59 protein-coding genes and 1 tRNA gene (1 of these 60 running past the window's edge) are annotated in these 53,948 nt (G+C 63.5%); 24 read left to right on the top strand and 36 right to left on the bottom strand.

Going from position 1 to position 53,948, the window contains the following annotated elements; translation table 11 throughout:
• Positions 1-3: 3 nt before the first annotated feature.
• Positions 4-327 carry an iron-sulfur cluster assembly accessory protein gene (locus ACGYLQ_RS11070; RefSeq protein WP_209217699.1) on the bottom strand — a complete coding sequence of 108 codons (324 nt, stop codon included), beginning with the start codon at positions 325-327 and terminating at the stop codon, positions 4-6.
• Between the two features lie 96 nt (positions 328-423).
• Here ACGYLQ_RS11070 and ACGYLQ_RS11075 point away from each other — a divergent pair, with 96 nt between their 5' ends.
• From ACGYLQ_RS11075 to scpB, 7 genes are all read left to right on the top strand, one after another.
• Complete coding sequence (locus ACGYLQ_RS11075; protein ID WP_394442967.1) at positions 424-1,581, top strand: deoxyguanosinetriphosphate triphosphohydrolase; 1,158 nt, start codon at positions 424-426, stop codon at positions 1,579-1,581.
• Positions 1,582-1,629: 48 nt separating this feature from the next.
• Positions 1,630-2,250, top strand: a complete 621-nt coding sequence (locus tag ACGYLQ_RS11080) for a hypothetical protein (protein ID WP_394442969.1) — start codon at positions 1,630-1,632, stop codon at positions 2,248-2,250.
• 106 nt (positions 2,251-2,356) lie between these two features.
• Positions 2,357-4,102, top strand: coding sequence for an arginine--tRNA ligase (argS, locus tag ACGYLQ_RS11085; protein WP_067265857.1), 1,746 nt, complete (start codon positions 2,357-2,359; stop codon positions 4,100-4,102).
• A 79-nt stretch (positions 4,103-4,181) separates the two neighbouring features.
• Positions 4,182-5,192 (top strand): SPOR domain-containing protein, encoded by a 1,011-nt coding sequence (locus tag ACGYLQ_RS11090; RefSeq protein ID WP_394442970.1) that lies wholly within the window; start codon positions 4,182-4,184, stop codon positions 5,190-5,192.
• The gene (gene nagZ / locus ACGYLQ_RS11095; RefSeq protein WP_394442972.1) at positions 5,192-6,199 is read left to right on the top strand and encodes a beta-N-acetylhexosaminidase; all 1,008 of its coding nucleotides are present in this window, start codon (positions 5,192-5,194) and stop codon (positions 6,197-6,199) included. Before ACGYLQ_RS11090 ends, nagZ begins: the two co-directional genes overlap by 1 nt.
• Positions 6,192-6,986, top strand: coding sequence for a ScpA family protein (locus tag ACGYLQ_RS11100; protein WP_209217704.1), 795 nt, complete (start codon positions 6,192-6,194; stop codon positions 6,984-6,986). Before nagZ ends, ACGYLQ_RS11100 begins: the two co-directional genes overlap by 8 nt.
• A 3-nt stretch (positions 6,987-6,989) precedes the next feature.
• Positions 6,990-7,646 carry an SMC-Scp complex subunit ScpB gene (gene scpB, locus ACGYLQ_RS11105; protein ID WP_394442974.1) on the top strand — a complete coding sequence of 219 codons (657 nt, stop codon included), beginning with the start codon at positions 6,990-6,992 and terminating at the stop codon, positions 7,644-7,646.
• A gap of 14 nt (positions 7,647-7,660) precedes the next feature.
• On the opposite strand, the gene ACGYLQ_RS11110 is transcribed toward scpB, so the two are convergent.
• From ACGYLQ_RS11110 to ACGYLQ_RS11145, 8 genes are all read right to left on the bottom strand, one after another.
• Positions 7,661-8,737, bottom strand: coding sequence for a 2'-deoxycytidine 5'-triphosphate deaminase (locus ACGYLQ_RS11110; protein WP_394443136.1), 1,077 nt, complete (start codon positions 8,735-8,737; stop codon positions 7,661-7,663).
• A gap of 79 nt (positions 8,738-8,816) precedes the next feature.
• Positions 8,817-8,893: transfer RNA gene (locus ACGYLQ_RS11115), tRNA-Pro, on the bottom strand.
• Positions 8,894-8,960: 67 nt separating this feature from the next.
• Positions 8,961-9,866 (bottom strand): MerR family transcriptional regulator, encoded by a 906-nt coding sequence (locus ACGYLQ_RS11120; RefSeq protein ID WP_394442976.1) that lies wholly within the window; start codon positions 9,864-9,866, stop codon positions 8,961-8,963.
• 3 nt (positions 9,867-9,869) lie between these two features.
• The gene (gene ihfA / locus ACGYLQ_RS11125) at positions 9,870-10,172 is read right to left on the bottom strand and encodes an integration host factor subunit alpha (RefSeq protein ID WP_067265868.1); all 303 of its coding nucleotides are present in this window, start codon (positions 10,170-10,172) and stop codon (positions 9,870-9,872) included.
• Positions 10,173-10,281: 109 nt separating this feature from the next.
• Positions 10,282-11,253 carry a beta-ketoacyl-ACP synthase III gene (locus ACGYLQ_RS11130; protein WP_394442978.1) on the bottom strand — a complete coding sequence of 324 codons (972 nt, stop codon included), beginning with the start codon at positions 11,251-11,253 and terminating at the stop codon, positions 10,282-10,284.
• On the bottom strand, positions 11,250-12,326 hold the full coding sequence (gene plsX / locus ACGYLQ_RS11135; RefSeq protein WP_209217708.1) for a phosphate acyltransferase PlsX: 1,077 nt from the start codon (positions 12,324-12,326) through the stop codon (positions 11,250-11,252). The genes ACGYLQ_RS11130 and plsX overlap by 4 nt, the downstream gene beginning before the upstream one ends.
• Before the next feature lie 50 nt (positions 12,327-12,376).
• A complete protein-coding gene (rpmF, locus tag ACGYLQ_RS11140) occupies positions 12,377-12,583 on the bottom strand; it encodes a 50S ribosomal protein L32 (protein ID WP_067265873.1) in 207 nt (68 codons plus the stop codon).
• A gap of 200 nt (positions 12,584-12,783) precedes the next feature.
• Positions 12,784-13,335 carry a YceD family protein gene (locus tag ACGYLQ_RS11145; protein ID WP_394442980.1) on the bottom strand — a complete coding sequence of 184 codons (552 nt, stop codon included), beginning with the start codon at positions 13,333-13,335 and terminating at the stop codon, positions 12,784-12,786.
• Between the two features lie 90 nt (positions 13,336-13,425).
• Here ACGYLQ_RS11145 and ACGYLQ_RS11150 point away from each other — a divergent pair, with 90 nt between their 5' ends.
• The 3 genes from ACGYLQ_RS11150 (at position 13,426) to ACGYLQ_RS11160 (ending at position 16,539) form a co-directional block, all read left to right on the top strand.
• A complete protein-coding gene (locus ACGYLQ_RS11150) occupies positions 13,426-13,890 on the top strand; it encodes an outer membrane protein assembly factor BamE (protein WP_067265877.1) in 465 nt (154 codons plus the stop codon).
• 62 nt (positions 13,891-13,952) lie between these two features.
• Positions 13,953-14,672 carry a GNAT family N-acetyltransferase gene (locus tag ACGYLQ_RS11155; protein ID WP_394442982.1) on the top strand — a complete coding sequence of 240 codons (720 nt, stop codon included), beginning with the start codon at positions 13,953-13,955 and terminating at the stop codon, positions 14,670-14,672.
• 55 nt (positions 14,673-14,727) lie between these two features.
• Complete coding sequence (locus ACGYLQ_RS11160) at positions 14,728-16,539, top strand: ABC-F family ATP-binding cassette domain-containing protein (protein WP_394442984.1); 1,812 nt, start codon at positions 14,728-14,730, stop codon at positions 16,537-16,539.
• Here ACGYLQ_RS11160 and ACGYLQ_RS11165 read toward each other — a convergent pair.
• From ACGYLQ_RS11165 to tyrS, 3 genes are all read right to left on the bottom strand, one after another.
• Complete coding sequence (locus ACGYLQ_RS11165) at positions 16,536-17,147, bottom strand: hypothetical protein (protein ID WP_394442986.1); 612 nt, start codon at positions 17,145-17,147, stop codon at positions 16,536-16,538. The two genes, ACGYLQ_RS11160 and ACGYLQ_RS11165, sit on opposite strands and share 4 nt — an antisense overlap.
• On the bottom strand, positions 17,147-17,902 hold the full coding sequence (locus ACGYLQ_RS11170) for an SDR family NAD(P)-dependent oxidoreductase (RefSeq protein ID WP_394442987.1): 756 nt from the start codon (positions 17,900-17,902) through the stop codon (positions 17,147-17,149). The genes ACGYLQ_RS11165 and ACGYLQ_RS11170 overlap by 1 nt, the downstream gene beginning before the upstream one ends.
• Positions 17,903-18,036: 134 nt before the next feature.
• Positions 18,037-19,287 (bottom strand): tyrosine--tRNA ligase, encoded by a 1,251-nt coding sequence (gene tyrS, locus ACGYLQ_RS11175; RefSeq protein ID WP_394442989.1) that lies wholly within the window; start codon positions 19,285-19,287, stop codon positions 18,037-18,039.
• 66 nt (positions 19,288-19,353) lie between these two features.
• On the opposite strand from tyrS, the gene ACGYLQ_RS11180 reads away from it, so the two are divergent.
• Together ACGYLQ_RS11180 and ACGYLQ_RS11185 are read left to right on the top strand one after the other, a co-directional pair.
• Positions 19,354-20,481 carry an anhydro-N-acetylmuramic acid kinase gene (locus ACGYLQ_RS11180; protein WP_394442991.1) on the top strand — a complete coding sequence of 376 codons (1,128 nt, stop codon included), beginning with the start codon at positions 19,354-19,356 and terminating at the stop codon, positions 20,479-20,481.
• Positions 20,482-20,714: 233 nt separating this feature from the next.
• A complete protein-coding gene (locus tag ACGYLQ_RS11185) occupies positions 20,715-21,353 on the top strand; it encodes a hypothetical protein (RefSeq protein WP_394442993.1) in 639 nt (212 codons plus the stop codon).
• 49 nt (positions 21,354-21,402) lie between these two features.
• Here ACGYLQ_RS11185 and ACGYLQ_RS11190 read toward each other — a convergent pair whose 3' ends face one another.
• The 3 genes from ACGYLQ_RS11190 to ACGYLQ_RS11200 are packed head-to-tail and all read right to left on the bottom strand — an operon-like array spanning position 21,403 to position 24,152.
• Positions 21,403-21,939 carry a GNAT family N-acetyltransferase gene (locus ACGYLQ_RS11190; RefSeq protein WP_209217716.1) on the bottom strand — a complete coding sequence of 179 codons (537 nt, stop codon included), beginning with the start codon at positions 21,937-21,939 and terminating at the stop codon, positions 21,403-21,405.
• Positions 21,939-23,216: a phosphopyruvate hydratase gene (gene eno, locus ACGYLQ_RS11195; protein ID WP_209217717.1), complete on the bottom strand. Its 1,278-nt coding sequence runs from the start codon at positions 23,214-23,216 to the stop codon at positions 21,939-21,941. Before eno ends, ACGYLQ_RS11190 begins: the two co-directional genes overlap by 1 nt.
• A gap of 33 nt (positions 23,217-23,249) precedes the next feature.
• Positions 23,250-24,152, bottom strand: a complete 903-nt coding sequence (locus ACGYLQ_RS11200) for a DMT family transporter (RefSeq protein ID WP_394442996.1) — start codon at positions 24,150-24,152, stop codon at positions 23,250-23,252.
• Positions 24,153-24,282: 130 nt separating this feature from the next.
• On the opposite strand from ACGYLQ_RS11200, the gene ACGYLQ_RS11205 reads away from it, so the two are divergent.
• On the top strand, positions 24,283-25,344 hold the full coding sequence (locus ACGYLQ_RS11205) for an AbrB family transcriptional regulator (protein ID WP_394442997.1): 1,062 nt from the start codon (positions 24,283-24,285) through the stop codon (positions 25,342-25,344).
• Positions 25,345-25,351: 7 nt separating this feature from the next.
• On the opposite strand, the gene ACGYLQ_RS11210 is transcribed toward ACGYLQ_RS11205, so the two are convergent.
• Both ACGYLQ_RS11210 and ACGYLQ_RS11215 read right to left on the bottom strand, forming a co-directional pair.
• Complete coding sequence (locus ACGYLQ_RS11210) at positions 25,352-26,050, bottom strand: NYN domain-containing protein (protein ID WP_209217720.1); 699 nt, start codon at positions 26,048-26,050, stop codon at positions 25,352-25,354.
• The gene (locus ACGYLQ_RS11215; protein WP_067265902.1) at positions 26,047-26,466 is read right to left on the bottom strand and encodes a Fur family transcriptional regulator; all 420 of its coding nucleotides are present in this window, start codon (positions 26,464-26,466) and stop codon (positions 26,047-26,049) included. Before ACGYLQ_RS11215 ends, ACGYLQ_RS11210 begins: the two co-directional genes overlap by 4 nt.
• 348 nt (positions 26,467-26,814) lie before the next feature.
• On the opposite strand from ACGYLQ_RS11215, the gene ACGYLQ_RS11220 reads away from it, so the two are divergent.
• Positions 26,815-28,125, top strand: coding sequence for a DEAD/DEAH box helicase (locus tag ACGYLQ_RS11220; RefSeq protein WP_394442999.1), 1,311 nt, complete (start codon positions 26,815-26,817; stop codon positions 28,123-28,125).
• 92 nt (positions 28,126-28,217) lie between these two features.
• Positions 28,218-29,105, top strand: a complete 888-nt coding sequence (locus ACGYLQ_RS11225; RefSeq protein ID WP_394443001.1) for a DMT family transporter — start codon at positions 28,218-28,220, stop codon at positions 29,103-29,105.
• A gap of 2 nt (positions 29,106-29,107) precedes the next feature.
• Here the strand turns inward: ACGYLQ_RS11225 and ACGYLQ_RS11230 are convergent, their stop codons facing one another.
• The 4 genes from ACGYLQ_RS11230 to mazG all read right to left on the bottom strand — a co-directional run bounded on the left by ACGYLQ_RS11230 (position 29,108) and on the right by mazG (position 32,806).
• A complete protein-coding gene (locus ACGYLQ_RS11230) occupies positions 29,108-30,517 on the bottom strand; it encodes a YdiU family protein (RefSeq protein WP_394443003.1) in 1,410 nt (469 codons plus the stop codon).
• Complete coding sequence (locus ACGYLQ_RS11235; RefSeq protein ID WP_067265911.1) at positions 30,517-30,966, bottom strand: N-acetyltransferase; 450 nt, start codon at positions 30,964-30,966, stop codon at positions 30,517-30,519. Before ACGYLQ_RS11235 ends, ACGYLQ_RS11230 begins: the two co-directional genes overlap by 1 nt.
• Positions 30,963-31,904 carry a nucleoside hydrolase gene (locus tag ACGYLQ_RS11240; RefSeq protein ID WP_394443005.1) on the bottom strand — a complete coding sequence of 314 codons (942 nt, stop codon included), beginning with the start codon at positions 31,902-31,904 and terminating at the stop codon, positions 30,963-30,965. The genes ACGYLQ_RS11235 and ACGYLQ_RS11240 overlap by 4 nt, the downstream gene beginning before the upstream one ends.
• A gap of 77 nt (positions 31,905-31,981) precedes the next feature.
• Positions 31,982-32,806, bottom strand: a complete 825-nt coding sequence (gene mazG / locus ACGYLQ_RS11245; protein ID WP_394443007.1) for a nucleoside triphosphate pyrophosphohydrolase — start codon at positions 32,804-32,806, stop codon at positions 31,982-31,984.
• A gap of 64 nt (positions 32,807-32,870) precedes the next feature.
• Here mazG and ACGYLQ_RS11250 point away from each other — a divergent pair, with 64 nt between their 5' ends.
• The 3 genes from ACGYLQ_RS11250 (at position 32,871) to ACGYLQ_RS11260 (ending at position 35,533) form a co-directional block, all read left to right on the top strand.
• Positions 32,871-34,040, top strand: coding sequence for a M20 aminoacylase family protein (locus ACGYLQ_RS11250; protein WP_394443009.1), 1,170 nt, complete (start codon positions 32,871-32,873; stop codon positions 34,038-34,040).
• Positions 34,040-35,005, top strand: a complete 966-nt coding sequence (speB, locus tag ACGYLQ_RS11255; RefSeq protein WP_394443011.1) for an agmatinase — start codon at positions 34,040-34,042, stop codon at positions 35,003-35,005. Before ACGYLQ_RS11250 ends, speB begins: the two co-directional genes overlap by 1 nt.
• A 102-nt stretch (positions 35,006-35,107) precedes the next feature.
• A complete protein-coding gene (locus ACGYLQ_RS11260) occupies positions 35,108-35,533 on the top strand; it encodes a DUF1499 domain-containing protein (protein ID WP_394443013.1) in 426 nt (141 codons plus the stop codon).
• Here the strand turns inward: ACGYLQ_RS11260 and ACGYLQ_RS11265 are convergent.
• Entirely contained in the window at positions 35,471-35,770 is a 300-nt protein-coding gene (locus tag ACGYLQ_RS11265) for a hypothetical protein (protein ID WP_394443015.1), read from the bottom strand. The two genes, ACGYLQ_RS11260 and ACGYLQ_RS11265, sit on opposite strands and share 63 nt — an antisense overlap.
• A 60-nt stretch (positions 35,771-35,830) precedes the next feature.
• Between ACGYLQ_RS11265 and prfA the strand changes: the two genes are divergently transcribed.
• The 3 genes from prfA to ACGYLQ_RS11280 all read left to right on the top strand — a co-directional run bounded on the left by prfA (position 35,831) and on the right by ACGYLQ_RS11280 (position 38,527).
• Positions 35,831-36,886: a peptide chain release factor 1 gene (prfA, locus tag ACGYLQ_RS11270; RefSeq protein WP_394443016.1), complete on the top strand. Its 1,056-nt coding sequence runs from the start codon at positions 35,831-35,833 to the stop codon at positions 36,884-36,886.
• The gene (prmC, locus tag ACGYLQ_RS11275) at positions 36,883-37,725 is read left to right on the top strand and encodes a peptide chain release factor N(5)-glutamine methyltransferase (protein ID WP_394443018.1); all 843 of its coding nucleotides are present in this window, start codon (positions 36,883-36,885) and stop codon (positions 37,723-37,725) included. The genes prfA and prmC overlap by 4 nt, the downstream gene beginning before the upstream one ends.
• Positions 37,726-37,933: 208 nt before the next feature.
• A complete protein-coding gene (locus ACGYLQ_RS11280) occupies positions 37,934-38,527 on the top strand; it encodes a DUF4167 domain-containing protein (protein WP_394443020.1) in 594 nt (197 codons plus the stop codon).
• 63 nt (positions 38,528-38,590) lie between these two features.
• Here the strand turns inward: ACGYLQ_RS11280 and ACGYLQ_RS11285 are convergent, their stop codons facing one another.
• From ACGYLQ_RS11285 to lptF, 7 genes are read right to left on the bottom strand one after another with little or no spacing between them, the layout of a single operon-like run.
• Entirely contained in the window at positions 38,591-39,169 is a 579-nt protein-coding gene (locus ACGYLQ_RS11285) for a hypothetical protein (RefSeq protein WP_394443022.1), read from the bottom strand.
• Between the two features lie 2 nt (positions 39,170-39,171).
• Positions 39,172-40,014 (bottom strand): 16S rRNA (adenine(1518)-N(6)/adenine(1519)-N(6))-dimethyltransferase RsmA, encoded by an 843-nt coding sequence (rsmA, locus tag ACGYLQ_RS11290; RefSeq protein ID WP_394443024.1) that lies wholly within the window; start codon positions 40,012-40,014, stop codon positions 39,172-39,174.
• Positions 40,011-40,985, bottom strand: coding sequence for a 4-hydroxythreonine-4-phosphate dehydrogenase PdxA (gene pdxA / locus ACGYLQ_RS11295; protein ID WP_394443026.1), 975 nt, complete (start codon positions 40,983-40,985; stop codon positions 40,011-40,013). The genes rsmA and pdxA overlap by 4 nt, the downstream gene beginning before the upstream one ends.
• Positions 40,982-42,220, bottom strand: a complete 1,239-nt coding sequence (locus ACGYLQ_RS11300; RefSeq protein ID WP_394443028.1) for a peptidylprolyl isomerase — start codon at positions 42,218-42,220, stop codon at positions 40,982-40,984. Before ACGYLQ_RS11300 ends, pdxA begins: the two co-directional genes overlap by 4 nt.
• Entirely contained in the window at positions 42,208-44,358 is a 2,151-nt protein-coding gene (locus tag ACGYLQ_RS11305; RefSeq protein WP_394443030.1) for an LPS-assembly protein LptD, read from the bottom strand. The genes ACGYLQ_RS11300 and ACGYLQ_RS11305 overlap by 13 nt, the downstream gene beginning before the upstream one ends.
• Before the next feature lies 1 nt (position 44,359).
• Positions 44,360-45,457 (bottom strand): LPS export ABC transporter permease LptG, encoded by a 1,098-nt coding sequence (gene lptG, locus ACGYLQ_RS11310; RefSeq protein ID WP_394443032.1) that lies wholly within the window; start codon positions 45,455-45,457, stop codon positions 44,360-44,362.
• Positions 45,454-46,587, bottom strand: a complete 1,134-nt coding sequence (gene lptF, locus ACGYLQ_RS11315; protein WP_394443034.1) for an LPS export ABC transporter permease LptF — start codon at positions 46,585-46,587, stop codon at positions 45,454-45,456. Before lptF ends, lptG begins: the two co-directional genes overlap by 4 nt.
• A gap of 131 nt (positions 46,588-46,718) precedes the next feature.
• On the opposite strand from lptF, the gene ACGYLQ_RS11320 reads away from it, so the two are divergent.
• Together ACGYLQ_RS11320 and ACGYLQ_RS11325 are read left to right on the top strand one after the other, a co-directional pair.
• Positions 46,719-48,191 (top strand): leucyl aminopeptidase, encoded by a 1,473-nt coding sequence (locus tag ACGYLQ_RS11320; RefSeq protein WP_394443036.1) that lies wholly within the window; start codon positions 46,719-46,721, stop codon positions 48,189-48,191.
• 7 nt (positions 48,192-48,198) lie between these two features.
• The gene (locus ACGYLQ_RS11325) at positions 48,199-48,657 is read left to right on the top strand and encodes a DNA polymerase III subunit chi (RefSeq protein ID WP_271691363.1); all 459 of its coding nucleotides are present in this window, start codon (positions 48,199-48,201) and stop codon (positions 48,655-48,657) included.
• 52 nt (positions 48,658-48,709) lie between these two features.
• On the opposite strand, the gene ACGYLQ_RS11330 is transcribed toward ACGYLQ_RS11325, so the two are convergent.
• The 4 genes from ACGYLQ_RS11330 to ACGYLQ_RS11345 form a co-directional block, all read right to left on the bottom strand.
• The gene (locus ACGYLQ_RS11330; RefSeq protein ID WP_394443038.1) at positions 48,710-49,195 is read right to left on the bottom strand and encodes a hypothetical protein; all 486 of its coding nucleotides are present in this window, start codon (positions 49,193-49,195) and stop codon (positions 48,710-48,712) included.
• 153 nt (positions 49,196-49,348) lie between these two features.
• On the bottom strand, positions 49,349-49,930 hold the full coding sequence (locus tag ACGYLQ_RS11335; protein ID WP_394443040.1) for a TIGR02281 family clan AA aspartic protease: 582 nt from the start codon (positions 49,928-49,930) through the stop codon (positions 49,349-49,351).
• Positions 49,931-49,975: 45 nt separating this feature from the next.
• Positions 49,976-50,614, bottom strand: coding sequence for a MarC family protein (locus ACGYLQ_RS11340; RefSeq protein ID WP_322327687.1), 639 nt, complete (start codon positions 50,612-50,614; stop codon positions 49,976-49,978).
• Between the two features lie 91 nt (positions 50,615-50,705).
• Positions 50,706-52,568 carry an ABC-F family ATP-binding cassette domain-containing protein gene (locus ACGYLQ_RS11345; protein ID WP_209217743.1) on the bottom strand — a complete coding sequence of 621 codons (1,863 nt, stop codon included), beginning with the start codon at positions 52,566-52,568 and terminating at the stop codon, positions 50,706-50,708.
• Positions 52,569-52,674: 106 nt separating this feature from the next.
• Here ACGYLQ_RS11345 and ndk point away from each other — a divergent pair, with 106 nt between their 5' ends.
• Positions 52,675-53,097: a nucleoside-diphosphate kinase gene (gene ndk / locus ACGYLQ_RS11350; protein ID WP_067266630.1), complete on the top strand. Its 423-nt coding sequence runs from the start codon at positions 52,675-52,677 to the stop codon at positions 53,095-53,097.
• Positions 53,098-53,157: 60 nt separating this feature from the next.
• Here ndk and ACGYLQ_RS11355 read toward each other — a convergent pair whose 3' ends face one another.
• The 3 genes from ACGYLQ_RS11355 to ACGYLQ_RS11365 all read right to left on the bottom strand — a co-directional run.
• Positions 53,158-53,580 carry a DUF4112 domain-containing protein gene (locus ACGYLQ_RS11355; protein ID WP_394443042.1) on the bottom strand — a complete coding sequence of 141 codons (423 nt, stop codon included), beginning with the start codon at positions 53,578-53,580 and terminating at the stop codon, positions 53,158-53,160.
• Between the two features lie 96 nt (positions 53,581-53,676).
• Positions 53,677-53,799: a hypothetical protein gene (locus tag ACGYLQ_RS11360; RefSeq protein ID WP_269451603.1), complete on the bottom strand. Its 123-nt coding sequence runs from the start codon at positions 53,797-53,799 to the stop codon at positions 53,677-53,679.
• Between the two features lie 145 nt (positions 53,800-53,944).
• On the bottom strand, positions 53,945-53,948 hold the final stretch of the coding sequence (locus ACGYLQ_RS11365; protein ID WP_394443044.1) for an MBL fold metallo-hydrolase. Its footprint extends 911 nt past the window's final position; 4 of the gene's 915 nt are visible here — the last part of the coding sequence; the start codon falls outside the window, past its right edge; its stop codon occupies positions 53,945-53,947.

Here is a 53,948-nt window from a genome sequence, read left to right on the forward strand (position 1 = left end):
GACCTACATCGAAAAGGACGTGCCGCAGCCGCAGGCCGCCGTCGCATTGGGGTTCTCGATGGTGAAACGCGCGCCGATCAACTCTTCGGTGAAATCGATCACGGCGTCGGCCAGAAACGGCAGGGAGACGCTATCGACCACTACCTTCTGACCGCTGCCTTCGAGAATGAGATCATCTTCGGCGGGCTCGTCCAGCGCGATGTCGTATTGAAAGCCCGAGCAGCCGCCGCCTTCGACAGCGATGCGCAGGGCCTTGCCTTCGTCTGCGGCCCCGATCTCGGCGAGGCGTTCAAAGGCGCGGGGGGTGACTTTGGGGGGCAGGTTCATCTGCGGGCTCCGATGCATCGGTTTTCTTTCGCGTTCCTCTAACATATAGAAAGCACAAGGACAGGTCACAAGGACCGCGAGAGAGGACCAGCCGCGATGCGCGCAGAATTCGCCTCTGATCCGGACACCGCCAAGGGACGGTTGGTGCCGGAAGAGGAAAGCACTTTTCGCTCCTGTTATCAGCGGGATCGGGACCGGATCATTCATGCTTCCGCCTTTCGGCGGCTCAAACATAAGACGCAGGTCTTTGTGGAGCATGAGGGCGACTATTTCCGCACCCGTCTGACCCATTCCATTGAAGTGGCGCAGGTGGCGCGGACCATCGCAGGCGCGCTGCGTCTGAATGGCGAGCTGACCGAGGCGGTGGCGCTGGCCCATGATCTGGGCCACACGCCCTTTGGCCACACTGGCGAAGATGCGCTGCACAAGCTGATGGAGCCCTACGGCGGCTTCGATCACAACGCGCAGGCGATCAAGATCGTCACCACGCTGGAGCGGCACTATGCCGAATTCGACGGGCTAAACCTGACGTGGGACACGCTGGAAGGCATCGCGAAACACAACGGGCCGGTGACGGGTGAGGTGCCCCATGCGCTGGCCGATTACAACGCGCGGCACGATCTGGAACTGGACACCCATGCCAGCGCCGAGGCGCAGGTCGCCGCGCTCTCCGATGACATCGCCTATAACAACCACGACCTGCACGACGGTCTGCGCGCGGGGCTGTTCACCGAAAGTGAGATTGCCGAACTGCCCATGGTCGGCCCCGCCTACGCCGAGGTTGACCGGCTCTACCCCGAGACCGACAGCTACCGCCGCCGTCACGAGGCGCTGCGGCGGGTTTTCGGGGTTATGGTCGGCGATGTGATTGAAACCTCGGCCAAACTGCTGAAAGACCCAGGGGCGAAATCCCCTGACGACATCCGAAATCTGGGGCGTCCGGTGATCCGTTTCTCAGACCCCGTCTGGCAAGACCTGCGCGAGATCCGCAAGTTTCTCTTCACCCGCATGTATCGCGCCCCCTCGGTGATGGAGAATCGCGAGAAAGTGACCAAGGTGGTCGAAGACCTGTTCCCGCTGTTCCTGTCGCAGCCCAACCTCTTGCCGCGCCATTGGGCGGCGGCGATTGAGGCGGCAGAGGATGAAACCACGCTGGCGCGGATGGTGTCTGATTACATTGCGGGCATGACCGACCGTTTCGCCCTGCAAGAACACGCCCGTCTCTTCGGCAGCGACCTGCGCAGCTTCCGCTAGTCTTCGCGGCATGGTAGTCTTCTTTTGATGATCCATAGGTGAGATGACATGATACAAACCCCCGTTCTGCCGGAAAGTCTGGCCGGTGACGCGACCTTCGCGATCCTCTCGGCGGGGCAAGCGCCGGGGCCTGCGGTGGCCAAACGCGCGGCGGATCTGGGGGCGGAAGTCGTGGCGATGGACCGCGACCCCACGGTGCTGGCGCGGTTGATGAGCCAATCGGCAGAACGTGTCGAAGCGCTGGCGCTGGCCGGCGATCTTGTCGCGCGGTTTGAGCCGTTGCACCGCAATTGGGGCGGCACGCCGCTGCATATGGTGCTGAACCTGATGCCGCTCGACCCAGAGGATTGCTGCAAAGGCACGGATGCGCAGATCCGCGGGCTTTCGGCCATGATGCGTGCCTTGGGCCGGGGTCTGGTGGCCGGGCAGGGGGCGGTGGTGACCGTCCTGCCGCGGCCAAGCCAACCATTGGCGCTGGCCGGGCATGCCATGATCGGCGCGTTTGAAGCGGCCAATGCCGCGCTCGACAAGGTGTTCGGGCCGCGGGGACTGCATTTCCATCTCATCACCGTGCCCGAGGGGCAGGCAGAGCTTGCAGCGGAAAGCGCGCTGTTCCTCGGCTCCGAGGCGGGTCGACGGCTCCGAAGCGGGCGTTTTGACCTCGGCTGACCAAACCGGCTCAAACGCCACTCCTGATCTTGGGCCGCGACGGCCCGACGCTTGATTGACTGCACCCCCGCACATGATAAACGGGCGGGGAACAAGGATACCCGACATGAACCTATTTGCCGAAATTCGCCATCTCATCATTGCGACGCTGGAACAGATGGTCGCGCAGGAAGCCCTGCCTGCGACCCTGAACTTTGACCCGATCACCGCTGAGCCGCCGCGTGACGCGGCCCATGGCGACATGGCCACCAATGCCGCGATGGTGCTGGCCAAACCTGCGGGAATGAAGCCGCGCGACATCGCCGAGGCACTGGCCGCGCAATTGCAAAACGATCCGCGCATCACCTCTGCCGAAGTGGCGGGACCGGGGTTCATCAACCTGCGTCTTGCGCCTTCGGTCTGGCAGAACGTGGCCCGTCAGGTGCTGAGCCAAGGCACCGACTTCGGCCGCGCGATCCTTGGCGCCGGGCAGCGGGTGAACGTTGAATATGTCTCGGCCAACCCGACGGGGCCGCTGCATGTGGGCCACACCCGGGGCGCGGTCTTTGGCGATGCGCTGGCGAGCCTGCTGGACTTCGCGGGCTATGACGTGACGCGGGAATACTACATCAACGATGGCGGTGCGCAGGTCGATGTGCTCGCCCGTTCGGTCTATCTGCGCTACCTCGAAGCCAATGGCAAAGAGGTGGCCTTTCCCGATGGCACCTATCCCGGCGATTACCTGATCCCGCTGGGCGAAGCGCTGGCCAAGATGTACGGCGACAAACTGGTCGACCAGCCGGAAAGCGAATGGCTGGACGATATCCGCGAATTCGCAACCGACGCGATGATGAACCTCATTCGCGACGATCTGGCGGCACTGGGTGTCGAGATGGACGTCTTCTATAGCGAAAAATCGCTCTATGGCACGGGTCAGATCGAAGCGGCCATCGCCTCGCTCGAAGCCAAAGGGTTGATCTACGAAGGCGTGTTGGAGCCGCCGAAGGGTAAGAAGCCTGACGATTGGGAACCGCGCGAACAGACCCTGTTCAAATCCACCGAACATGGCGACGATGTGGACCGCCCGGTCAAGAAGTCCGACGGGTCTTGGACCTATTTCGCCCCCGATATCGCCTATCACTATGACAAGGTCAGCCGTGATTTCGACATGCTGATCGATGTCTTTGGCGCGGATCATGGCGGCTACGTCAAACGGATGAAAGCGGCGGTTTCGGCGCTGAGCGACGGGCATGTGCCGCTCGATATCAAGCTGACGCAGCTGGTGAAGCTTTTCAAAAACGGCGAGCCGTTCAAGATGTCCAAACGGGCAGGGACTTTCGTGACCCTGCGCGATGTGGTGGATCAGGTCGGCCCTGATGTGACGCGCTTTGTCATGCTGACGCGCAAGAACGACGCGATGCTCGACTTCGATTTCGACAAGGTGTTGGAGCAAAGCCGCGAGAACCCGGTCTTTTACGTGCAATACGCCCATGCGCGGGTCGCGTCGATCCTGCGCAAAGCCGAAGAGGCGGGGATCGAGGTGGCGGATGCCACGCTGCTGGACGCGGACCTGTCCAAGCTCGACCACGAGGCCGAGATCGGCCTGCTGCGCAAGCTTGCCGAATGGCCCCGTTTGGTCGAGACCGCCGCGCGCAGCAATGAGCCGCACCGGGTGGCCTTCTACCTCTATGAATTGGCCTCTGATTTCCACAGCCTCTACCACTTGGGCCGGTCCGAGGATGGCTTGCGCGCCTTGCAAGAAGGGGACGCGGCCACGTCGCAGGCAAAAATCGCGCTGTCGCGTGCCGTTGCGATTGTAATTGCGGCGGGTCTTGGTATTCTCGGGGTCACACCGGCGCAGGAGATGCGGTAACCGCACCAGCGCGCCGAAAACAGGCAACCCCATGACCAGACCCGCGTGGCGATGTATCACGCCGGGCAAAGAGGCAGAGATGGCAGATTTCACGTCTTCCCCGACGACGGCGGGCTATGCGCCCGATTCCGCGCATAGCTACGCAGTGGGCAGCGCGCCCAAGACCCTGACAACGCTCACCAATATCGCGGGCGCGGTGGTTTCCTTGGCGCTTGTGGCGGGAATCGGTGTCTGGGGCTACAAACTGCTTGTGCGTGATGTGACCGGCATCCCGGTGGTCCGCGCGATCGAAGGCGAGATGCGCGTGCGCCCCGAAGAGCCGGGCGGGGAACTGGCCCGTCATCAAGGGCTTTCCGTCAATGTGGTCGCTGCCGAAGGCAGCGCCGGGCGCCCGGCGGATGAGTTGCGCCTCGCGCCGCGCCAGATCGAATTGCAAGACGAAGACCAGCCCGTCAAAGTGGCAATGGTTGCCGCAAAGACACAAGGTAACGCGACGCCGGCCGTGGCGCGTGAGGATGACGGCGACCTGATCGACGCCTCCGAAGCGATCCGCTCGGGCAATGTGCAAGATCTCGTGGCGCAACTGACCAATGGCGTGGCACCGCTCACCGGTGAGGAGGCCGCCGCTGGCGATCCTGTCGATGCCGCCGTGGCGATGGCGCTGGCCGATACCTCCGTGCAGCCAAAAGTAGTCAAGGCCGTGCTGAACGCGCCGGGCGTGCGCAACTCCCTGCGTCCGCGCCGCCGTCCGGCGGGCGGTGCCGTGGTGACACCCGCCGCCGTGCAACCTAATCCAGTTGCCGCGGCCACCCACGAAGTCGATCCCGCATCGCTGCCCGCTGGCACCCGCATGGCCCAGCTTGGCGCCTTTGACAGCCCCGAGGTGGCGCGCGAACAATGGGACCGTTTGCAGGGCCGTTTCGGTGCCTATCTCGAAGGCAAGAGCCGCGTCGTGCAAAAGGCCACCAGCGGCGGGCGGGTCTTCTACCGCCTGCGTGCCATGGGCTTTAATGACATCGCCGACGCACGCCGCTTCTGCTCGGCCCTCGTGGCCGAAAACGCGGATTGCATCCCGGTGGTGATGCGCTGATGCGCCCCTTCGGGGCCACGATCCTCGACGCGACGGGCCATCGGCTCAGCGTTGAGGAAAAGGCGTTCTTTCGGGACGTGCGGCCCTTTGGCTTTATCCTCTTCGCCCGCAACATCGACAGCCCCGACCAGCTCCGCGCGCTCTGCGAAGAGATGCGCGAGGCGGCGGGGCATGATGCCGTCATCACCATCGACCAAGAGGGCGGCCGCGTGCAGCGTATGCGCGCCCCCCACTGGCGCGATTGGCTGCCGCCGATGGATCTCGCCGCCCGCGCACGCAATCAAGCGCGCCAAGCCTTCTACTTGATGTACCGGATCATCGCCCACGAGCTGCACAGCGTCGGGATCGACAGCAACTGCGCCCCGCTGATCGATGTGGCCGGGCCAAACACGCACCGTTTCCTGCGCAACCGCTGCTACGGCGAAACGCCGGGGCAGGTGGCCGAGATTGGCCGCGCCGTGGCGGATGCGCTGCTGGCCGGAGGGGTCTTGCCGGTGATGAAGCACATGCCCGGCCATGGCCGCGCGACGCTTGACAGCCACCACGATCTGCCCCGGGTTGCGGCCCGCCGGATCGATCTGGAGGCGGTCGATTTCGCCCCCTTCCGCAGCCTGCGCGACCTGCCGATGGGGATGACCGCGCATCTGGTCTATGACGCGCTGGACAATGCCCCGGCGACCCTGTCGCCCGAGGTGATGCGGCTGATCCGAGAAGAGATCGGCTTCGACAACCTCGTGATGACCGACGACATTTCGATGAAAGCGCTGCAAATGACTCCAGCGGAAAGCACCCGCGCCGCCATCGCGGCGGGCTGTGACGTGGCACTTTTCTGCAATGGCCCGCTCGAAGACCGCCGCGCCGTGGCGGAAGCCGCGGGTGAGATGACGCCCGCCGCCCAAACCCGCGCCCTGCGCGCGATGGATGCGCGGCAAACCCCCGATGACGTTGACATCGACGCCCTCAGCGCCCAGCTTGAGACGCTTCTGGGCGGGACATTGCATGGCTGACACGACATTTCAGGAAGACCGGGGCGGGGCGGGCAGCACCGTGGCCGACCGGCTGGCCGCCGAAGCCTTCATCATCGATGTCGAAGGCTATGAAGGGCCGCTCGACCTGCTGCTGTCGCTGAGCCGCACGCAAAAGGTCGATCTGCGCAAGATCTCGGTGCTGCAACTGGCGCGGCAGTATCTGGCCTTTGTCGAACGGGCAAAGGAGTTGCGGCTGGAACTGGCGGCGGATTACCTCGTAATGGCGGCGTGGTTGGCTTTCCTGAAGTCGCGCCTGCTGCTGCCCCCGGACCCGACCGAAGAGGGCCCATCGGGCGAGGAAATGGCCGCGCATCTGGCCTTCCAACTGGAACGTTTGCAGGCCATGCGCGACGCCGCCGCGCGTCTGATGGCGCGGGATCAGCTTGGCCGAGACTTCTTTGCCCGCGGCCAGACCCAAGAGATCACCAGCGTCAAAAAGGTCACCTATACCGCGACCCTGTTGGACCTGATGCAGGGCTATGCGCGCACCCGCACGCGTGAGGATTTCCGCCCCTTCGTGATGGACCGCGACAAGGTCTTCACCATGGAAGAGGCCCTGGACCGCATGCGCGGGCTGATCGGCTATGCGGGCGATTGGGGCGATCTGAACAGCTACCTGCCCGAGGGCTGGGAAAGCGACCCGGAACGCCGCCGCTCGGCCACGGCAGCGACATTTGCCGCCTCTTTGCAACTTGTCAAAGAGGGGCATATGGAGATCCGGCAAAAAGAGATTTTCGCCCCCATCCAACTGCGCAAGAAGGATTGATGCGTGTCGGAAGAGATTGAAACCAAAGAAAAGAAACTGTTCGACGCGCCCTCGCTTGCCGAGCAGGAGCGTATGATCGAAGCCGTGCTTTTCGCCAGTTCCGAGCCGATCACCCTGCGCGAACTCGAAGAGCGTTTGCCGCGCGGCTCAGACGTGGGCGAGGCGATGGCCTTCCTGCGGCACCGGTATCAGGGGCGCGGCGTGCAGGTGATGAAAATCGGCGATGCCTATGCCTTTCGCACCGCGCCGGACCTTGGCTTTCTGATGCATAAGGAAACGGTCGAGACCCGTAAGCTCAGCCGCGCCGCCATCGAGACTTTGGCGATCATCGCCTATCACCAGCCCGTCACCCGTGCCGAGATCGAAGAGATTCGCGGCGTTTCGGTGTCACGGGGCACGGTGGATCAGTTGCTTGAGATGGAGTGGATCCGCTTTGGCCGCCGCAAGATGACCCCGGGCCGTCCGGTGACCTTTGTCGTCACGCAGGAGTTTTTGGATCACTTCGGTCTGGAAAGCGCGCGGGATCTGCCGGGGCTGAAAGAGCTGCGCTCTGCCGGGTTGTTGGAGAACCGTCCGCCCGCTGGTCTGTTGCCCACCGTGGGCGATGGCGAAGACGAGCCGGAAGCGACCGAAGGGCAGAGCGAGCTGTTCGAGGATTGACCGGCGCCGCGTCTTTACGCGGAGCGGAAATGCTTCGACAGTTTCAGCCCCTGACCTTGGTAGTTCGAGGCGATGTCGGCGCCGTAAAGCTGGCTGGGGATCTGCGCCATATGCTCATAGACCAAACGGCCCACGACTTGCCCATGCTCCAGCACGAAGGGCGCCTCGTGACAGCGCACTTCCAGCACCCCGCGTGAGCCTGCGCCGCCTGCCTCGGCATGGCCAAAGCCCGGATCGAAGAAACCCGCGTAATGCACGCGGAACTCTCCGACCATCGCCAAATAGGGCGCCATTTCAGCGGCATAGGCAGGCGGGATCGTCACCGCTTCGCGGCTGACGAGGATGTAAAAGGCGCCGGGGTCGAGGATGATCTGACCGTTGGTGCTATGCACCTCTTCCCAATAGGCGGCGGGATCGTAGTGGCCAATCTTGTCGAGGTCGATCACCCCGGTATGTGGCTTCGCGCGGTAGCCGACGAGGCTGGTGCCGGGCAGCCGCAGATCGACGGAGAAGCCCAGCCCCTCGTCGATCACAGCGGTCCCGTCAACGAGCGGCGTCTTGGCATGCAGCGCGCGCAGCGCGTCGTCGTCGAGGGTCGCATCCCCACTGCCGAAACGAATCTGATTGAGCCGCATCCCGGGCCGCACCAGCACCGAGAAAGAGCGCGGGCAGATCTCGGCGTAGAGCGGGCCGGTATAGCCCGGCGCGATGCGGTCGAATTCGGTGCCGCCATCGGTGATGGTGCGGGTTAGCAGGTCCAGCCGCCCGGTGGAACTTTTGGCATTTGCCACGGCAGAGACACCCTCGGGCAGCGCCAACTGCTCCATCAGTGGCACCACATAGACGCAACCCTTTTCCAGCACGGCCCCTTCGCTGAGGTCGACCCGGTGCATCTCGAATTCCGCCAAACGATCCGAGACCTTGGCCCCATGCCCGGCAAGGAAAGACGCGCGGACGCGATAGGCGACGCTGCCGAGGCGGAGATCAAGACTGGCGGGCTGGATCTGGGCAGAGGTGACCGCGGGATCGGCAGCAATGGCGCCGCTTTCGATCATCGCTGCAATCTGCTGGTTGGGGAGCACCCCGTTCATCGCATTGGGCATCGGGCGCGGCCTTCTTAAATGACAAACGCCCGCGCGTTAACTGCGCGGGCGTTTTGTTGTAGTCGGTTGGTCGGGCTAGCAGGACTCGAACCTGCGACCTTCCGTCCCCCAGACGGACGCGCTACCAGGCTGCGCCATAGCCCGACTACGTGGGCTTCATACCCGATCTCGCAGGGGGTGCAAGAGGGAATTGCCAATCTTTTCATCGCGATTAGAAATTTGTTTCCGCGCCGGCTTCTGCGGCCATGCGCGCGCGCAATTCAGCCAAATCCAACAGCAGACCGGCGACCTGCGGTTGCACGTCACGGGGCAGGCGATGGACACGCGCCCCGACGCTGAGCAGCCCCGGACGTGCGGGGAAATCGGCTTCCGGAGTGAAATCGGGCAGGTCGATGATCGCGGGTTTCGGCCTGTCGTCCTCGGGGTCTTCCGCCTCGGCTTCAGCGGGGGCGGGCGAAACCTCTGCGGTCTCCTCCGGCTCAGGCGCCAGCGGGCGCTTGAGGAACTCGGGCAGGCCGGTCTCTGGTGTAGGTTCTTCTTCGGGCTCAGCTTCGGACGCAGGGAGTTGCGGCGCATCGGGCGTGTTGCTGTCAGAAGGGGCCAGCGGATCGGGCGTGGCCCGTGGGTGATCGTCGGCGGGCGGCATGGGCGAGGGGCGCTGCGCTGCCGCAGGGGCGGGTTCTTCTTCCTTCGCCGTGTTCTCGTGCCGCGTGTCGACCGTCTCAGCGCTCGCCTCATCCCCGCGCGCTTCCGTCTTCGCACCGAAGTTCAGAACCACACCGGTCTCAGGGCGGATAATGTCGGGCTTCGGCGCAGGGCGCGGTTCCACGAAATCCAACTCATCAAGCGGGGCGGAGAGGGCGGAGACATGGGTCATCCCTTCCTCACGCAGGATCTTTTGGACGCCTTTGATGGTCAGCCCATCGTCATGCAGCAACTTCTTGATTCCGCCAAGCAGCAGCATATCGGCGGGTCGGTAATAGCGCCGCCCGCCCGCCCGTTTGATGGGTTTCACTTGGGTGAACTTACTCTCCCAAAACCGCAGAACATGGGCTTGGATACCGAGCCAGTCAGCGACTTCGGAGATGGTGCGAAAAGCGTCCGGCGATTTGACCATGGGTCAGGACTTGTTGCCTTCGGCAACCCGGTCTTTCATCAGATGCGAGGGGCGGAAGGTCAGCACCCGGCGCGGGTTGATCGGAACCTCTTCGCCTGTTTTCGGGTTGCGGCCCACACGCGCGGTCTTGTCGCGTACCGAAAAAGTGCCGAAAGAGGAAATCTTGACCTGTTCCCCGTCGACCAGAGCGTCGGACATATGCTCAAGCACGGCTTCGACCAGCTGAGCACTCTCATTGCGAGAAAGACCGACCTCACGAAATACAGCTTCGCTTAAATCCATGCGCGTCAATGTCTTGTTCGGCATTATATCCCCCATGCTTTCCAATAGCATATGCTGCTCAGATTTTTAGAGTCAACATCAATGCCCGGATCAAGCACGATTCGGCAGAGATTTTCCGCGTTAGCTCAGGGACTTACCAGCGCAGGACAACAGAGCCCCAAGCCAAACCGCCGCCAATGGCTTCGGTGACGATCAGATCGCCCTTGTTGATCTGACCACGCTCACGGCCCACCGACAGCGCCAGCGGGATCGAGGCGGCAGAGGTGTTGCCATGGTCCTGCACGGTCACGACAACGCGCTCCATCGGCAGGTTCAATTTCTTGGCGGTCCCTTGGATGATGCGGATGTTGGCCTGATGCGGCACGATCCAATCGACATCCTCAGCGCTGACGCCGGCGCGGTCCATCGCGGTATTGGCGGTGGCGGCGAGTTTTTCGACCGCGTGGCGGAACACCTGATTGCCCTGCATCCGCAGATAGCCTGTCGTGCCGGTGCTGACGCCACCATCGACGTAGAGCAACTCGCGGTAGCGCCCGTCGGAATTCAGGTCGGTCGCGAGGATCCCGCGATCCTCGGGCGTGCCTTGTCCATCCTGCGCCTCAAGCAGCAGCGCGCCCGCGCCGTCGCCAAAAAGCACACAGGTCGACCGGTCGGTCCAGTCCATGATCCGGCTGAAGGTCTCGGCCCCGATCACCAGCACATTGCGCGCCTGACCGGAAACGATAAGCGCATTGGCGTTCGCCAGCGCATAGACAAAACCCGCGCAGACCGCCTGCACGTCAAAGGCGAAACCATTGGTCATCCCCAGTTCGGCCTGCACCATGGTCGCGGCGGAAGGGAAGGTCAGGTCGGGGGTGGAGGTGGCCACGACGATCGCGTCAACATCAGAGACATCGCGCCCCGCATCTTCAAGCGCCTTGCGCGCGGCGGCGCTGGCCATGGAAGAGGTCGTCTCACCTTCAGCGGCGAAGTGGCGGCGTTCGATGCCCGAGCGCGAGCGGATCCATTCGTCATTGGTGTCGAGGGTCGCTTCAAATTCGGCATTTTCCACGACACGGGCGGGCAGGTAGTGGCCACAACCAGTGACAACGGCGCGCAGGCTCATTTGACGGACTCCTCAGCTGGCAGCGTCGCGGCGACGCGAGCGGCTAGCTTGTCATTGAATTTATTCTGCGACAACTGCGCGGCGAGTTTGATCGCAGCGGAGATGCCGGTCGCATCGGCGGAGCCGTGCGATTTCACGACCGTGCCGTTCAGGCCCAGAAAGACGCCGCCGTTCACACGGCGCGGGTCGATCTTTTTGCTGAGACGGCGCAGAGAGGTATAGGCCAGCAGCGAGGCGAGCCGCGACAGGGGTGAGTATTTGAACGCTTCGCGCAGCCGGTCGCCGATCATGCTGGCCGTGCCTTCGCCGGTTTTGATCGCGACATTTCCGGTGAACCCATCGGTCACGATGACATCGGCGCGGTTGCCCGAGATATCGCCGCCCTCAACGAAACCGACGAATTCAAACCCAGTGGCATCGCCTTGGGCGCGAATCAAATCATAGGCTTCTTTGAGTTCGGTGCGGCCCTTATGCTCTTCGGTGCCGACATTCAGCAGGCCCACGCGGGGACGCTGCAAATCCATGCCGTTGCGGGCGTAGGAGGTGCCCATCAGCGCGAAACGCAACAGATCATCGGCGTCGGCGCGCACATCGGCGCCCACGTCGAGCATCACGTTGAACCCCTGCGGGTTGGAAGAGGGGTAGAGCACCGCAATCGCAGGGCGATTCACGCCCGGCAATTTGCGCAGCCGTATCATCGACATCGCCATCAGCGCGCCGGTATTGCCGCAAGAGACAGCCACGGCCGCCTCTCCGCTGCGCACGGATTCGATGGCAGACCACATGGAACTGTCTTTGCCGGTGCGCACGACTTGGCTGGGCTTGTCGTCCATCGTGACGACATCCGTGGCGTGACGTATCTCGCAACGGCCCGACAACTCACCACGTTTGGCGATCAAAGGCTCCAACTGATCACGGGGACCATGCAGGATAAAGCCGATATCGGGATTTGCTGTCGCAGAAAGCGCACACCCGGCAACAACTGCTGCCGGGCCTTCGTCACCCCCCATCGCGTCGACCGAGATCAGGGTGTGTCCGGCTTTCGCGTTGGGGTGATCGGGCTGGGCCGTCATCAGTGCGAATGCCTCACTGCCTAAGAGAAAACCTTAAAAACTACCGCAGCTTATGCTGCGTCGTCTTCCAGGTCCACTTCTTCGGTCAGGGCGACAACTTCGGCGTCGTCATAGTGACCGCAAGCCGCGCAGATGTGGTGGGGGCGCTTCAGCTCACCGCAGTTCGAACATTCGTTCGGGTTCGCCGCAGAGAGCGAATCGTGGGCGCGGCGGTTGTTGCGGCGGGATTTGGATACTTTATTCTGTTGGACAGCCATGTCTGGTGCCTTTGCCTTCGGGGTTGCTGACTTGTCAAAGCAGGCCGCAACCGTGTTTCAATTCGGACCCCGTTTCGGGCGTGACGACGCTTTAGGGCCGCAGCCGCGCAATGTCCAACCTTAATTCGGGTGAGGGCGGCAAAATAACGCGAAACCGGGGCGATGCAAGCGCGAATTTCCGCGGTTTTCCGCTTGTTTCCTTAGGTTTCGTCTTTCTTCAGCGCATCGCGCAGCGCGCCCAAGCCCGCGAAGGGCCGTGCGTCTTCGTCGGTCATCGGCTTTTTTCCCGGTTCGGCATGGACCATCTGGCCCAGTTCCGCATCGCCCTTGCGGGGATATTCCGGCACCTCCAGCGCCAGCGCCTCGATCATGACCTGCGCGGGGTCGATCCATTGGCCCAAAGGCTCTGTCGTATCGTCCTCGGGCATTTCAACCTCCTCTTCTTCGGGGAGTTCGAAATCATGGATGAAGCGGCGGGTGATATCTGCGTCGATCCGCGTGGTCACTGGCTCAAGCGTGACGACGCATGGCTGCACCACGGTCGCGCCCAGTTTCCCGTCCAGCTGCCAGTCCTGCTTGCCGAGCGGTTTGATGCTGCCCGAAAAGCTGAGTTTGCGCAGGGCCGATAAATCGAGTTCCTCGGCGATCTGCGCCAGCGCTTCCGCCTCAGGGCGCAGCGCGAACGCGTTTGGCTCCGTCTGGGACAGATCCGCGACCCGAAGAGCGGTTGGCGTAGGTGATTTGCGCGACATGAGATCCGACTTTCGTTTCTTGTACACTTGGGGTGCCTTGGTGTATGCGAAATAAAAGCCATAATCCGTCAGGGCAAGAGGGCAGACCAAATGCGCAAAACCAAACAGACCGGCAAGACGCACCTCCGGATCGCGGGTATGGGCCTTGCACTGCTTCTGACCGCCTGTAGCCCGCAGTATGAGAACCACGGCTATGTGCCGCCGCAAGACCAGCTTGAGCAGGTCGTTGTGGGCAGCGATACCAAGGAAAGCGTCGCGCAGAAAATCGGTGTGCCAACCGTATCCGGCGTTTTGAGCGACGATAGTTACTATTACGTTAAGATGCGCAAACGCGCTCTGGGCTTCATGGCCCCGAAAGAGATCGAACGTGAAGTGGTGACCGTCAGCTTCAACGAGGCCGGTGTGGTATCGAATGTCGAACGCTTCGGGCTTGAACGCGGGCAGGTCGTGCCGCTGTCGCGCCGCGTGACGACATCGCCTGTGGCCGACAACACCTTCCTGCGCCAGCTTCTGGGCAACCTTGGCCGCTTCAGCCCGTCGGCCTTCGGCAGCTAAGTTCCCCTTGGCATGCCCCGGCAGCGGGGCAGGGCCGCGGATAAGCGAAGGCGACCTCGCAGATGACCCAAGCGCCCCCGGGCCGATATCTGACGCGCGAAGCCCTCACGCCCGGGGACATCACCCGGGCGCAGGCGCTGCGGGCGCAGTGTTTTCAGACCGGGACCGCCGACCGTGATCCATTCGACGCGGCGGCACGGCATTTTCTGATCGAGGATCGCGACAGCGGCACATTGGTCTGCTGCTTTCGCCTGACCCGGTTTCAGGGCGCGGAGCTGGCCCAGAGCTATGCCGCGCAGTTTTACGATCTGAGCCGTTTGGAGCGCATGAAAGGCGCCATGCTGGAACTGGGCCGCTTTTGTATCCACCCAGAATGGCAAGACCCCGACATTCAGCGCCTCGCTTGGGGGCAGTTGGCGCGGGAAGTCGATGGCAGCGGGGCGGCGCTTTTGTTTGGCTGTTCCTCTTTCACCGGCACCGATCCGACTCGCTACCGCGATGCCTTTGCCCAATTGAAACAACAGCATCTTGCCCCCGCGGAATGGCGCCCCGGCGTCAGGGCGGCTGAGGTCCACCCCTATGCCCGCGACCGCCATAGCCCCGATCCCCGGCGCGCGCGCCAGCAAATCCCGCCGCTGTTGCGCAGCTATCTGGCGATGGGCGGCTGGGTCAGCGACCACGCCGTGATCGACCGGCAAATGGGCACGCTGCATGTCTTCACCGGGCTGGAGATCGCCGCGATCCCGCCCAACCGCGCGCGGCTCTTGCGGGCGTTGGCCTGAGACCCCGCCGCCTTTGGACATTGACCTTGCCCGCGCCGAAAGATAGCTGGCAGGCATGGCACGCGCACCCCTTTTACAACTCACCGACATTTCGCTGACCTTTGGTGGCGATCCTGTTTTCGAAGACCTCTCCCTCGTGGTTCAGACCGGCGATCGGCTGGCCTTGGTGGGCCGCAACGGCTCGGGCAAATCGACGCTGATGAAGGTCATGGCCGGGCTGGTAGAGCCCGACAGCGGGGCGGTTGTGGCCGGGCCCGGCGTCTCGGTCGGCTATATGGAGCAGGAGCCGGATCTCTCCGGTTTCGAGACGCTTGGCGACTTCGCGGCCCATGGGCTCGATCCGGGTGAGATGTATAAGGTGGAACGTGCGGGCGAGGGGCTAAAGTTTGACCCCGCACGCCCTGTGGCCACCGCATCGGGCGGGGAGCGCCGCCGCGCGGCACTGGCGCGGCTGATGGCCGAAGAGCCGGAGCTGATGCTGCTGGACGAGCCGACCAACCACCTCGACATCGAAGCCATCGCATGGCTCGAATCCGAGCTAAAGGGCACCCGCACCGCCTTTGTCATCATCAGCCACGACCGCGCCTTCCTGCGCGAATTGACCCGCGCGACCCTCTGGGTCGACCGCGGCAGCGTGCGCCGTCAGGACATCGGCTTTGAAGGGTTCGAGGCATGGCGCGATCAGGTCTGGGAAGAAGAGGACATGCAGCGCCACAAGCTGAACCGCAAGATCAAGGCCGAGGCGCGTTGGGCGGTCGAGGGGATCTCGGCCCGGCGCAAACGCAATCAGGGCCGGGTGCGCGCGCTTCAAGAATTGCGCGCCGAACGCTCGGCGCAGATCAAACGGCAAGGCACGGCAGCCATGGCACTGGAGGCCGGGCCGAAGTCAGGCCGCAAGGTGATCGAAGCGAGCGGCATCGCCAAGAAGTTCGGTGACAAACAGATCCTGCGCGACTTTTCGATCACCGTGCAGCGCGGCGACCGGATCGCGCTGGTGGGGCCAAACGGCGTGGGCAAGACCACGCTGTTGAACATGCTGATCGGCAAAGAACAGCCCGATGCGGGCGAGATCAAACTGGGCACCAATCTGGAACTCGCGCTGTTCGATCAGGCGCGCGCGCAGCTTGACGGGGACATGACCCTTTGGGATAGCCTCACCGGCGATCCTGAAATGCGCGTCTCGGGCAAGGCCGATCAGGTGCTGGTGCGGGGTCAGCCGAAACATGTGGTCGGCTACCTCAAGGAATTCCTTTTCGATGAAGCACAGGCCCGCGCGCCGGTCCGCTCGCTTTCGGGCGGCGAGAAGGCGCGGCTGCTCTTGGCCAAGATCATGGCACGCTCCTCGAACCTGTTGGTGCTCGACGAACCGACGAACGATCTCGACGTTGAGACGCTGGATCTCATGCAGGAACTCCTGGGCACCTATGACGGCACCGTGCTGCTGGTCAGCCACGACCGTGACTTCCTCGACCGGGTGGCGGCGACCACCATCGCGATGGAGGGCGATGGCCGCGCCACGGTCTATGCGGGCGGCTGGTCCGATTATCTGGCGCAGCGCGGGCAGGATGATTTCGCCCAAAGCGTGGTTAAACCCAAGTCGAGCAAACCCGAGCCGAAGGCGGAGAAAAAGCAATCCGCGGGCGGGCTCAGCTTTACCGAAAAACACCGGCTCGAAGCCTTGCCTGCTGAGATTGAGCGGTTGGAGGCCGAGATTGGCAAGCTCGAAGAACTGCTTAGCGATGCAGAGCTTTTCACCCGCGAGCCGGTGAAGTTTCAGAAAGCCACCGATGCGCTGGTGCAGCGGCATGAAAAGCTCTCTAACGCCGAAGAAGAGTGGATGGCGCTGGAGGAGAAGGCGCAGGGCTAACCCCGCGCCTCTGCCAAGGCGATCTGCGGGCGGTAACCGTTGCGGAATGCCGCGAGGATGCTCGGCGGGGTGAGGAGGGTGACGCGGCCCTGCGGGCGTCGCTGCGCGGCCCCGTAGCCCTCCGGCGCATAGGGGTGAAGGGCATCGCCGAGAAGCACGCCGCTTTGGCCGTCGTGATCCAAGACGAAACTGCCGTCGGGCAGGTCCTGCGCTTCTACATCCCCATGGCGGCGCTGACGAAAAACGCGCGGCACGGCCCGTTCGGCGTGCAACTGACGGTCCAGATCCGCGGCGGGGCCGGGGAGGTCGCAACACGCGCGAAACCGTCGATAATCCGCAGCACGGCATTCCGCGCAAGGGCGGTGACCGGCGGCAAAGGCCACGGCCTCATCAAGAAAGAACAGCTCGGTATAGTGGCGGGTCGCCATCAGCTTGCGGCGGCGCCCCTTGAAACTGAGCCGACAACAGACCCAATGCTGATGCGCCCAACGGCGTTTGGGGTGCAGTCCGTTTTCGTCATGCAGGATGCCACGGTTGCCCATGAAGCTGCCCCGCGCCGGGTGGGCGATGATCTCCCCATCCGGTTGCACGCGGTTTTGCAGCGGCATCAGCGCATCCTGAGCGCGCCGTCGAGGCGGATCACCTCACCATTGAGATAGCCCATTTCGACGATGAACCCGGCCAGCCGCCCATATTCCGCCGGATCGCCAAGGCGTGGCGGGTTGGGCACATCCTTGGCCAATTCGGCCTGCACCTCTTCCGGCAGCCCGGCCAGCATCGGCGTTTTGAAAATGCCCGGCGCGATGGTCATCACGCGAATCCCTTCCTTGGCCAGATCCCGCGCCATCGGCAGGGTCATGCCCGCAATCCCGCCTTTGGAGGCAGCATAGGCGGCTTGGCCCTTCTGCCCGTCGAAGGCGGCGATGGAGGCGGTGTTGATGATCACCCCGCGCGCGCCGTCGTCTTCGGGGGTGTTCTTGGCCATGGCCGCCGCCGCCAGCCGCGCCACGTTGAAACTGCCGACGAGGTTGATGTCGATGGTGCGTTGAAAGGCGTCGAGCGGATGCGGCCCGTCGCGGCCCGTGGTTTTGATCCCAAGTGCGATGCCCGCGCAATTCACCGCCGCGGTGATCCAGCCCATCTTTTCTTGGGCATAGTCCACCGCTTCCTGCACCGAGGTCTCATCCGTCACATCGGTCAAGACATAGTGGCCGCCGATCTCTTTCGCGATGGCTTCGCCTCGGGCAGCGTCGCGGTCCAACAGGGTGACCTGCGCGCCCTGCGACGCGAAATAGCGCGCCGTGGCTTCGCCAAGCCCCGATGCACCCCCGGTGATGATGGCGGCTGTACTGTCTAGTTTCATGATGGCTCCCCCCGATATGAACACTTGTTCAGTTCAGCACGAAGTCTCCCCCCATGCAAGAGATGCCGTTGCGGCGGGAGGAGGGCGGCGGGAGTAGGGAAGACGGGGCAGACCGAAGTCCGCCCCGTGAGAGATTAGCCGACCTGCACCAGCGCATGGCGCTTCTTGCCCGCGCTGAGTTTAACCGGAGAGGACAGTGCGCTCGCATCCAGCATCAGGCCCGCATCGGTCAGCGGCTTGTCGTCGATCCGTGCGCCATTCTCGGCGATCAGGCGCTTGGCCTCTTTGCCGGAACCCGCAAGGCCCGATTTCACCAGCAGTTGCACGATGGAAACCCCATCGCCCACATCCGCCGCCGACAGGGTCAGGGTGGGCAGGTCATCGCCCACACCGCCCTTTTCGAAGACTTCGCGCGCAGTGGCTTCGGCGTTGCGGGCGGCCTCTTCCCCGTGAAGCAGACCAGTGACCTCATTAGCCAGACGCACCTTCGCCTCGTTGATCTCGGACCCCGCCAGCGCGCCCAGACGGTCGCATTCATCGACCGGCAGCTCGGTATAGAGCTTGAGGAAACGGCCCACATCGGCATCGGTGCAATTGCGCCAGAATTGCCAGAACTCATAAGGGCTCAGCATATCGCCATTGAGCCAGACTGCACCGCCCGCCGATTTGCCCATCTTCTTGCCGTCGCTGGTGGTGAGCAGCGGTGACGTCAGGCCGTAAACCTCTCCATCGATCACCCGGCGCGTCAGGTCGATGCCGTTGACGATATTGCCCCATTGATCCGACCCGCCCATCTGGAGAATGCAGCCATAGCGGCGGTGCAGTTCCATGAAGTCATAGGCTTGGAGAATCATGTAGTTGAACTCGAGGAAAGACAGCGACTGCTCGCGGTCCAAACGGGACTTCACGCTCTCAAAGCTCAGCATCCGGTTAATCGAGAAATGCCGCCCAATGTCGCGCAGGAAGTCGAGGTAGTTCAACCCGTCGAGCCATTCCGCGTTGTTCAGCATCAAGGCGCCATTCTCGCCCTCGCCGTAATCGAGGTATTGGGCAAAGACCTGACGGATGCCTTCGATATTTTCGTCGATCGCCTCGGGCGTCAGCAGCGGGCGCTCGTCCGAGCGGAAGGAGGGATCGCCCACCTTGGTCGTGCCGCCACCCATCAGGGTGATCGGCTTGCCGCCACATTTCTGTAGCCAGCGCAGCATCATGATATTGACCAGATGCCCCACGTGCAGCGATTTGGCCGTGGCGTCATAGCCCACATAGGCCGGGGCCGCGCCTTGTCGCAGGGCTTCGTCCAACCCCTGATAATCGGTGCAATCGGCCAGAAAGCCGCGCTGCATCATCGTGTGGATGAACTCCGATTTGGGATGGTATGTCATGGTGACTTGCCTCAAAACTGTATTGCGGGGCAATCTATATGCGCACGAGCGGCAAAGGAAAAGGCCATGAATAGGGCCAAGCACAGGCGAGATGCCGGAACCGAAGTGGTGACGGCTTTGGGAATGATGTCGGGCACCTCTCTCGATGGGGTGGACGCCGCTATTTTGCGTACCGATGGGCGGGATATCACAGGCTTTGGCCGCAGCGACTATCGCAGCTATTCCGCCGATGAGCGGCGCGTGATCGCCGCGGGCTTCGGCAAATGGCACGGGGCCGAGGTCGAGGAAGCCGCCAAGGCGGTGGAGGCCGCGCATCTGGCGCTTCTGGCCGACCTGCTGAAAGAAGCGCCCGAGGTCGACCTCATCGGTTTTCACGGCCAAACACTCGCCCATGCCCCGCGCATGCAGGGCACGCTGCAAGTCGGAGACGGGGCGCTGCTGGCGCGAGAGATTGGCCTGCCCGTGGTCTGGGATTTCCGCAGCGCCGATGTTGAACTGGGCGGCGAGGGCGCACCGCTCGCCCCCTTCTTTCACCACGCCTGCGCACGCTACGCCGGGCAAAAGGGGCCGGTGGCCTTTCTGAACCTCGGCGGCGTGGGCAACCTGACATGGGTCGACCCGCGCGTGGCCCGCCCGGAGGAGGACGGCGCGTTGCTGGCCTTTGACACCGGCCCCGCCAATGCGCCGATCAATGATTTGATGCAGACCCGCCTTGGCCAAGACTATGACGAAGGCGGCAAGCTCGCCGCGCGGGGCAGGGTGGAGCAGGGCGCCTTGGAGCTGTTTCTGGCCGAGCCTTATTTTGCACGCATGCCGCCCAAATCCCTCGACCGGAATGATTTTGCCGAGATGGTGGCCCTTGTGGGTGAGCTTTCCGATGCCGATGCCTGCGCCACCCTCACCGCCATGTGCGCCGCTGGCGTGGCCGAGGCGATGCAGCATTGCCCAGCCTCGCCCGAACGCGTCTATGTGACGGGCGGCGGGCGGCATAATCCGGTGCTGATGCGGATGTTGGATGTCAGCCTCGATTGCCCCGTCACCCCGGTGGAGGAGATCGGCCTTGATGGCGACATGCTGGAGGCGCAGGCCTTTGCCTATCTGGCAGTACGCGTGGCGCGCGGGCTGCCCACCTCGTGCCCCGGCACGACAGGCGTCCGCGCCGCCGTGGGCGGGGGCACCGTCAGCCGGAAGTGAGGTGGCCGGGGCGTTGCCTAACTTTGACGGAAAGGTGCCGGAGAGGGATTTTAAGGCGCCAGCGTGTAGCCGCTATGCCGTCATATCGGCAAGAACGCCAACTTGCTAACAAAGTTGCGAAAAATACAACTACAGCGCAATTTTCTTGAAACATCGTTGCGACTTCCCGCGTAGGTTCCCTGTGGGGGCCAAGGGTCGAAGGCATTCGACCGGCTTAGAGAAGGAGATTCGCTATGACTATCTTTCACACAGGTGCTTTTAAAAACAGCCTCGCCGTTACGGCAGTGACGCTCATGCTGGCGCCCGCGGCGCAGGCCGAAATCGGCCTCGGGGTCGGGGTCAGCGTTGGGGGCCATGGCGACCATGGCGGCGCGGATGTCGGTGTCGGTGCTTCGGTTGGCGGCAGTGATGGCATCGGGGCCGGGGTTGGTGCTTCGGTCGGTGGGGGCGACGGTGTGAACGCAGGCGTCGGCGCTTCGGTGGGCGGCGGTGACGGTCTGGGAGCCGGAGCTGGCGTCTCGGTCGGCGGGGGCAGCGGGTACAGCGGGACGGATGACCCCGATAGCACCCCCACGGCGACCGCAGGCCGGGCGACCACCGGCGGCGACAACAGTGCCACCACCCCAAGGCCGATCAACATCGCGACCCTCATCGGCGCGCCGGTCTGGAGCAAAGACAGTGTCTTGGTCGGCATGATCGAAGAGGTCGCCCCGGGGCCAAACGGCAAGGTGGACGCGGTGCTGCGCCTCAACGCAGCCCTCGATACCGACCGGGACATCATCCGCATGCGCATCGCGCCGCGCCTGTCGGACCGTGGGGCGCTGAAGCTGGGGTATTCGAAGCAGAAGTTCCTACAGCTCTTCGCCGGGTAAACCGTGCGGCAATGAAAAACGGGGCGGCAATCTGGCCGCCCCGTTTGCGTTATTCGGCTGGCGCGGCCACATCCCTCAGCGGCATCTCAAAGAAACAGATCGCATCCCGCGTGAAATCCGGCATCGGCTGATAGGGGCCGCGTTCGACAAACCCGAGCGAGCGATAGAGCGCGCGGGCAGGGGCAAAGCCCACGGAGGTGTCGAGATAGACCTTCTCGAACCCATCTTCCCGCGCCTGATCGACAAGGCGCTGACAGATCGCCCGGCCCGCTCCCGTGCCACGGGCCGCATCGGTGACGAAGACACGTTTGATCTCGCTCTCCGTCTCGGTCAGCGCATGGGACATGCCGCAGCCTAGGGGGATGCCATCCCGCTCGGCCAATAGGATGATGCCGCGCGGGCGGGCGTGTTCCTCGGGCAGGCGCGCCATCAGGGCGCTGTATTTGTCTTGGGGGTAGAAGGTCTCGACGATCCGCTGTTCGGTCGGGCCGAAGTGGTAGAGGAAGTCGCGATAGGCCCAGCAGAGGTCCACCACCGCCGCGAGGTCCGCAGCGGTGGTGACAGGGCGGATGGTGAGCGCCGACATCAGCCGCGCAGGATCGAGCGGCCCGCGTATTGAGCGGTCTCGCCCAGCATTTCTTCGATACGGATCAACTGGTTGTACTTCGCCAGCCTGTCGGAACGCGCCAGCGAGCCGGTCTTGATCTGGCCACAGTTGGTGGCGACTGCAAGGTCAGCAATCGTGGCGTCTTCGGTCTCGCCCGAGCGGTGCGACATGACGTTGGTGTAGCCCGCGCGATGCGCGATATCGACGGCTTTGAGGGTCTCGGTCAGGGTGCCGATCTGGTTGACCTTGACCAGCATGGAGTTGGCCGCGCCGCGCTGGATGCCGTCGCTCAGACGCGCAGGGTTGGTGACGAAAAGGTCATCGCCCACCAGTTGGACCTTGCCGCCCAAAAGGTCGGTCAGCGCCTTCCAACCGTCCCAATCGTCTTCGGCCATGCCGTCTTCGATGGAGATGATCGGGTAGTCGTTCACGAGCGCCGCGAGGTAGTCAGCGTTCTCTGCGCTGGACAGGGTTTTGCCTTCGCCGGAGAGGACATATTTGCCGTCTTTGTAGTATTCCGTCGCCGCGCAATCGAGGGCGAGATACATGTCTTCGCCGGGCTTGTAGCCTGCTTTTTCGATAGATTTCAGAATGAAATCAAGCGCATCGCGCGAGGAGTTGATGTTGGGGGCAAAGCCGCCCTCGTCGCCGATCCCGGTCGAGAGGCCCGCGGCGGAAAGCTCTTTCTTCAGCGTGTGGAACACCTCGGCCCCCATGCGCACGGCTTCGCGGATGTTCTCCGCGGCGACCGGCATGATCATGAATTCCTGAATGTCGATCGGGTTGTCGGCATGTTCGCCGCCGTTGATAATGTTCATCATCGGCACCGGCAGAACGCGTGCGGTGGTGCCGCCGATGTAGCGGTAGAGCGGCTGCGCGCAGTAGTCCGCCGCCGCCTTGGCCGCGGCCATCGACACGCCCAAGATCGCGTTGGCGCCGAGGCGGGATTTATTCTCGGTCCCGTCGAGTTCGATCATCATCTCGTCGATCTCGACCTGTTCCGTCGCCTCGACCCCCACGAGCGCCTCGGCAATCTCACCATTAACGGCGGCGCAGGCTTCGAGCACGCCTTTGCCCAGATAGCGCGACTTGTCGCCATCGCGCCGCTCGTTCGCCTCATAGGCGCCAGTCGAGGCACCGGAGGGGACAGCGGCGCGGCCCATGGTGCCGTCTTCGAGGATGACGTCGACTTCGACCGTCGGGTTGCCCCGGCTGTCGAGGATTTCGCGGGCGTGGATGTCGATGATCGTGCTCATGGGCATTTTCCTCATGTTCGGGTTTGTGGCGGTTTACCCCGGCAGACCCGGCTTGGAAAGACCACGGCGGGGCCGGGGGGTAATTTTGCGTTCGCGCAGCAGGGTATAGACCCCCGAGGCGATGATGATCGCGGCCCCAACCAGCGTCAGCGTGTCGGGGGATTCGTCGAAAACCACGATCCCCGCCACCAGCGCAAAGAGCATGCGGGTATAGCGGAAGGGGGTGACAAAGCTCACTTCGCCCACGCGCATGGCGGCGACGATGGCGTAATAGGCCAGCACCCCGATCACCATCGCCCCGGCGAGATAGAGCACCTCGGCCCCGCCGGGCATGGCGGCGGGCGTGCCTGCGGCCAGCATCAGGATCAGCCCCGCGGGGACCAAGACGATAAAGGCCAGAAAGCTAAGCTGTATGGAACTGATGCTTTTGGGAACTTTGCGCGTCGCCAAGTCGCGCAAAGCGAGGCCGATGACACCGGCCACGGCGAAAAGCGACAGCGCGTTGAACCCCTCCAGCCCCGGGCGCACGATCAAGAGCACGCCGAGGAAGCCTACGATGATCGCGCTCCAGCGCCGCCAGCCGACTGGCTCGCCAAGGAACAGTGCCGCCCCGAGGGTGACGGCCAAGGGGGTCGCCTGCAGAATAGCCGAGGCCGAAGAGAGCGGCGTCAGTACGATGGCGGTGACGAAACAGAGCGTGCCCAGCACTTCTCCCACGGCGCGCAGCAGGATCGGCTGCGTCAGCATATCGGCAGAGAACAGGCGCTTTCTCTGAATGCGCAGGATCACGGCAAAGATCGCCCCGCCGCCCGCGCCCAAAAGCGCGATGATCTGACCGACGGGGAGCGCATCGCTCGTCAGTTTGACGAACATGTCCTCGACCGCGAAACCGGCCATGGCCAGCACCATCAGCATCGCGCCGCGCAGATTGTCCATGATCACGCCCCTTCATCCCGTGGTATTGCCAGTCGCCCATGAACCTTTTGCGACGAAAGGGCAAGGGCGGGCGATGCGCGTCATGCGTGTGGCTCTGGCGTCCGCTCTACCGGAGTGCTAGCCCTATCGCATGAGATGGCCGATCCCCTCGCTCGCCCCGCGCGACACAGTGCTGACCCTTGCGGTCGGGGCATTTGGCGCGCTGCTGTTCTGGTGGCTGAATGCGCCGGTCTATATGTTGCTAGGCCCGGTGATCGCGGTGAGTGTCTTAGGCCTGATGGGGGTGCGCACGGCGGTCGACCCGCGGCTGCGGGATGCCTGTTTCGTCGTGCTGGGCATCGCCGTGGGGGCAGGGTTCAACCAAGATGCGGTGAACGCCATGCTGCGCTGGCCACTGGCCTTTGGCTTTATGACCGGGGTGATCTGGGGGATCATGGCGCTTTGCCGTTGGATGCTGGCGCGGTATTTTGGCTTTGACGCCCGCTCCGCGCTTCTGGCCTCGGCCCCCGGACATCTGAGTTTCGTCATGGCGATTGCCAGCGACAGCGGGTCGGACGTGCCGCGCATTTCGATCACGCAGTCGGTCCGGCTTTTGGCGCTGACCATCGTCGTGCCTTTCGCCGCCCTTCTGATGGGCGTCGACATGACCGGCAATATCGCCCCCGCGGGGGCGGGGATGAGCCTGCTGTCGATCCTCGTGATGATCGGCGTCTCCGTCCTCGTGGGGATGATCTTTGCCCGTCTTTCCGTGCCCGCGCCGCTCTTGATGGGGGCGATGGTGGTCTCGGCCATCGCGCATCTGACGGGGCTAGAGACTGGCGTGCTGCCGGGCTGGCTGACCCTTGTCGCCTATCTCGTGCTCGGCAGCCTCATCGGTACGCGGTTTTCCGGCATCACGCCTGCGCGTCTGGCAAGCGGGCTTGGCGCGGGGCTGGCGATTACCGGCGTGGCGGTGGGGTTGGCGGGCCTTGGCGCGGTGCCGGTGGCCTGGGCGCTTGGCATGCCGCTGGGGCATGTGCTGGTGGCCTTCGCACCCGGCGGGCTGGAGACGATGATCGCCCTCGGCGCGGTGCTGGCAGTGGTGCCGGGCTTCGTGGCCGCCTGCCACATCATGCGTCTGGTGGTGCTGAGCCTACTGTTGCCCGCCATGCTCGCCCGCGTGGCGCGGCAAGAGCAGCGCGCCGCCGAGTGATCTGGTGCTAGCTTTTCAGGCGGACCATCAAACGGTTGCCGTCCTTGCGCGTTTCCAAGGCTTTGAGGTCGGCGGCCAAGGCGCTCAGCTTGCCGTGGCCATAGGTGCGGCTGTCGAAATCGGGATGCGCCGCCTGAATGGTCTGGCCGATCTGGCCGAGGTTGTACCAATCGTCTTCGGTGTCGATCTTGTCCATCGCGGCTTTGAACAGGGGCAGGGCATCGCCCACCTTGGCTTTGGCCCGCGAGGGGGTGTCGGGCTCTACCTCGTCGAGGTTTTCGATCAGGATGAAGCGATTGTAGACATTGCGCAGCGAATCGTGGGTCTTCTTCTCGCCAATGCCGATAACGGTCACCCCATCCTCGCGCAGGCGGTTCACCAGCGCGGTGAAATCGCTGTCGGAAGAAACGATCACGATAATATCGAAGCGGCGGCTGTGCAGGATGTCCATCGCCTGAATGACCAGCCCGATGTCGCTGGCGTTCTTGCCCTTGGTGTTCGCAGTTTCCTGATGCGCCACCAAACCCAACTCGCGGATCGGCGCTTTCCAACCCTTGAGGTGATCGTTGGACCAATCGCCATAGACCCGGCGCAGGGCGGGCTCTCCAATCGTCGTGACCTCCCGCATGATGGCTGCGGCATGTTTTGCGGGCACGTTGTCGGCGTCGATCAACACGGCCAGCAAAGGGCGGTCACGTTCTGTCATGGGTCATCCTTCTTGATCGGCACACCGTAGAGTTCCATCCGGTGGCCCTGTAATTTGTAACCCAGCTTGCGCGCGATGCGTTCCTGAAGCTCTTCGATTTCCGCATCGACGAATTCGATGACCTCGCCTGAGTTCACGTCGATGAGGTGATCGTGATGCGCCCGCTGCGCGTCTTCATAGCGCGCCCGGCCATCGCCGAACTCCAGCTTGTCGAGGATGCCCGCTTCCTCAAACAGCTTCACCGTGCGGTAGACCGTGGCGATGGAGATGCCGCTGTCGATCACGCTGGCGCGGGTCAGGATCTCTTCGGCATCGGGGTGGTCTTCGCTGTCGTGAATCACCTGTGCGATGACCCGGCGTTGACCTGTCATGCGCAGGCCCATCGCCTCGCAGCGTTTGATGATCGGGTTGCGCATCGTCTCGCCCTTCGTCCGTCGGACCACGGTCCTAGCATTTTAGCACCGCCGGACGCCACCGGAATTGACCGCGCCGGTTGACTTTTGCGCCCGCACCGCCCATGTGGGGATCAAGCGAAGCCTTCTGCCGCGTGAGCAGTATCAGCGCCAAGTCCCATGAGGGGCCTCTGGGACGCTGACGACAAGGCCCGCCGATGTTCCCAAAATCACGCGTGGGGCCAAGCGCGACAGACGGGTGTGAGGCATGTGGCCTGCGCCCGCGATCTGGCTTGCGCGACCCCGTGGCGCCTGTTGAGTGGCGCGGCGAAAGAACATGGCGCGCGTTTTCGCGGGCCGGAAAGTGAACGAATGAGCGATTTTGACATGATGGGCCTGCCTGCCAAACTGGTGGCCCGACTGAAAGAAATGGGGCTGAACGAGCCGACCCCGATCCAGAAACAGGCGATCCCCCATGCGCTGAACGGGCGCGACGTGATGGGCCTTGCCCAGACCGGCACCGGCAAGACCGCCGCCTTTGGCGTGCCGCTGCTGGCCCAGATGATGGAGATCGAAGGCCGCCCCGCAGCGCGTTCCGTGCGCGGGCTGGTGCTGGCCCCTACGCGCGAGCTGGCGCAGCAAATCGCCGTGAACCTGCGCGGTTATGCCGAAGGCACGCCGATCAAAGTGGCGATGGTGGTGGGTGGTCAGTCGATCAACACCCAGATCAAACGTCTGGAACGGGGCGTCGATCTGCTGATTGCCACGCCGGGCCGTTTGCTCGACCTGCTCGACCGCCGCGCGGTCAAGCTCGACACGACGACCTTCCTCGTGCTGGATGAGGCCGACCAGATGCTCGACATGGGCTTCATCCATGACCTGCGCAAAATCTCGAACATGATCCCGAAAGAGCGGCAGACGATGCTCTTCTCGGCGACCATGCCCAAGCTGATGAACGAGATCGCCAACAGCTATCTCAACAGCCCGATCCGCATCGAAGTCTCGCCTCCGGGCAAGGCGGCGGATAAGGTCACGCAAGAGGTGCATTTCATCGCCAAGGCCGAGAAGACCGAACTGCTGAAAGAACTGCTGGCCAAACACAAGGGCGAACGCGCGCTGGTCTTTGGCCGCACGAAACACGGCTCGGAAAAGCTGATGAAGACGCTGGTGAAGGCCGGGTTTGACGCCGCTTCGATCCATGGCAACAAAAGCCAAGGTCAGCGGGACCGCGCGATTGCGGGGTTCAAGAATGGCGATATCACCGTGTTGGTGGCCACCGATGTGGCGGCCCGAGGCTTGGACATTCCGGATGTGAAACACGTCTATAACTTCGACCTGCCGAATGTGCCCGACAACTATGTCCACCGCATTGGCCGGACCGCGCGGGCGGGCAAAGATGGGGCCGCCGTGGCCTTCTGCGCCCCTGATGAGATGGGCGAACTGAAGGCGATCCAAAAGACGATGGGTATTTCGATCCCCGTGGCCTCGGGCCGTCCTTGGGAAGTGATCGATGAGCCTGCCAAACCCAAGGGCCGGGGCCGCAGACGCGGTGGTCGCCCCGGTGGTGGTGGCGGTCGTCCCGGTGGCGGCGGCGGCGGTGGTGAAGGCGCGGGCAAGCCGGGCGGCGGGCGCCGTCGCAGGCGTGGCGGCGGCGGCAAGTCGGGCGGCCAGCAGGCGGCCTGAACCGAGGCACCTCCCTAGGACAGCGAAATGGCGCGCCCGGAAAACCGCGGCGCGCCATTGACTTATCCGATCCGGGCGGCGCTTCTGTCGGGATGGAACGCAAATCACATATCGACACATTCGGCGCCGTGGCGCTGGTGCTCTTCGCGCTGAACCTTGGCTTTAACCAAGTCGTCATCAAGGTCAGCACCGGCGGCTTCAACCCGGTCTTTCTGGCCGGGCTGCGCTCTCTCGGGGCGGTGTTTTTGCTGCTGATCTGGATGCGGTTGCGGGGCGTCAGCCTGTCGATCCCGCGCGCTGCGCTATGGGGCGGTGTGGCGGCGGGGCTTTTCTTTACGCTTGAGTTTGTCTGTCTGTTCCTCGCGCTCGACCTGACCACGGTCAGCCGCGCCTCGATCCTGCTTTATTCCATGCCGGTCTGGCTTGGCATCGCCGCGCATCTGTGGCTGCCGGGAGAGCGGCTGAGCGGGGCGCGGCTCATCGGCATGGGGCTGGCCATGGGCGGTGTGGTGCTGGCGCTGAGCGATGGCGGGGCCGAAGGGGCGCATGGGCTGGGCGATCTTCTGGCGCTTTTCGCCGCCCTCTGCTGGGCCGGCATCGCGCTTTGCGTTCGTGTCACGCCGCTGGCCAAGGTGCCGCCCGCGCAGCAACTGATGATGCAACTGGTGATTTCTGCCCCGATCCTTCTGCTGCTTGCGCCGCTTTTTGGCCCCTTGCTGCGCGAGGTGGCCCCGGTGCATCTGGCGGGGCTTGCCTATCAGATCATCGCGGTGGCGAGCTTTGGTTTTCTGGCGTGGTTCTGGCTGCTGACGATCTATCCCGCAGCCTCTGTCGCCTCCTTTAGCTTCCTGTCGCCGGTCTTTGCCGTGCTTCTGGGCTGGCTGATCCTCTCGGAAGAGGTGGGGCTGAGCATTTGGGCCGCATTGCTGCTGGTGGCGGCGGGGATTTACCTGATCAACCGTAAACCCCGCGGCCACTAAGCTCAGGTGCCGCAGAATGTGGCGGGCACAATCTCGTCTTCGGTCGGCGGGCGCTGAAGCTCGGGGTCCGTCTCGTCAAAGGGGGTGGCCAGCGCTTTCATCATCCGCTCGAACGGGGCCATGTCGCCCGCGACGGCGGCCTCGATCATCTCTTCAATCCGGTGGTTGCGGGGGATCACGGCGGGGTTCGCCGCATTCATCACCGCTTGCGGATCGGGTTCCCCTTCGATCCGCGCGCGCCAGCCTTCGGCCCATCTGTCAAAAGCGTCGCGGTCGGTGAACTGGTCGCGGGCTTGATCTGTGGGAAGCACGCGGAAGGCATTGGTGAAGTCGGCACCATCCTTTTGCATCAGCCCCAGCAATTCGTTGATCAGATCGACATCCTCGGCCCGCGGCGTTGAGATACCAACCTTGGCCGCGAAACGGCGCAGCCATGCGGCTTCGATCAAGTCGGGCATGTCGTGTACGATCTCGGTGGCCTCTTCGACGGCGCTCTCCTTGTCCTCCATCTGCTGTAAAAGCGAGGTGGCAAGCTGCGCCATGTTCCAGACCACGATCTGGGGTTGGTTCCCATAGGCATAGCGCCCCTGCCGGTCGATGGAGCTAAAGACCCGGCCCTGATGGAAGGCATCCATAAAGGCGCAGGGGCCATAGTCGATCGTCTCGCCCGAGATGCTGCAATTGTCGGTGTTCATCACGCCGTGGATAAAGCCCACGGCCATCCACTGCGCCACCAGTTCCGCCTGCGCGGCACAGACCGCGCGCAAAAGGCCAAGCGGGCCATCGGCCTCGGGGTAATGGCGCGCGATGGCATAGTCGGTCAGGGTTTTGAGCGCGTCAGTCTCCCCGCGATGGGCGAAGACCTGAAAGGTGCCGACGCGCAGGTGGCTGGCGGCGACGCGGGTCACGATGGCGCCGGGCAGGGGGCCGCTTTCGCGCAGGATCGGCTCACCAGTAGCCACAGCGGCCAAGGCGCGGGTGGTGGGCACGCCAAGGGCATGCATCGCCTCGCTTACCAGATATTCCCGCAGCACCGGCCCGACCCATGCGCGGCCATCGCCCATCCGCGAATAGGGCGTGGGGCCTGAGCCTTTCAATTGGATGTCGCTGCGCTGGCCGCTCTGATCGACGACTTCCCCCAGCAGGATCGCCCGGCCATCGCCAAGCTGCGGGTTGAAGTTGCCAAACTGATGCCCGGCGTAAAGCTGCGCCAGGGGATCGGCCCCCGCAGGCACATCGTTTCCGGCAAAGACCTGCGTGATTTGCGCGGGCTCCGCCCCTCCGATACCCAGTTCCGCCGCCAATTCGGCGTTCCATGCCAAAAGCTGGGGCGCTTTGACAGGCGTGGGAGCCAGCCGGGTAAAGAACCCCTCTGGCAGGGCGGCATAGCTGTTATCGAAAGGAATACGCATCACAGGGTCCGGGACATAAGCATGTAATCCTCGCGCGGGCGAAAGCCCGCACGGGTATAGAGTTTCATCGCCGCGGCATTGTTGCGATCCACTTCAAGATGGACGGCCCGCAGCCCGCCCGCCGCCAGCGCCCGGGGCAGCGCGATCAGCGCCTCCGAGGCGATGCCGCGACCCCGCACGCCGGGGCGGACGTAGATTTCATCAATGATGGCGTCCAACCCGCCGAATTCAACCGACCAGCCGAAACAGATCACCACATAGCCGATGGGCGCGCGGGGCGGGCCGATCAGATAGGCCGCGCCATGGGGGATGCCGTCCAACAGCGGCGCCAGCCCGCGGCGACGCTGTTCATCGCTCATCTCGATCCCCGCTTCGGCGTGGAATGCCGCGACAAGTGCTACGAGCTTGTCGAGATGCTCAGGCGCGCCGAGGGTGAGATGGGCGCTCATAGGCGGGCCAGCCTTTCGGTGAGCAGGGCAAAGAACCCGTCGGCATCAAGGTCGCCTACGAAGAGCGCGTTGGGCGCGCGGTCGGTCACGCGCCACCAGTCGGCAACGGTCATGCCCATGGTCAGTTCCGACTGGGTTTCGATCTCGACATTGATATGACGGCCTTGGAAAAGATCGGGGTTGATCAGATAGGCGGTGACGCAAGGGTCATGCAGCGGCGCGCCTTCGGAGCCGTATTTCTCTTTGTCGAACCGCTCGAAGAAATCGGTCATCTCGGCCACGGCGACGCCGACCTTGGTGCCAAGCGCGCGGAAGGCATCGTTGCGCGGTTTGGTGACTAGCGCCTTATGGGTGACATCGAGCGGCATCACGACGATCGGAATGCCTGATTTGAAAACGATATCAGCGGCATGGGGGTCGACGTAAATGTTGAATTCCGCCGTGGGCGTGATGTTGCCCCCCTCGAAATAGCCGCCGCCCATCAGCACGATCTCTTGCACCTTCTCGGCGATGTCGGGCGCGTTTTGCAGGGCGGTCGCGACATTGGTCAACGGTCCCAAGGGGCAAAGGGTTACGCTACCTGCGGGATGGGCGCGCACCTGTTCGATGATGAAATCCACCCCATGCCCTTCGGCCAGCGGCATGGTTGGATCGGGCAGGTCGGGGCCGTCGAGGCCGGTCTTGCCATGCACATGTTCCGCCGTCACCAGATCACGCCCCAGCGGGCGGTCGCAGCCGGCAAAGACTTTCACATCATCCCGCCCCGCCAATTCGCAAACGATCCGCGCGTTCTTCGAAGTCAGGTCCAGCGGCACGTTGCCCGCGACACAGGTGATGCCCAGAACCTCGATCTCTTGCGGGCTGGCGAGGGCAAGGAGAATCGCCACGGCGTCGTCCTGTCCGGGGTCGGTGTCGATGATGATTTTGCGCGGGGTCATGGGCTTACTTTCGTCAAATTGCTTGGGGCAGAGCCTTGCCGGAGGGGCGGGTCTTTGTCCAGCCGCAGACCCGGCGATTAGCCGCGTTCCGCCAGTTTCACCGCCTCCCACAGCGCATCCATCTCGGCCAGATCACTGTCTTGCGGGGTTTTCCCGATGGCGGCGAGCCGGGCCTCGACCCCTTCGAACCGGCGGGTGAATTTGGCATTGGCGGCGCGCAGAGCGGCTTCCGGGTCAAGGCCCAGATGGCGCCCGAGATTGGCCATGACGAAGAGCAGATCGCCGTATTCTTCCTCGACCTCCGCTTGGCTCAGCTGGTCCTTCGCCTCGACCAATTCGGCGGCCTCTTCGGTGATCTTGTCGAGCACCTGTGTTGTCTCGGGCCAGTCGAAGCCCACACGCGCCGCGCGTTTTTGAAGCTTCATCGCCCGCAAGAGCGCGGGCAGGCCGATTGCCACCCCGTCCAAGGTGCCCCTCTGTGCCTTGCCCGCGCGTTCGGCGGCTTTGATCTTTTCCCAATCGGCGGTCTGCTGTTCGGCGCTCTTGTCGCGGGATTCGTCGCCAAAGACATGCGGGTGCCGCGCCACCATCTTGTCGCTGATGTTGCACACCACGGATTGAAAGGTGAAATGCCCCGCTTCTTCACCCATCGCCGTGTGATAGACCGATTGCAGCAGCAGATCGCCCAACTCCCCCTCAAGCTCGCCCCAATCACGCCGGGCGATGGCATCGGCGACTTCATAAGCCTCTTCAATGGTATAGGGGGCGATGCTGTCGAAATCCTGCTCGATATCCCAGGGACAGCCCGTCTCAGGGTCGCGCAGGCGGCGCATGATTTCGAGCAACCGTTCGATCCCGGCATCTGAATCGTGAATGAGATCGGCTTTTGTGTTGTCCGGCATTGCAGGCCCCGTATGTCTGGTGTCAGATGCACCCTGACCAAACCAACCCCAAGGAGTCCAGCCCATGCCCGTGGTGAACCGCATCAACGCCTTTGCGGAGGATATGACAGCATGGCGGCGCCATTTGCACGGGATTCCCGAACTGGCGTTCGACTGTCATGAAACGGCGGCTTTCGTGGCCGAGCGGCTGCGCGAATTTGGTGTGGATGAGCTGCACGAGGGCATCGCGACGACCGGCATCGTGGCGATCATCGAAGGGCAGGGCGAGGGCCCGACCATCGGCCTGCGCGCCGATATGGATGCGCTGCCGATCCAAGAGGCAACGGGCAAGGACTATGCCAGCACGCGGAAAGGCAAGATGCACGCCTGCGGCCATGACGGGCACACCACCATGCTTCTGGGCGCGGCGCGGTATCTGGCCGAGACACGCAATTTCGCGGGCCGGGTGGCGCTGATCTTTCAACCCGCCGAAGAGGCGGGCGGCGGCGCGGGCGTGATGGTCGAAGAGGGCATCATGGAGCGGTTCGAGATCGCGCAGGTTTACGGCATCCACAACGCGCCCGGCTTTGACGAAGGCGCATTCTATACCACGCCGGGGCCGATCATGGCGGCGGTGGATGAATTCCACATTCATATCAAGGGCAAAGGCGGTCATGGCGCGATGCCCCATGAGAGCCGCGACCCCGTCGTGGCGGCCTGCGGCATCGCCACGGCCATCCAGACCATCGTCAGCCGCAACCATGTCGCGGCGCAGGATTTGGTGGTCTCGGTCACGCAGATTCATACCGGCACCGCCGATAACATCATCCCCGAGACGGCCTATATCAACGGCACCGTGCGCACCTTTGACCGTGAGGTGCAAGCGATGGTGATGCGCCGGATGCAGCAGATCGTGGACGGGCAGGCGGCAAGCTATGACGTCACCGCCGAGTTGGACTATGAGGTCGGCTATCCCGCCACGGTCAATGATCCGGCCAAGGCCGAGGCCGCCATCGCGGCGGCGACCGAAGTGGTGGGCGCGGCCCAAGTGCACGGCGATTATGGCCGCGAGATGGGTGCAGAGGATTTCAGCTTCATGCTTGAAAAACGCCCCGGTGCCTATCTCTTCCTCGGCGCAGGCGAGGGCGCGGGGCTGCACCACCCGGAATACGACTTCAACGACGAGATCGCGCCGCTTGGCGCATCCTTTTTCGCCCGTATCGTTGAGCGGGCACAGCCAGCAGGAGGCAAGTAATGGCATTGGAAGACGCGGCCAAACAGATGGATATGGCCTTTACCCGCGAGGACCTCAAAGGGCCGAGCTATGAGTTAACCTTTGGCGGGGCGACCTCTTTCCTGCGACGGAAATACACTAAGAATCTGACCGGCGTCGACATCGCGGTAACAGGCGTGCCCTTCGACCAAGCGGTGACCAACCGCCCCGGCACGCGCCTTGGCCCCCGCGCCATTCGCGAGGCGAGCGCGCTGCAAGCGCCCGACGCGCCCTATGGCTGGGACTTTGACGTGCTGAGCGAATTCGCCATCGCGGATTACGGCGATCTGGCCTTCGACTATGGTCATGTCAGCCAGTTTCCCGCCGCCCTGACAGCCCATATCAAGACCATTCTGGATGCCGGTGCGGCCTCGGTCGTGCTGGGGGGGGATCACTATATCTCATTCCCGATCCTCAAGGCCTATGCTGAGAAATACGGGCCCATCAGTCTGTTACAGTTCGATGCGCATACGGACACTTGGCAAGACGACGACATGGACCGGATCGACCACGGGACGATGTTCTACAAAGCCGTGAAGTCCGGCATCGTCGACCCGTCTACCAGCGTGCAGGTCGGCATCCGCACCACCAATGAGGACACGATGGGCGTCAATATCATCGACGCGCGTGAGGTGCATGAGAAAGGGCCGCAGGCCACTGTTGCCAAGATCAAGGAGATCCTCGGCGATCGCCCCTGCTATCTGACCTTTGACATCGACGCGCTGGATCCGGCCTTTGCCCCCGGCACCGGCACCCCGGTGTGGGGCGGGCTGACCTCGGCGCAAGCGTCGATCATGCTGCGCGATCTTGCGGGGATCAACATCATGGGCGGTGACGTTGTCGAAGTCTCGCCCCCCTTCGACACAACCGGCGCCACGGCGGTGGCGGGTGCCCATGTCGCGACCGAGATCCTGTCGCTGTTGGGCCACCGCATGAGAACCGCGTGAGCGAAAGCCACGACATCACCCGCCGGTCCGCTGAAAGGCGGGCTGGCTTGCTTACTGCGACCTCCGTCGCCCCTGACCGCCGAGTTTTGAAAGGTGTTTAAAATGCTGTTCTGGATCATCGTGATCGCCCTCGTCGCCTTGGTGGCCTATATCCGCCTTGCGCCCATCGACACCGCGCGTTGGCATGTGCAGGCCGACGGGCAGAAGATGGGCAAGACCCAAGGCACCAACAGCTATATCTGGCGCGCCCCGGTCGAGGGCGACGGGGCCGAGACCTTGGCCCAGCTTGACCGGGTGATCCTGCAAACCCCGCGCACCGAAGTTGTCGCCGGATCGCTCGCCGAGGGGCAGGTCACCTATGTCACCCGCACCAAATTGATGGGCTATCCCGATTTCACCACCATCGGCGTCTACGGAGACGCGCCGCGCTATGTCGAAGTCTATGGCCGCTCGCGTTTTGGCCGGTCAGATCTGGGGGTAAACGCCAAGCGGGTCAACGGATGGCTCGATCAGATCGAGGCGCGATGACAGGCAGCCTTGCTGCACCTCCCGCCACATCGGCACATTGAGCGACATCTGACATTGCGCCATGAACATGCGCCCATCCACTTGCAGGCAAATCGTCTCACCCAGTTCCACCCGGGCGCCGCTGCTGTTGGTGCAATAGCAATCAATCGTCTTGCCGCCCGGCGCTTTGACATCCGCAAGGGCAGGGTGCAGGGCCGTCAGGCCCATAAGGCAGATGAGCGGCATAAGACGTGTCATAGCCCATGATAGCACAAGCCGCCTCTTGACCAAAGCATTTGCATAAGCGACAGGAACCCCATGATCCCGATGCACCGCCTCGCGCAAATCTCGCAACGTTTCCAGTTTCTGGAGGCCAGCATGTCTGCGGGCTCCGATGGGGCCGATTTTGCAGCCCTCGCGAAAGAATACAGCGATCTCAAGCCGGTGGTCGATCAGATCGACCTTTATCAGCAGCTCCAGCGCGACCTTGAAGAGGCCGAAGAGATGCTGAAAGACCCCGAGATGGCTGAGCTTGCGCGGGATGAACTGCCGCGCCTGCGCGCCCGCCTGCCGGAGGTCGAGGAGGGGTTGCAACTCGCACTTCTGCCCCGCGATGCGGCTGATGCGAAACCTGCCATGTTGGAGATCCGCCCCGGCACGGGCGGCGATGAGGCGGCGCTCTTTGCAGGTGACCTTCTGCGCATGTACCAACGCTATGCCGAGGCGCAGGGCTGGGGGTTTGACCTGATCGAAAGCCAGATGACCGAACTCGGCGGCGTGAAAGAGGTCGTGGCCCATATCACCGGTCAGAACGTCTTTGCCCGGCTCAAGTTCGAAAGCGGCGTGCACCGCGTACAGCGCGTGCCCACCACCGAAAGCGGCGGGCGCATCCATACTTCGGCGGCGACCGTGGCGGTGCTGCCCGAGGCCGAAGACGTGGATATCGAGATCAACGCAAATGACCTGCGGATCGACACGATGCGCTCTTCGGGCGCGGGGGGGCAGCACGTCAACACCACCGATTCTGCCGTGCGGATCACCCATATTCCGACCGGGATCGTCGTCACCTCGTCAGAGAAATCCCAGCACCGCAACCGCGACAAGGCAATGCAGGTGCTCAAAGCGCGGCTCTACGATATGGAGCGCAGCCGGATGGACAGCGAGCGCTCTGCCGACCGCGCAGCGCAGGTGGGCTCCGGTGACCGCTCCGAGCGGATCCGCACCTATAATTTCCCTCAAGGGCGTATGACGGACCACCGGATCAACCTGACGCTTTACCGGCTCGAAGCCGTGATGCAGGGCGATCTGGATGAGATCATCGACGCGCTGACCGCCGATGCCCAAGCGCGTCAATTGGCGGAGATGGAGGGGTGAGCCCCCAAACCGCCGCCCAAGCCATGGCCGCCGCCGCCGGACGGCTGCGTGCCGCCGGTGTGCCCGATCCGGCGCGGGATGCGCGGCTGTTGCTCGCCCATGCCGCCGCCGTCGATGCCGCCCGCGTAACTCTCATCGCGCCCGAGGAAATCGCCCCCGAGGTTGCAGAACGCTTTGACCAGCTCATCGCCCTGCGCGCCGTGCGCGTGCCAGTCTCGCAATTGATCGGGCGGCGGGCTTTCTATGGCCGCGATTTCGCGATCAGCCGCGATGTGCTTGACCCGCGGCCCGAGACGGAAACCCTGATTGATCTCGCTCTTGGTGAAGATTTCACCCGCATTCTGGACCTCGGCACCGGCTCGGGCTGTATCCTCGTCACCCTGCTGGCCGAACGGGCGGCGGCGACGGGGCTGGGGGTGGACCTCTCGGAAGCCGCCTGTCTTCAGGCCAGCGCCAATGCGGTGCAGCACGGGGTGGCCGACCGCGCCGATATCCGGCAGTCCGACTGGTTCAGCGCGGTTGAGGGGCGGTTTGATCTGATCCTGTCGAACCCGCCCTATCTGGCCGCCGAGGAAATGGCCGATGTCTCACCCGAGTTGCGCCAGCATGAGCCGGAAATGGCGCTGACCGACGGCCAAGACGGGCTGAGCATCTACCGCATCATCGCCGCCGAGGCGCAGGGCTACCTCACGGCTCAAGGCCGCGTTATGGTCGAAATTGGCTGGCAACAGGGCGAAGCGGTGCAGGAAATCTTTGCCGCGGCGGGCTGGGGCCGGGTCACGCTGGCGCATGATCTCGATGGGAGGCCAAGGGTCGTTTCAGCCGATAAACCGGCGTGAAATCGCGAAAAAACCGCCATTTGGCGGGCTAAGCGGCAGTTTCTTCTTGCCCAAGCCTTTCTGGCATGGTTAGTCAGGGGTGTTGCAGCGGTGGATGCCACAGGCGGTCCCGCGCGGCACTATGCCCAACATATCGCTTAGGCCGGGTTCAAGACGTGCTTTGCACCCCCGGTGAACGACACACAGCACACAAGGCTGACATCATTCCATGAATTCTCCCAGATCACGCTCCCGGTCGAAGAATAACCGCAAACGCTCGTCGCAAGGTGGCGGCGGCAATGTCGTCAACCGTGTTTTTGACAGCTCCGGCCCCGAGGGCAAGGTGCGCGGCACGCCGCAGCAGGTTATCGAGAAATACAACCAGCTGGCCCGCGATGCCCAGTTGAGCAATGACCGTGTGGCCGCCGAGAACTTTCAACAGCACGCCGAACACTACCTGCGCCTGCTAAGCGAGGCACAGCGCGAAGTGGACCAGCGCCGCGAGGAGCAGGAGCGCCAGAACCGTGAGCGTCAGGCCGAGCGGGATCGCGAGCGCGCCGAGCGTCAGGAGCGCGAGGCGCAGCAGGGCGGCCAGTCGCAGGGTGAGCAGCCGAAAGCCGACAAGCAGCCCGAGCAGCAAGAGCCCGCGCAGCAGCAGGCCGAGGCCGAGACGAACAGCGAAGAGAGCACGCTGGTCGACACGCCAGAGAGCAAGCCCAAGCCGAAACGCGCCCCGCGCCGCAAGCCCAAGCCGAAAGCGGCAGAGGCACAGCCGCCGGAGGGTGGCGACAGCAAGAGCGACACCGCAAAGGTCGCAGAATAAGAAAAGCCCCGCAATTTGCGGGGCTTTTTCGTGAGTGTTGATGGTCGGCCGTGCGGGGCAGATTTACCCTTCCATCCCCGCCTGCACATATCTGATCCGCCCGTTGCGCCGCAGCACCTCTTCGCGGGGCGCCCAGTCATAACGCGGGTCGCTGGTGACCGGCGACCAGAACAGTTCGCCCCCGCGCCGCCAAGGGTCAAGGACAAGCCCCGCGTGCATCGGTGCCCCGGCGGCCGAGATGATGGCGGTGGAATGATCCAGCAGAATCCGCGAGTCGCCATTGGCGATGGCGCGGTGCAGGTCGAGCGTGGCGAAACCCTCGGCCTTCAGGCGTTTCTCCAAATCCTCTGCCCAATGCCAACACAGGCCGCGCGGCTTGCTGCCGTTGTTGACCTTCACGTTATGGATCAGCGGCGGGTCGGTGATCTGATAGGCGATCGCCAGTTCATGGGTATGCCGGTAAGCGATCCGCGCGGCACGGGCGGCCTCTTCGGGATTTACCTGCGGAGAGAGGTCTTCGATGGCGCTGGCGAGTTTCGCGATCTCGGCCTCGGTGCCCAGAGGCGGTGGGCCGTTGCGCGGCAGGGCGCAGGCGGAAAGCCCCAGCAACAGGGCAAAGACGAGCAATAGTCGGTAGAACATGGTCACCCCTTGGCAATCTCGCGGGCCAGGGCGCAGAACCCCTCAAGCGGCACCTGTTCGGCGCGGTCGGTGGGTTTCAGCCCCGCGGCGGTCAGACGGTCCTCGATATCCGGCGCGGCTCCTTTGAGCGCCGAGCGCAGCATCTTGCGCCGCTGGTTGAAGGCCATCGCGACCACATGGCTCAGCACCTTCGGATCGGCAGGAAAGCGCGGCTCGGGCAGGGCGGTCAGATGCACCACGCTCGATGAGACCTTTGGTGGCGGGGTGAAGGCGCCCGGCGGCAATTGCATGACGATCCGCGCGTCGCTGCGCCACTGCGCCAGCACGGCCAGCCGCCCATAGGCTTTCGACCCCGGCCGCGCCACGATCCGCTCCGCCACCTCGCGCTGGAACATCAGCGTGAGGCTTTGCCAAAACGGCGGCCACTCGGGCGGGGTGAGCCAACGGACCAGCAGTTCGGTCCCGACGTTATAGGGCAGGTTGGCGGCCACCCGGATGGGTGGCGTCAGATGGCTCAACGGGTCGATCTCAAGTGCGTCGCCTTCGATCACGGTCAGGCGACCGGGGTAATGTTCCGCCACCTCGGCCAGCGCGGGCAGGCAGCGGCGGTCCTTTTCGATCGCCAGCACATGACGCGCGCCTTCAGCCAGCAGGCCACGGGTAAGGCCGCCGGGCCCGGGGCCGATCTCCAACACGTCGCAATCGGCCATATCTCCGGCCTGTCGCGCGATCTTGGCCGTGAGGTTCAGGTCCAGCAGAAAGTTCTGGCCGAGGGACTTCCGCGCCGCCAATTCGTGGATGTTAATCACCTCGCGCAGCGGCGGGAGATTGTCGATTGCACTCATGTCTTCTGGCCCATCTGCCATGCCAATTTGATCGCTTCGATCATGCTGGTCGGGTTGGCGCGCCCTTGGCGCGCGATGTCAAAGGCGGTGCCGTGATCGGGCGAGGTGCGCACAAAGGGCAGCCCCAACGTCACATTCACGCCCCGGTCGAAATCCAAGGTCTTGATCGGGATCAGCGCTTGGTCGTGATACATCGCCACTGCCGCGTCATAGCCTTGGCGGGCGCGGGCGTGGAACATCGTATCGGCAGGCAACGGCCCGGTCAGCGCATAGCCTTCGCCCTGCATCTCAAGGATCAGCGGCGCGATCCAGTCGATCTCTTGCCGGCCCATGCTGCCGCCTTCGCCCGCGTGTGGGTTCAGCCCGGCGACGGCAATCCGGGGGCGGGCAATGCCAAAGCGGTTTTGCAATTCCTGCGCGGTGATCTCAATCGTGCGGCGCAGGCCCGAAGGGCTCAGCACCTGCGGCACCTGATCCAGCGCGATATGGATCGTGGCAGGCACGACGCGCAATTGGTCAGAGGCCAGCATCATCACCACGTCGTCGACGCCTGCCAGCGCTGCGAGGTATTCGGTATGGCCCGGATAAGCGAAACCGGCCCCGTCTTGCAGCGCCTTCTTGTGGATCGGCGCGGTGCAGACGCCGCAGGCCGCGCCCGTCTGCACCAGATCGACCGCGCGGGCGATCACGTCGATCACCCCCTGCGCATGGCCGGGCTGCGGCACGCCGGGCAGGGCGGCGCTGTCGAAGGGATGGGGGAGCACGGGCAGCGCATCGGCACTGGGCGCGCTCACCTCATCCGGGCTGTCGATCACGCGGTGCGGGACATCCTGCGGCAGATGACGCGGGTCGCCGATCCAGACCATCGGGATGTCCTTCGAAAGCGCTGCCCAAGCGCGGGCGGCAATCTCGGGGCCGATCCCGGCGGGTTCACCGCAGGTGATGGCCACCGGCCGGGACGGGCGGCTCATTGGCGGGTGATACGGGCTTCGGCGCGGGCCTGTTCCAGCAGCTGTGTGGCATAGCCCTCAAGCTTGCGCTGCCGGATCGAACTGACCACCGCCTCGCGGTTCACATCGGCATTGGCCGCCGTGGTGCGGTTGCAGAGCATCAAGAAGACCAAAGTCTCCCCATTCGCACGGGTCAACGCGGTGGAGACTTCGCCGGGGTCGAGTTTCGCCAGTTCAATGGCCACGTCCTGCGGAATTTCCGCCGGGGCCTTGGTGCCACGGTCCAGCACTTTGGCGGGCTGGCCCTTGGCCACGCCATAGAGGTCATCACATTGATCTACCTGACCGCGCAGCTCTGCCGCGCGCGACAGGGCAGCCTCGGAACGGCCGCCAGGGATGTAATAGGCGGCATAATCGATCTCGGAATACTCGACGCTCGGCTTGCCGGTCTCTTCGATGCCGCGCAGTTGGAACAGGGCCACGGCATTGGGGATCGGCAGCGGCGCTGTCACCTCACCCGGGGCGAGGGCCAAGAGGACGGGCCGCAGGCTGGCGGGCAGTTTTTCGAGCGGCGTCCAAGGCATCCGGCCGCCGCGCCCGCGCGAGGCTGTGGCGGAATGCTTGCTGGCATAGGACGAGAATTCGGCTTCCGAGCGGCTTTCCGAAATGCGTTCGGCCAGCGCGTTCACCTGATCGGCATTCTGCGGCGGGGCGGGAATGATGATCTCTGACAACAGCACGCGCAGACCGTTGTTGCCCCGGCTGCTGCCAAGCGCACGGTCGACCTCTTCGTCGGTGATGTTGACCCGGCCATTGTAGCGCGCGCGAATAAGGTCACGCCAGGCGGCGCTGATCACGATGAAATCGCGAAAGGTCTCTTCGGAAATCTGCGCTTGCCCAAGGACTTTCAGAAACTCCTCGGTCGTCAAATCCGCGCGACTGGCAAATTCCGCCATGCCGGACCGAATGCCCTCAGGGGTGACTTCAAGCCCGGCTTGATCAAGGATCTGCCCGCGCAGGCGGTCGTCGATCAGACTGTCGATCACGCTGTCGGTATCGGCCCCGGGGGCGCCGATCAGCTGCATGAAACGCTGACGCTGCTGCACTTCGTAGCCGGTAATCACCTCGTCATTGACACGGGCCACGGGCGCAAAGAGGTTCTGCGCCGCTGCGGATTGGCCGATGACCAGAGCAAGGGCGAGTGCCGCAGTCCCACGGATCCCGGCGCGGACGGTCTGTTTCGTTACTTCCCACATGAGCGTACGTATCTTTCTGTTCCGGTGTTTGCGGCAAAGCCCCTGAGGCCGATGTTAAAACCGATATCCGTTGAGGGCTCAACACTTGTTGAGGATGAATAGCTGCGGTTCACGGAAAGGTCGACCTGCACACATTCATTGTTGTAGCTCAGGCCAAGACCCGCCGTCGCTGCGCGTTCGTCAGCAAGGTCGAACCGCCATTCGGCGGACGCCTGCCACTGGCTGTTGATCGAATAGCTGCCGTCGAAGGTGATCTCAGACACGTCTTCGTTGCGGTCCTCGGCGGCGTCTTCGTGCAGCCAGACATAGCTGCCCGAGATCTGCCCGCGCTTGAAATCCCAGACCCCGCGCAACTCGGCCTTGGCGACCTCGAAGTCATCATCGACCAGCCCGCGCCCGATGAGCGCCAGACCGTTGTCGCTGCGCAATTGCCCGGCCAGCAGGAAATCGGAATGGGTGCCCTGCAGGCCTGAGCTAAAGCTGAAGGCATCATCCGCATCAGCGCGGATCACCTGACCGAAAGACAGGCTGGCATCAATGCCGTTGGGATCGAGCCGCGCCCAATTCACCCCGATGGCCGCCACAGCACCCCGTTCGCGCCGGTCGGGCCGGGGGAAACGGCTGAGCGCCAAGAGGTTGCCCTCGTCATATTCCACCAGCGTGCTTTCCTCATTCGGAATGTCGAGCCGATCACCGCCAGTCCAGCCCAATTGCACAAGCGGTTCAAGCTGTTGCACCACGCCCGCGGCCTCGCGGCGCTGCATGGGGTAGCGCATGGTGACGGCAGCATGGGGCACGAGGTCGGAGTAGCGCCCGTCATAGACCGCATCCTGCGCGATGTTGAACAGACCAAAGCTCGCCCCCGCCTCGACGTCGGTCACCAGACCGTTACCGAAGGTAAAGCGCCGCAGCCACGCGGCCTCCCCGTTGAGCCGCGACACGTCGCGCCCGTCGGCCTCACCATCTCCGTTGCCATCGGTGCTGAGGTCCGACGACCGGCGGTGGCTATGGGCCTCAAGCGCTAGGCGGAGTTCGCCGCCCACGGAAGTCGGGAAATAGCGCCGCTGGAATTCACCATCCAAGACTAGATTGGGCAGCAGATCATTGTCTTCACCATCGCGGAGCGATTGGTAGTTCAGCAGGGTTGCCCGCATATATTCATCGCGCCGCGCGCGGCTGACGGTCAATTCGCTGGTCAGACGGTCCTTGCCCGAATAGCCGTAGTCGCTGAGATAGGAACTGTCGCTCGTGGTCTCGATATCGAAATACAGTTTGTAGTCGCGCCGCAGATCGAAACTGCCGGTGCCAAAGAGGTAGCCACGGGTTTTGCCGGGGTCCAACTCATCATCGGTAATCGCCCCTTCGAACTCGATCCGTCCCGAAACGAAAGCCTGACGGTAGCGGAACTCAAGCGTGCGGGTTTCGGCGGATAGATAGGGGGTCAGCGTCAGATCGCGGTGATCGCCGATCTTGATGAAATAGGGCAGTTTCAGCCCCACGCCCAATTGCGAAGTCGAACGGACCGTGGGCGCGAGAAAACCAGTCGCGCGGTCCAACGTGGGGTCGGGCAGACGCAGGCGGGGCAGATAGGCAATGGGTACGTTCTTGATGCGGAACTGCGCCTCGTCAAAGTAAAGCTGCTGAGCCAATTGATCATGCACCACCCGTTTCGCCCGGATTTGCCAAAGCGGCGTTTCGCCATCTTCGCAGACTTTGCAAGAAGTTACGGCGGCTTTGTAAAGTTGGCTATAGCGCCCTTCGACCCGGTTGATCTGCACGGCGGCAAGCTGCAGCTGCTGTTCAAGGACCATCCGCGCGCCGCGCAAAAGGCCGGACTGCAAGCCCGCATCGAGTGAGGCCGCATCGGCGAGGATCGTGGTATTCTCCCCCTCAGACAGCACAATCGGCCCTTCAATACTAAGCGCGCCGGTGGCCTGATCATAGCGGATCGCCGTGGCGCGCAGCCGCGTCTCCCCTTGGAAGGCTTCGACATTTCCTTGCGCGACCAAGACCTTATCGCGTGTAATGAAGACCTGATCGGCCACCAGAACGGCGGGGCGGTCGCTGGCAGGCGCGGTCTGGGCGGCGAGGCTCAGAGGCGCGAATGAAAGGGCAAGTCCAACAAGGGCCGCGCGCATGTCAGCCGTCCTCCGCATGCAGTAGCAGGCCTAGCGCCAGAAAGATCGCCGCCACGGGCGGCGCCCAAGCGGCAAGGATCACGGGGATCTGGCCATTCTCGCCAAGGATCTGTGCGAAACTGCGAATGAAATACAAACCGAACCCCAGCAAAATCGAGGCCAGCACTGCGACGCCGGTCCCCCCAAAGCGGGTATGGCGCATGGTGAATGCGCTCGCAACCAGAACCATGGCCACCAGAAAGAAGGGCCGCGCAAGCTCGGCCTGAAGCCAGACCTCATGCTGGCGCGTGCTGAACCCGGCCTGTTCCAACTGTTGGATAAATTCGGGCAGTTCATAGATTGAGACGGCAGCGACACGGCCAATGCTCTCGCGGATACGCTCGACGGTGAGGGAAGAGGGGATCGTCAGGGTCTCATGCACCTCCGCCGCGCCTTCGGCGTTCACCCCGGCCGCCAGCGGCCAAATCTTCGCCCCGGTGAGCTCCCAATCGCCGCTGCTAAGTTGTGCGCTTTCGGCTTCGATGCGCCGGATCGGGCCCTTCTCAGCGTCATAACTGATGATCGTGACGTTATAGAGGACGGAGGCGTCGGCGTTGGTGCGCCATGCGCGAATGACCGATTGGCCTTCCTCCGTGCCTTGCCGCAGCCACAGCCCCTCGTCGCTGACCGAGAGCGCCGCGCGGCCATTGGACCGGTATTCTTGGGTCAATTGCTCGGCCCGCTCGCTGGTCGCCGCCACGATGGGGTTGAGCATGGCCACGGCCAGCGTGCCGATGATCAAGGCCACCACCACCGGGGCCACCAGCGCACGCAGGGCCGAGCGGCCCGCGGCCCGGGTCACCACCAGTTCGGAGGACCGGGCAAGCCCAATGAAAAGCGCCACCGTGGCGAGGATCATGATCAGCGGCAGGATCATGTTGATGGTCTGGGGCATATGCAGCAGCGTCATGCCCAGCACCTGATCCCAGCCCACGTCGTCATCCGCGAAACGCCGGGCCTGATCGACACCGTCGACCAACATCACCAGCGCGGCCAGCACCCCGGTGATGACGAGAAAACTCATGAAAAAGCGGCGGGCGAAATAGAAATGCAGGATCATGTGGCAGCCCTCTTGCCACGCAGACGCCGCCTTATCCAGCGCGGATGTGCGGCTTGCCAAAGCATCGCCAGCGTCAGCACGGCCCCGATGAGCGAGGGCAGATAGGCCAGCGGCCAGAGCGCTGCCGCCTCACGGATTTGCACGACCATCGTGCCCCGCAGCCCGTCGATGGCGATGAGCAGGCCGAAAGCGATTACCGCCTCGCGCCAGACACCAAAGCGGGAAAAACCGCCGAGGATCAAAGTCGCAAAGCCAATCATCGCGGCGACGAGGCAGAACAGCGGCTGCGCAAAGCGGCCATGCAACTCTTCGGCCACCACGCCCGGCGAGGTGTCGGTCGCCGCCGCGACCCCGTCCCAATCCCAGAGTAGATCAGGCGTGACCATGGCGCTCACCGATAGGTCGATCGCGTCTCCGCTGCTGACCAGCGGGGAAATATCGAACGAAAAGTCGCGGAATTTGGCCGTCGCCAAACGGTTGCTCTCAGTGTCCAGCCGTTGCGCCATGCCGTTGAGCATGATCAGCGTCGTGTCGTCGCCGTTGCGGGCGAGGTAGGCTTCGGCAGCGGTGTAGATCACACCTTCGTCGGCCCTGCGCCGGTCCGACAGGAAAACATCGCGCAGCACGCCGTCACTGTCGATGGCGCGGGTATAAAAGGTGACATCGTCGGAGGGATGCAGAAAAGTCCCCTCTGTCAGTAGCCGCGCGGTGAGGTTGCGCGAGATCTCGGCCTCGCGCTGCTTCAACTGCCCCTGCGCCATGGGGACCAGAAAATGGCTCAGCACCGTCATCATCGCCGCCACGCAGAGGCCAAAGACGAAGACGGGCCGCGCCAGCCGCCACGGGCCGGAGCCTGCGGCTTGGAGCACCGTCAACTCGGATTCGCCCGACATGCGGTTGGTCACATAGACCGAGGCGGCAAAGGTCGCGATGGGCAGGACGGTGACGATGAGTTTCGGCAGACCAAGGGCCGTGAACTCCAAAAACACCAATGCGGACTGGCCATCGCCGATCAAACGGTCAAACAGGACAACCGCGCGGTTGATCCAGAAAAGCGCCACCAGCACCAAAGCGAAAAAGCCGAACATAACCAGAAGTTGCGACAGCATGTAGCGGTCAATTCTTGCCACTCTGATCCCCCGAGATGCTCTGACGGCCTTTGCGCAGATCTTAAAGCAATTCGTGGGGCGGGAAAACTGCTATCTGGCCATGGGCCGTCCGGCGCGCTAGGTCTGGGGCAAAATCAACCATGAGGCATGCCATGACCGATCTGACACCCATCACCTTCGCCGAGACCGACATCGACCGTATCGCGGGGCATTCCGGGCGGATCGCGCTGTTTCTGGAGCCTGAGGGCCGCTTGGATGCCGGGGCGCGGCGGGTGAACCGTCTGACCAAAGGCGCTTTGCAGCGGCTGGTGGAAAGTGAACGTTTCGCCGCGCTGAAACCCGGTGACGTTCTCAGCATGGGATATCCTGCGGGCATGGCGGCAGAGGCAGTCGACGTGATCCATATGCCGCGCCGGGCCGAGGTGATGACCGCGCGCAAGGCCGGGGCCGCGCTGGCCAAGCGCCGGGGTGACAGCGATCTGCTGATGCTCGCCGCCGCGACACGCCGGGTGGCCGATGTGGCCTTTGGGATGGCAATGCGGGACTACGGCTTTGAAGATCACAAATCCGCGCCCAAGGCGCGCAAAGGCTCGGTCGAGATCATGTGTTCCAAACCCAATGACGCCCGCGAGGCCGCCGCACCGCTCATGGCCGTGGCCGAGGGGGCCTTCATGACCCGCGATCTGACCAACGCGCCCGCCAATATCCTGACCACCACCAATTTTGCCGAACGACTGGCTGAGATGGAGAGCTTGGGCCTGAAAGTTGAAGTTCTAGATGAGGAAGAGCTTGCAAAGCTCGGAATGCGCACGCTTTTGTCTGTAGGCCAAGGCTCGGACAGCCCGTCGAAAGTGGTCGTGATGCGGTGGGAAGGCGGCGCGGATGACGCAGCCCCTCTGGCGCTGGTCGGCAAGGGTGTGGTCTTTGACACCGGCGGCATCAGCCTTAAACCCGGGGCGGGCATGGAAGACATGACCATGGACATGGGCGGCGCGGGCGTCGTCTCGGGCGTGATGCGCACACTTGCACTGCGCAAGGCCAAGGCGAATGTCGTGGGTCTTGTGGGTATCGTTGAGAACATGCCCTCGGGCAATGCCACCCGTCCGGGCGATGTGATCACCACGATGAAGGGCGACACGGTAGAGGTCATCAACACCGACGCCGAGGGGCGTTTGGTGCTCTGCGATGTCATGTGGTACGCGCAAGACCGTTTCAAACCCGCGGCGATGATCGATCTGGCGACGCTGACCGGGGCGATCATCATCGGGCTGGGGCATGAGAATGCCGGGGTCTTTTCGAATGACGATGGGTTGTGCAACGATTTCCTCAAAGCCGCCGAGAGCGAAGGCGAGGGCGCGTGGCGGATGCCGCTGGGGCAGGGATATGATGACCTGCTGAAAAGCCGCGTGGCCGACATGAAGAACATCGGCGGGCGTCCGGCCGGGTCGATCACCGCGGCGCAATTCCTCAAGCGTTTCGTCAAGGATGAGACACCTTGGATTCACCTCGATATTGCCGGTGTTGCCTCACTGAAATCCGAAAGCACGCTGGCGCCCGCGGGCGCGACGGGCTGGGGCGTGGCGGCGCTGAACCGTCTCGTCGCTAACCGTTTCGAGAAGGGCTGAGCGACTGATGGGGGCGGCTTACTTCTATCACCTGACCCAGCGACCTCTGGTCGAGACGCTGACGATGCTGCTGGAAAAGTCGCTCGCTAATGGCTGGCGCGTGGCCCTGCGCGGGACGGATCGGGCGGGGCTACAGGCGCTGGACCGGGCGCTTTGGACCTATGCGGATGACAGCTTTCTGCCCCATGGCATGGCGGGTGGGCCGCAGGACGCGGACCAGCCGGTGCTGCTGACGTTGGAGGATGGCGCCCCCAATCGGGCCGATTGTCTGATGACGGTGCATGGGGCCGATGTCACCGCTGCGGAAGTGGCAGCGCACCAGCGGGTCTGCGTCTTGTTCGACGGGCATGATCCCGTCGCGCTGGATCAGGCGCGCGGCCTGTGGAAGCGGCTGAAATCCGACGGCGCCTCGGCCCAATATTGGTCAGAGGAAAGCGGCCGCTGGGAAAAGAAGGCCGAAACCTAAAGGACGGCAGTGCAGGGGCAGGGGCCGAAAGCCCGCCGCCCCTGAACGCGGCTTAGGCCGCTTTGTCGAGCGCGGGTTTCGCGGCAGCGGCGGATTTGCTCGCCTCGGCCTCCGGCGCTGCGGGTTCGACCTTGCTGACATAGGATTTGGCCGCTTCGACCGCGCTGTTGTTCACGGGCGCGATCGTATCCAGCAGGGCGCGGGTGCGCTGGCTGTCGACGCTGCGCTGTGCTGCGGCGCGGGCAAAGGCCTCGTCATCCGCGCTACTGGCCTTTTGGGCCGTCTCGACCGGCTTTGCCTGCGCCACGGCTTGCACCGTTTCGACCTTGGCAGGCGCTTGCACGGCTTGAGGTTTCGATGCCTCCTGCGCCGCCGCGCTGTTCTGCGCGTTCTGCCCGTCATTGGCGGGTTTTGCCTGGGCCTGAGATGGCTTGTCCTTGGCCTTTTCAGCCTCTTGCGGCTTTTCAGCCTTCTCCGCCTTAGCGGGTTTGTTGCTTTGTTGGTAGGAGGATGACCCACCAAAAATGTTCATCAGCATAGCAGCACTTTCTCCAAAATTGGGTATAGTTGTGCCCTGCAGATATCCGCTCAAAAGGGCGGGAACCTGTTCATTTCACGGCGAATGCGGCGTCATTTTGCGGCGTATTTGATGTTTTGCCGCGTATTTCCGGCAAGGTCTTGCCCTATTCCGTCAGCGGCTCAGGCGCAGTTCACCACCGCTGATCTCGATCCGGCCCCAACGTTGCAGGTAGCCCATGCCGAGCAAGGATTGCGACATGATCCCGTCATTCACCACCGCGGGGACGTTGTGATCGACCGCATGGCCCACCACCACCTCGTCGAGACGCACGAAGGCGGTGCGCGTCTCGCCATTGGCGGTGCCCGCGCGGCCAAGGTAATCCAGCCCCTCGGGTTCGATGCCGATGCGCGCCGCGTCGGATTTGGTCAGAACGATATCGGATGCGCCGGTATCAACGACAAAGCGCACCGGCGCGCCGTTGATCTGGGCCGTCAGGTAATAATGCCCATCGCGCCCGCGGGGCAGGACGATGTCACCCTCTTCGCTGATGGTGAGATGTTGGCGGGCGCTGTCGCGGGTGATATCTTGCCACAGGCCGACGCCCGCCGCGGCACCGGTAAAGATCAGCCCCCAGACCGCCGCCTGTTGCAGGGTTTTGTTCATATTCGGGCGGCTGTGCATGAAGAACCAGCCCGCCACCATCGCCAGTAGAACGATGAGGTAGATCAGATGTGCTGTGTCGATTTCGGCCATGAACGCGTCCCCTTACATCTCATATAGGAAGGCCGCGCGGAAATGTCAGCCGGGCGTGGGGCCGGGGCCAAAGCCAAAGGCTGCCAAGCCGTCGAGCACGAATTGAACCGAAAGCGCCGCCAGCAACATGCCCAGCAGCCGGGTCACGATATTGATGCCCGTCTTGCCCATCGCCCGCTCAAGCGCGCCGCTGACCTGCATGGTCAGCGCCATGACCACCAGTGTCAGCGCGGTGATCACGATGATGGTCAACAGCCCTTCGCCGCCCGGTTTTTCACCCGTGAGGAGGATGACCGAGGCGATGGAGCCGGGGCCAGCGATCAGCGGAATGGCCATGGGGAAGACCGACGGATCGTCGTGGTCGTCTTCATCCGCGCGATCCTCGCGCCGTTTGGTGCGGCGGTCGAAAAGCATGTCGAGCGCGGTGATGAACAACAAGATGCCGCCCGCGACGCGGAAAGCGGGCATGGAGATGCCGATGAAGCCCAGCACCGCTTCACCGAAAGCGGCAAAGATCAGCAGCACCAACCCGGCCACGCCCACTGCGCGCCATGCAATCTTGCGCCGCTCTGCGTTGCTCATCCCGCGGGTGAGCGCGAGGAAGACCGGCGCGATGGCGATCGGGTCGATCACCACGAACATCGTGACGAGGGCGGTGATCATATAGGCGGTGTCGAGGGTCATGGGGTTTCCTTGGCGCGGGGCTTCTTGCCAGAATGCACGAGGGCCGCCCCTTAGGCGACCCCTGCGATGTGATAAAGTGAACGCTTCCGGGTCAGGCCGTGGCCTTCTCCAGCTTTTCTTGTGCGCCCATCCAAAGCGATTCCGCGCGGTCCAGCGCCTCCATCACCTCGGCGTATTTCTTGTTCCAGACCTCAAGCTCACCGGTTTTGGCGTCCTCATAGAGCGCGGGATCGGCGAGTTTCTTGGCGAGCTTGTCGCGCATCTCGTTGATCTTTTCCATCCGCGCTTCGGCCTTGCGGACCTCGCTGCGCAGCGCCAACACCTCATCGCGGCTGGCGCGTTTGGGCTTGGGCGCTTCTTTCGGCTTGGCGGGGTTCTTGCTGACCGGCTTTTCCGGCGTCAGCAGCATTTTGCGATAGGCTTCGAGGTCTTCCTCATAGGGTTTGACCGTGCCTTTCGACACCAGCCACAACCGGTCGGCCACCAGCGACAACAGGTGCATATCGTGGCTGACGAGGATCACCGCGCCCGAATAGCGCGTCAGCGCCTCCACCAGCGCTTCGCGGCTTTCGATGTCGAGGTGGTTGGTCGGCTCGTCGAGGATCAGCAGATGCGGGGCGTGCAGCGTCGCCAAGAGCAGCGAGAGCCGCGCCTTCTGCCCGCCCGAAAGCCGCCCAACCTCGGTCTCGGCCTGTTCGGGGCCAAGGCCGAAGCCCGCAAGCTGCGCGCGCAGTTTCGATTGCAGCACGCCGGGGCGGGCGGCGATCATGTGTTGCAGCGGGGTTTCCTCGACAATCAGCTCATCCACCTGATGCTGGGCGAAGAAACCGACGCGCAGCTTGGAGGAATTGACCTGCCGCCCGGCCATCAGGGGCAGGCGGTCCGACAGCAGTTTCGCCAGCGTCGACTTGCCCTGACCGTTCTTGCCCAGAAGGGCGATCCGGTCGTCTTGGTCGATGCGCAGGTTCAACCGCGTGAGCACCGGGTTGTCGTCGCTGTAGCCGACTGCGCCGTTCTCGATGTTGATGATCGGCGGCGAGAGTTCCTCGGGCTCGGGGAAGGTGAAGACCTTGCGCGCCACGTCCTCAGGCGCGGTGATCATGTCCATCTTCTCGATCATCTTCAGACGCGATTGCGCCTGCTTGGCCTTGCTGGCCTTGGCCTTGAAACGGTCAACGAAGGCCTGCATGTGATCGCGACGCGCCTGTTGCTTCTTGGCCATCGCCGCCTGCAACGCGCGTTTCTCGGCGCGCTGGCGGGCGAATTGGTCGTAGGGGCCTTGGTAATAGGTCAGCTTGCGGTCTTCGAGATGCAGGATGCCGCCCACGGCGCGGTTCAACAGGCCGCGGTCGTGGCTGATGATCAGCACCGTATGGGGGTATTTCGCCAGATAGCTTTCCAGCCAGAGCGCACCTTCAAGGTCGAGGTAGTTGGTCGGCTCGTCCAAAAGCAGCAGGTCGGGCTGGGCAAAGAGCACGGCAGCCAGCGCCACGCGCATCCGCCAGCCGCCGGAGAAGGCGGAGCAGGGCATCTGCTGTTCTTCGTCGTCGAAACCAAGCCCCTTCAGGATCGAGGCCGCGCGCCCTTCGGCGGACCAAGCGTCGATATCGGCCAGACGGGTCTGGATGTCAGCGATGCGGGCGGGATCCTCGGCGGTCTCGCTCTCTTTCATCAACCGGGCACGTTCAACGTCGGCCTCCAGCACCGTGTCGATGAGCGAGGTCTCTGACGAGGGCACCTCCTGCGCGACGCCGCCGATCTTGGCGCGGGAGGGCAAAGAGATATCGCCGCTGTCGAGTGACAGCTCACCACGGATAATTTTGAACAGCGTCGTCTTGCCCGCGCCGTTGCGCCCGACGATGCCGACCTTATGCCCCTCGGGGATCACGGCGGAGGCTTCCTCGAACAGGGGGCGGCCTTCGACGGAGTAGTTGATTTCTGAAATGCGTAACATGAAAGCCGTTTGGAGCAAGCGGGGCCGAAGGTCAATCACGGCTTTTCATGGGCCAGACCCCATGCTAGGGAGCGCGCAAATCAACACCCGCTATGGAGTACAGCCAATGGCCCTCGAACGCACCTTCTCGATCATCAAGCCCGACGCAACCCGCCGCAACCTGACCGGCGCCATCGTCAAGAAATTCGAAGACGCGGGCCTGCGCGTTGTCGCACAAAAGCGCATCCACCTGACCAAAGCGCAGGCGGGCGAGTTCTACAAAGTGCACGCTGAGCGTCCCTTCTACGACGAACTGTGTGAGTTCATGGCCTCCGCGCCGATCGTGGCTCAGGTTCTCGAAGGTGAAAACGCCATCGCGAAAAACCGCGAAGTCATGGGTGCGACCAACCCTGCCGATGCGGCAGAGGGCACCATCCGCGCAGAATTTGCTGAAAGCGTTGGCGAAAACTCCGTTCACGGTTCCGACGCGCCGGAAACCGCAGCGGTTGAGATCGCTTACTTCTTCTCCGGTTTGGAACTGGTTGGCTAAGCCACCGTTCTTCGGAAAGACTGAAAGGGTCGCCTTGGGGCGGCCCTTTTTCTTTGGCGATCAGTTATTGAGCGTCGGGTGGTGCGAGGACATGCGCCCTTCGACATTGCCCATCGGCGGGACTTTGGCAGCTTGGTCTTTCAGGTGACGCTCCAGCAAGTCGACATTGCGCAGTTTCGACTTCCAACCGATATCGAAAAGGTCACCGACCAGCGGGACGGAGCCGATCACATAGTCGACCCCGGTGTTCACCAGCATTTTCGCCAGCACATTTTTCGGCGCGCCCATGCGGTGCGATTCTTTCAGGATATAGGCTGCGGGCAGAAGGGCGAGCGTATCACCCACCACCGGCACGAGGCCCAGAATCGAATCCCATCCCATCCGCACGCCGACGATCGGCAGCTTATAGGCGCTGTCCATACTGACGGCCAAACGGCGCAGACGGGCGAGGTCAGCTTCGTGAGAGGGGGTATGGGGTTTCATATCTGTCCTTGCGTGTTGCTCTAGGCGGCAAACGCATGGTCCGGCCCCAAAGTTCCCCCCATCCACCGGCCCCATCCGGTGCGCGGGGAGCGCCGTTCAAAGGCTGGCGTAGTCGGTGATCAGCGGCGTGGGGCGCTGCGGTGGTTGGGCCGAGGTGCCGTTCGGCTTCGGCGCAGGCTTTGGTTTTTGCGGTTGCGGCGTTCTGTCTAGTCGGGCCATCGGGTAGCTCCTTTGCTGCTCGCTGGGGTTTGATGTCTCTCACCCCTGCAACCAGCTTGGGCGCGGTTCGGGTCCGTAAATGGGCCAGATTGCGCCCAGAATGGGGCATTTGTTGCGATTTTGCGACGGAAACGCCCGTATTCCCCTAT

It is taken from the genome of Sulfitobacter sp. 1A12779 (assembly GCF_043557315.1).
GTDB lineage: Bacteria > Pseudomonadota > Alphaproteobacteria > Rhodobacterales > Rhodobacteraceae > Sulfitobacter > Sulfitobacter faviae.

Bases quoted from the DNA above. Each gene is read 5' to 3' on its own strand.
- ACGYLQ_RS11070 (WP_209217699.1), bottom strand. From the start codon at position 327: ATGAACCTGCCCCCCAAAGTCACCCCCCGCGCCTTTGAACGCCTCGCC.
- ACGYLQ_RS11075 (WP_394442967.1), top strand. From the start codon at position 424: ATGCGCGCAGAATTCGCCTCTGATCCGGACACCGCCAAGGGACGGTTG.
- ACGYLQ_RS11080 (WP_394442969.1), top strand. From the start codon at position 1,630: ATGATACAAACCCCCGTTCTGCCGGAAAGTCTGGCCGGTGACGCGACC.
- argS (WP_067265857.1), top strand. From the start codon at position 2,357: ATGAACCTATTTGCCGAAATTCGCCATCTCATCATTGCGACGCTGGAA.
- ACGYLQ_RS11090 (WP_394442970.1), top strand. From the start codon at position 4,182: ATGGCAGATTTCACGTCTTCCCCGACGACGGCGGGCTATGCGCCCGAT.
- nagZ (WP_394442972.1), top strand. From the start codon at position 5,192: ATGCGCCCCTTCGGGGCCACGATCCTCGACGCGACGGGCCATCGGCTC.
- ACGYLQ_RS11100 (WP_209217704.1), top strand. From the start codon at position 6,192: ATGGCTGACACGACATTTCAGGAAGACCGGGGCGGGGCGGGCAGCACC.
- ACGYLQ_RS11110 (WP_394443136.1), bottom strand. From the start codon at position 8,737: ATGAACGGGGTGCTCCCCAACCAGCAGATTGCAGCGATGATCGAAAGC.
- ACGYLQ_RS11120 (WP_394442976.1), bottom strand. From the start codon at position 9,866: ATGGTCAAATCGCCGGACGCTTTTCGCACCATCTCCGAAGTCGCTGAC.
- ihfA (WP_067265868.1), bottom strand. From the start codon at position 10,172: ATGCCGAACAAGACATTGACGCGCATGGATTTAAGCGAAGCTGTATTT.
- ACGYLQ_RS11130 (WP_394442978.1), bottom strand. From the start codon at position 11,253: ATGAGCCTGCGCGCCGTTGTCACTGGTTGTGGCCACTACCTGCCCGCC.
- plsX (WP_209217708.1), bottom strand. From the start codon at position 12,326: ATGACGGCCCAGCCCGATCACCCCAACGCGAAAGCCGGACACACCCTG.
- rpmF (WP_067265873.1), bottom strand. From the start codon at position 12,583: ATGGCTGTCCAACAGAATAAAGTATCCAAATCCCGCCGCAACAACCGC.
- ACGYLQ_RS11145 (WP_394442980.1), bottom strand. From the start codon at position 13,335: ATGTCGCGCAAATCACCTACGCCAACCGCTCTTCGGGTCGCGGATCTG.
- ACGYLQ_RS11150 (WP_067265877.1), top strand. From the start codon at position 13,426: ATGCGCAAAACCAAACAGACCGGCAAGACGCACCTCCGGATCGCGGGT.
- ACGYLQ_RS11155 (WP_394442982.1), top strand. From the start codon at position 13,953: ATGACCCAAGCGCCCCCGGGCCGATATCTGACGCGCGAAGCCCTCACG.
- ACGYLQ_RS11160 (WP_394442984.1), top strand. From the start codon at position 14,728: ATGGCACGCGCACCCCTTTTACAACTCACCGACATTTCGCTGACCTTT.
- ACGYLQ_RS11165 (WP_394442986.1), bottom strand. From the start codon at position 17,147: ATGCCGCTGCAAAACCGCGTGCAACCGGATGGGGAGATCATCGCCCAC.
- ACGYLQ_RS11170 (WP_394442987.1), bottom strand. From the start codon at position 17,902: ATGAAACTAGACAGTACAGCCGCCATCATCACCGGGGGTGCATCGGGG.
- tyrS (WP_394442989.1), bottom strand. From the start codon at position 19,287: ATGACATACCATCCCAAATCGGAGTTCATCCACACGATGATGCAGCGC.
- ACGYLQ_RS11180 (WP_394442991.1), top strand. From the start codon at position 19,354: ATGAATAGGGCCAAGCACAGGCGAGATGCCGGAACCGAAGTGGTGACG.
- ACGYLQ_RS11185 (WP_394442993.1), top strand. From the start codon at position 20,715: ATGACTATCTTTCACACAGGTGCTTTTAAAAACAGCCTCGCCGTTACG.
- ACGYLQ_RS11190 (WP_209217716.1), bottom strand. From the start codon at position 21,939: ATGTCGGCGCTCACCATCCGCCCTGTCACCACCGCTGCGGACCTCGCG.
- eno (WP_209217717.1), bottom strand. From the start codon at position 23,216: ATGAGCACGATCATCGACATCCACGCCCGCGAAATCCTCGACAGCCGG.
- ACGYLQ_RS11200 (WP_394442996.1), bottom strand. From the start codon at position 24,152: ATGGACAATCTGCGCGGCGCGATGCTGATGGTGCTGGCCATGGCCGGT.
- ACGYLQ_RS11205 (WP_394442997.1), top strand. From the start codon at position 24,283: ATGAGATGGCCGATCCCCTCGCTCGCCCCGCGCGACACAGTGCTGACC.
- ACGYLQ_RS11210 (WP_209217720.1), bottom strand. From the start codon at position 26,050: ATGACAGAACGTGACCGCCCTTTGCTGGCCGTGTTGATCGACGCCGAC.
- ACGYLQ_RS11215 (WP_067265902.1), bottom strand. From the start codon at position 26,466: ATGCGCAACCCGATCATCAAACGCTGCGAGGCGATGGGCCTGCGCATG.
- ACGYLQ_RS11220 (WP_394442999.1), top strand. From the start codon at position 26,815: ATGAGCGATTTTGACATGATGGGCCTGCCTGCCAAACTGGTGGCCCGA.
- ACGYLQ_RS11225 (WP_394443001.1), top strand. From the start codon at position 28,218: ATGGAACGCAAATCACATATCGACACATTCGGCGCCGTGGCGCTGGTG.
- ACGYLQ_RS11230 (WP_394443003.1), bottom strand. From the start codon at position 30,517: ATGCGTATTCCTTTCGATAACAGCTATGCCGCCCTGCCAGAGGGGTTC.
- ACGYLQ_RS11235 (WP_067265911.1), bottom strand. From the start codon at position 30,966: ATGAGCGCCCATCTCACCCTCGGCGCGCCTGAGCATCTCGACAAGCTC.
- ACGYLQ_RS11240 (WP_394443005.1), bottom strand. From the start codon at position 31,904: ATGACCCCGCGCAAAATCATCATCGACACCGACCCCGGACAGGACGAC.
- mazG (WP_394443007.1), bottom strand. From the start codon at position 32,806: ATGCCGGACAACACAAAAGCCGATCTCATTCACGATTCAGATGCCGGG.
- ACGYLQ_RS11250 (WP_394443009.1), top strand. From the start codon at position 32,871: ATGCCCGTGGTGAACCGCATCAACGCCTTTGCGGAGGATATGACAGCA.
- speB (WP_394443011.1), top strand. From the start codon at position 34,040: ATGGCATTGGAAGACGCGGCCAAACAGATGGATATGGCCTTTACCCGC.
- ACGYLQ_RS11260 (WP_394443013.1), top strand. From the start codon at position 35,108: ATGCTGTTCTGGATCATCGTGATCGCCCTCGTCGCCTTGGTGGCCTAT.
- ACGYLQ_RS11265 (WP_394443015.1), bottom strand. From the start codon at position 35,770: ATGACACGTCTTATGCCGCTCATCTGCCTTATGGGCCTGACGGCCCTG.
- prfA (WP_394443016.1), top strand. From the start codon at position 35,831: ATGATCCCGATGCACCGCCTCGCGCAAATCTCGCAACGTTTCCAGTTT.
- ACGYLQ_RS11280 (WP_394443020.1), top strand. From the start codon at position 37,934: ATGAATTCTCCCAGATCACGCTCCCGGTCGAAGAATAACCGCAAACGC.
- ACGYLQ_RS11285 (WP_394443022.1), bottom strand. From the start codon at position 39,169: ATGTTCTACCGACTATTGCTCGTCTTTGCCCTGTTGCTGGGGCTTTCC.
- rsmA (WP_394443024.1), bottom strand. From the start codon at position 40,014: ATGAGTGCAATCGACAATCTCCCGCCGCTGCGCGAGGTGATTAACATC.
- pdxA (WP_394443026.1), bottom strand. From the start codon at position 40,985: ATGAGCCGCCCGTCCCGGCCGGTGGCCATCACCTGCGGTGAACCCGCC.
- ACGYLQ_RS11300 (WP_394443028.1), bottom strand. From the start codon at position 42,220: ATGTGGGAAGTAACGAAACAGACCGTCCGCGCCGGGATCCGTGGGACT.
- ACGYLQ_RS11305 (WP_394443030.1), bottom strand. From the start codon at position 44,358: ATGCGCGCGGCCCTTGTTGGACTTGCCCTTTCATTCGCGCCTCTGAGC.
- lptG (WP_394443032.1), bottom strand. From the start codon at position 45,457: ATGATCCTGCATTTCTATTTCGCCCGCCGCTTTTTCATGAGTTTTCTC.
- ACGYLQ_RS11320 (WP_394443036.1), top strand. From the start codon at position 46,719: ATGACCGATCTGACACCCATCACCTTCGCCGAGACCGACATCGACCGT.
- ACGYLQ_RS11325 (WP_271691363.1), top strand. From the start codon at position 48,199: ATGGGGGCGGCTTACTTCTATCACCTGACCCAGCGACCTCTGGTCGAG.
- ACGYLQ_RS11330 (WP_394443038.1), bottom strand. From the start codon at position 49,195: ATGCTGATGAACATTTTTGGTGGGTCATCCTCCTACCAACAAAGCAAC.
- ACGYLQ_RS11335 (WP_394443040.1), bottom strand. From the start codon at position 49,930: ATGGCCGAAATCGACACAGCACATCTGATCTACCTCATCGTTCTACTG.
- ACGYLQ_RS11340 (WP_322327687.1), bottom strand. From the start codon at position 50,614: ATGACCCTCGACACCGCCTATATGATCACCGCCCTCGTCACGATGTTC.
- ACGYLQ_RS11345 (WP_209217743.1), bottom strand. From the start codon at position 52,568: ATGTTACGCATTTCAGAAATCAACTACTCCGTCGAAGGCCGCCCCCTG.
- ndk (WP_067266630.1), top strand. From the start codon at position 52,675: ATGGCCCTCGAACGCACCTTCTCGATCATCAAGCCCGACGCAACCCGC.
- ACGYLQ_RS11355 (WP_394443042.1), bottom strand. From the start codon at position 53,580: ATGAAACCCCATACCCCCTCTCACGAAGCTGACCTCGCCCGTCTGCGC.
- ACGYLQ_RS11360 (WP_269451603.1), bottom strand. From the start codon at position 53,799: ATGGCCCGACTAGACAGAACGCCGCAACCGCAAAAACCAAAGCCTGCG.